The sequence below is a fragment of the Pigmentibacter ruber genome (assembly GCF_009792895.1).
Taxonomy (GTDB): Bacteria; Bdellovibrionota_B; Oligoflexia; order Silvanigrellales; family Silvanigrellaceae; genus Silvanigrella; species Silvanigrella rubra.
This window is the reverse complement of sequence record NZ_WSSC01000004.1, coordinates 173,015-230,685: the sequence shown is the minus strand read 5'-3', so window position 1 is coordinate 230,685 and position 57,671 is coordinate 173,015. Positions and strand designations below refer to the sequence as shown.

Sequence of the window (57,671 nt, the reverse complement as noted above, 5' to 3'; positions counted from 1 at the left end):
CGAAGGATTTATAAAAACTGATTTATCTTGCATTATTTTTTTCGCTTGGGCAAAAGGCATTCTCCCCGATAGTTCAAGAATAATATCAAACTTTTCATTGTTAGCAAGAAGATCTGTTTTTCGATAATCGATAACATTTGGACAACCAAATTCTTTTGCAACTAGAATACCTTCACCAGATGCTGTTCCTGTTACTTTCAGTTGCATATTTTTTGCTATCTGTAGGGCAAATAAACCTATGCCACCAGAGCAACCATTGATTAAAATGCTTTGCCCTGCCTTTGCTTGTGCCAATTCAGAAATTGCTTGATAGGCTGCGGTGCAGGCTATGACAATTCCCGCTGCTTCTTCAAAAGATCTAGAATTAGGTATTATAGCAATTGAAGATCTCGGTACACAAATAAATTCGCGCATTGTACCTTGTTTCATAGTATTAGGTATGAAACCAAAAACTCTTTTGCCTATTAAATTTTCATTAATATCAGTGCCTAATTTTTCAACTATTCCCGCAACCTCGCAACCTGAATATTTTGGGAACTTATTTCCAGTCATGATTTTTAAATCACCATTTCTTATTTTCCAATCTAAAGGATTAATTCCAGCAGCTTTTACTTTTACTAAAACTTCATTTTTTGCTGGAGAAGGGATGTTTTCTTCAACTATTTTTAAAACCGATGAAGTGCCATAACTTTCAAATAATAAGCTTTTCATAAAACTATATCCTTGAATTTTGGAGTTAACAAAAGTAACTACAGGAAAATAGTGGATTATTTTTAGTTATGCAAGAGCGTTTCGTATTAAAGAATATTTTGCGTAATGATATTATTTGATAAGCAAAATTCTTTATTTAAAGTAGTAATAAAAATATTTTTAATTGTTAATTAATAACTAGTAAATCCGTCAAAAGTATTTTATTTTCATGAGCAATTTTTTTTGATAAAATTTAAAAGGTGAATTTTAATTTTATTAAGGATAATAAAAAAATGAAGTTATTAAAAATTGCGATAAAGTATTATATTATATGTCTGAATTTTTTCGTAATAATTCGTGCAAATGCAGAAATGATTATTAAACATAATTTAACAGCCTCTGAAAATGAAACCTCATTGAGTTATGAATATGCTGTATTGAAATTAATATTAGAAAAGTCTAAAGACAAATATGGAGAATATAAGCTTATAAAATCTGTAAAAATGTCTCAATCAAGAGCATTTCATGAATTAAGTAAAGGAAGCCCAGAAGTTAATGTAATTGCTTCGATGACTTCAATTGAAAGAGAAAAACAATCAACTCCAATTAGAGTTTGTTTATTTAAAGGTTTATTGGGAGTGCGAATTCCTATTGTTCTTAAAACTGAAAAAGATCGAATTGAAAATATAAAAACTATTAAAGAATTTAAAAGACTTAGTGTTGGGCAAGTATTTGATTGGCCCGATACACATATTTTAGAAGCAAATAAAATGAATGTTATTAAAACATCAGTTTATACTGGGTTATTTCCAATGCTCGTTTTAAAGCGGTTTGATATTTTTCCATTGGGAGCCTTAGAAGTTTATCAAATTGAAAAAGAGCATGAGTCTAAATTTAAATTAAGTGTTATTGAAAAATGGGCAATAGCATATCCAACTGGCTACTATTTTTTTGTTCATAAAGAAAATAAATTACTAGAAGATAGATTAAATTATGGATTTATGACTTCTATTAAAGATGGATCATTTGATGAAATATTTAGCAAATATAATAATAATTTTTTGCAAATAGCTAATTTAGAAAATAGAAAAATATTTAAATTAAAAAATCCAATCCTACCAAGTAGCACTGTATTTAAGGATAAAAATTTGTGGCATCCTTTAGTAATGAAAGAGTTTTCTGAATTTTAATTAAAAATAAAATATTGAAATTTATTTTTTATACTTATTTAGATAGAATATTCAAATAAAAATCAATATTTTATATTTATTTATTAATTGACATGTTTTTACTAATGAGTCTAAAATCCTTTTTTCAAAAGGAGAAATATTATGAATTTAAAAAGTACAGTAATTGCTTTTTGTGCTTTGTCTGCATCCTATTTTGCATATTCATAAGAAATGAAGGTTCTTTGCGCAAATGATAATGGAAATTGGAAATGGTTGCATGAATACGGAAATATCTTTAAACATGTAAAAGTTGAAGGAAATATAGTTCAAAAAGAGCAAACTATATCTTTGTTAAACAGATATTTTACTTATTTCAAAGTAAAAGGAACAGAGTCTGACTTAGAAGCTTTAAAATAAAGATGTGTTTATACTCATGGGCTTGATTACAAATATGTGCAAGCTACTAAGGGATACTTTTCAGAATGGTTTTTAGTTGGCATAAATGATGGCTTTTTATTCCCAGGTTTTTTTAATGTTTATGATTATATAAAAGAATCAGCTGAAACTAAGAAAGTAGAAAAGTTTTTCACTCCGATTGCGATCAAATCTTCTGATGTATTTCAGATAGAGTAATACTAAATTTTTCATTGTTAGTAAGAAAATCAGTTTTTCAGTAACTATTTACATTTGGGCATCCAAATTCTTTAGCAAAAGCAATAATCTCTCCAGAAGCTGTACCTGTAGTTTTTAATTGTAAATTATTTGCAATTTGAGATGCAAATAAAGCTATTCGTCCTGGGTAAGAATTAATTAAAATATTTTGTCCTGCCTTATCCTGAACTAATTCTATGAAAGCTTATTTAATTAAAAAAATAAATGAATAAATAAATTAAAATTATTTTTAATATTTCTATTATAAATCTACTTTTTCATGGAAAAATTTAAAAATATCATCAGATATTACACTTGTATTAAAATTTGGAAAGTCCCGAACTGAAGCATGTATTTTAGGATCTCCTGTTACCATTCTAATCAATTGATTTGTATTTTTTGCGAAGTAATATGTTGAAAGTCCTTTTCCAGGTTTAATGAAAGACCAAACGTCTGCTTCTTTTCCTAATAAATGTACATTTCCTAAGAATTTAGATTGGTATTTAAATAAAATATCTTGTGTTAATATTAATTCATCACAATTTGATTCATCATCCTTAAGTACCACTGCTTCATATTCTGTTCCAGTTTGAGCTTGCTTGCGATAATAGGCGACTTTAGATTTTTTTGTTTTTTTATCTCTAGCCGTGATAATTTCTGACATCCATAAATGATGACCTGTTTTTGATTCAGACCAAGGATTAAATAAGCCATCAATACGACAACAATTTTTCTCATAATCAAACCAACAAATACCGGATGTAATTTGATCTTCCTGCTGCATTGGCTGCCAGTAAGATATATAGCTACTACTCCACTGATCAGGTAAAAGTGGAGGTTTTTTACAAGTAAATTCAACTGAAGTTGTTAAAATATCCATTAATTTACTCTCCCAAATTTATACCAAACATTTTGTTTTTTTTGAATGTTTCTAAGTTCACTATAAGGCATTGATGTAAAATATAACTTTTCAGCCATATCTGGAGGATAAAATGTAGGAAAATTTTTGGCCATGTATCGAATATATTTGGTTCTCAAAAAATAAATAGGATTTGAACGACTCAAAACTTCATAATTATTAATAGCCATATATTGCATAGCATCAGCTTCCAATTTTCTTAGCAAATTAAATTCAGGAAGAATTGTTTCAAATTTACAATTATATTTTTCAAATAATGAATCTAGAATATAAGCATCCTCTAAAGCCATATTCATTCCCTGCCCTAAAAAAGGAGCTGTAGCATGTGCAGAGTCACCAAGTATTAATGCATTTTTTTTATAATAAAAAACAGATGAATTAACATTTATTAAATCATTACTTGGTTTTTCAATGAACTGCAAAAGCATTTCTTTTCTGACTTCACTAGGAAGCATGCAATAATATTTATCAAAAAAACGATTCATAATAGCTTTATCTTTAGTTTGTAAACTTATCTCTCCCTGATAAGGAAGACATACAGCAAAACTAATGCTACCGTCTGGAATTGTAGCTGCTCTTCCTGCAAATAAACCTCCCGAACTCATTCCAAAAAAGTAAAGTAGATCTTTATTTAAATTTAGCTTACTCCCTTCAGAAATAACTAAAGTTTTATAGCCATGCTTGAAAAAAGATTGTTGATATTCAAATCGACGGCAGTTGTTTTGCATAGCTTGTCTTACACAAGAGCGTGCACCATCTGCTCCAATTATTAAATCTCCAGAATGTTCATTAATTTGTCCATTATTATCTTTTGTGGTAATCGTTTTTTCATCTAAGTCAACATCTAAACAACGATGGCCATAATGGAAGTAAACATTATGAATTGTAGCATATTTATTTAATAACTTTTGAAAGTCAGCCCTGCTTAGAGAAAGAGGTGAAAGATGATCTGGAGGCAGTAATTTTCTCGTTTTAAATGACCCAGCAATGTAAAAAGACATTCCAGTAATTGGAATTCCACATAAATCTAATTCTTCCTTTGGAATACCTGCATTTAAAACAGCTTTAATTCCTCGTATAGACATAGTTACACCAATAGCTCGTGAACTAACTTGATCTACATAATCTGAAAAATCTAAAAAGGGATTGCCACGTTTTTCAAAAACATGAACTTCTAGGCCTCGTTTTGCTAAGTATATTGCGGTTAAGCTTCCAGCTAATCCGCCTCCAACAATAATTATTTTTTTCATTTTTACCCCTCACGAGAAAGTTTTTTTGTTGAAAGATCAATCATTTGTTTTTCATAAAACTCAAGTAAGTTAATTATAACTATTGATGGTTGAATATATTTTATTCCTCTTGCATATTTTGCAAGTGCTTTGCACTGGTTTGAAAGTTCTATACAACCTTCTTCATAATTTTGAATACATTTAAATTGAATCTCCTGGGGTATCGGAGGTCCAGCATTTCGACCTGGAATACCTGAAGGTAAAGTAACTAATTGAGCAGATAACGGTCTTAATATTCCTGCCATAATATCTATTGCTGCATTCATTAATCTTGATCGGCGCAAGCTACCTAATGGTTTTTGCCCAAAATGTTGGATCATCATATGGAAAGTAAGTTCATGACAACCTTGATATAAAAGCATAAGTTCCCTAGCATGTGAATTTATTACTGTATTACAACCTGGCGTTGGATTTAAAACAGGGTTTTTTAAAACGGGAAAAGCAGGTTCAAATGGAATTTTGCTTAATATTAAATCTTTAGAGATTTTTCTTAATCGATTGAAGTGACTTTTAGAATAGTGAGGAGAATTTATAGCTCCTCCTTCACCTTGTTCGGTAATAAAATCAATTGCAAATAAAGCAGTTTCACGGTTATTTATTTCTAGCTGATATGATGGAAATTTTTTGTTTATTAATTCATTTAAAAATAAATGATGCTCTCCACCAGTTTTATTGAATTCATTTGAAAATAAATTTGGAATATTTTGGAAAGCTTTACGTATATTTATATAAAATTCAGCAATTGATTTACCTGTTGAAGAAAAATAGTGAGGCCATTCAAAACGAACAAACTTAGCAATTACATTTTCTGAAAATGGTTCAAAAGAAAATTCAGTATCTAGTCCAAAAGCTTCATAAGCCTTCAGGCCAAATAAGGGAATACCTGGATAAAAAGATTCTCCAATAGACATTAACAAGTTATTTACAACTAAATAATGTATCATTTCCTCATGCGCAATTTCAAGAATAGTTCCACGCCATCCTGAATTAAGCCTGCGATCTGCACCACCGCATACAAAATTTAATTGTTCAGAAGTCCATTTATTACTTTGTTGCAATTTTTCACCTACAGCAAATGTAGGTAAAGAATATGCAGCATATATATATTGAAGCATAATAGATAGTTCTAAATTTACAGCTTTCTTTAATTCTTGAATTAATTCTTCTTTAGTGCTAATTTCGTCAGTTTTAAAATTTGTATCCAAATAAATATTACTTTTATTGTTTAAGGCTGACTCTTCAACATTTTTTAAATATTTTAGAAAAAGCATTGATTTTGCATAAGACATTTCTCTTGTACTAGGCATGTAATAACTTTTATCACGATTTAAAGGATCACACATTTGCCACATTAAACGGGCATAGGTTTCGCATTTACATTGATCTGCCATACTAAATACTTTATCAGCCATGAAAGGATAAATTAATTCGTAGTAACTCATCACATGTTCATACAAAAATTCATAAGTAATCTGATGATCAGGAATATTTAGCAAATTCCAATCATCTGAAAGAACTCTAACTAAAATTTTACAACGATGATCATCAACATATATTTCACTTATCCCTGGTTTTTTACTTTTTATTGTTAAAAAAGCTAGACCTTTTTTTTCTTTTGAAAAAGTTAATTTGAAAATGCTAAGAATAGAGTTATTTTCAATAAAAATAACAATATCTCTTTTTTCTTCTGGTTTTCCACGAAAGTAACAAAATAATTTTATCTCCTTAGAAAAATATGTGAGATTTTTTTTATCTGGAGCTTCTATTGAAACGACATTTTCTTCTGCTTGAATTAACCAATCTGACTCCTCCCATTTATTCCCATTTCCAACTAATAGTATGTTATCGTCAGTGCATTTACTAATTAAAGGAACATCGAAAACGCTGGACGTTTCCAAATATTTTAGATACATATATTCTGGTAATTTAGCCAATAAAACACCTGATTTGTTTCTTAATTCTAAATCTCCTAATGAATATTTAGGACCAAGAGTATGTGTTAGTTGGTCTGCAATTTTTTCTTCTCTATGAATAAATGGAATACTACAAGGCATGTTTATACTTGCACAATTATCCTGAATTTGAATAACTATAGGCCCAAAACCTTGATTATTTTCGGGGTATAAAACTCTTCCATTGGGGAATGTCGACATATCATTTTCTAACCATAATCCAATTGTCCCAAATAAATCATAAAACACCGGAGTATCAGGTTGTAATGGAGTCGACATATTGAAAATACAGTATTGAATACATAAGCCTAAAACATTATCTTTTTGCAATTCCTGCAATAAATAGTTAATAAATTCCGACTTAATATTAAGATGATTTAAAATAAAATTTTCTGAATTTTTAGAAATTGAAAATTGAAAAACTCTAGTTTTAGAAAATTCCTGTTCTAGAAAATGAGACTGTTTTTTTTGGATATATTTTTCACCATACCAACGAACAGCATGAACGCAATTAATATCTGAAGAAAATATATATGGAGAGTTTGCAGTTGCTGTAGCTTCTTTTATACAAATCTGGCCAGCATAAATTTGTGACGTATCATCTCGACTAGGATCTATATCGACCCATCTTGCTCGATTAAATGTTGTACGTAAATATTCATTGTAATGCCCCCATAACTCAATTTTTGATCCTAATAACACATCATTTTTTAAAAAAATTCCTGGTCGAATATTTAATGAAGTAATGCTCGCATTTTCCCAAGAAAAATGATTGTTTCCAAGAAAATTATACCCAGCTGCGTAGTTAAATACACCATTATCATCAGGGGTTCCTTGCAAATTGAAGCGAGGGGGTATTTGTCTTAAATACTTATGAAATTCACTAGGGTGCTTTTTTATATCAAATGGCAGGCCATCTTGATAAACTGTATTAGTTGCAAAATTGATTGTGTTGCTAATGTTTCTATTTCCAGTTGGAACATTTAATCTTGCAACACCTTTAAAATGAATCCGTGGAAAATTTAATATGCTCATTTAATATAAATACCAATCTAAAGTTATAGTACAACATCTAAAAGAAAAATTATATTTATTAAACTATATTTCTCAGTTTGATTTCTCTAGCTGTTTCAAAATAAAATTAGCACCATTTCTACCGGCAATGATTGCTCCCTCCATCCACCCTGAATGAGAAGTATAGGCATCGGAAGTTGAAATTATTTTCCCATTATTTTTAGATAAAACTTTTGGGTGTTCTAAAGAGTTTTCTTTAGCAAATTCCACTCCATGTTTCCAAAACTTAAAAAAATGATTAATAGGTTTAGGTAATTCAATTATTGAGATATTTAACGCTTTACTCATTAAACTCATAACTGTGTTTAGAAATTCACTCTCCCCTTTTTGTGTTTTCTCATTCCAAAAGTTAGAATAAGTATTATCAGTATAAAAAAAGATATATTTATCACTTTTAAAATATATTTTTCTTAAGGGATTATCAACAATTGTAACTTTATTTTCAAAACCATAATCTTTCCACCATGGTGATTCGAAAAAAAGAAAACCCTTAAATAGAGATATGGAACCGTATGTAAAATCTGTCCATTCATTAGGAAAATTTATATTTAATAAAGACAAAGCTGTTGGAGGAAGTGTCAGTACTGTATACTCTGAATTTATCAAAATCTTAGATTGTTCCAAATTAGAAAAGCAAAGTTGAGTATTATTTAAGTTATTTTGGAAATGAACTAATTTATGGTTGAAATAAAATTTAACACCTAAATCTATCGACATCTCATACAAGCTATAAATTAATGAAGAGAAGCCTTCAACTAGATTAAACCAATCGAAACAATCATTATCTGAAAAACACTGAGTTTCAGGATGCATTTCTATAATATGATAAGCTATTTTTGGAGATATTTCTGGTAAAAATAAAGAATCATATCCAAGAGCATTAACAATATTTTGTGACTTTTCTATTCCAACATGACGAATTAAAAATTGATAAAAAGATTCATTACATGTACTTTTGATTTTTGGCTTTAATTCTGTAAGTATCTTTTTTAAATTATGGTGGTGAGGATGTGGGAGAACAATTTTTGTAAAAGGAAATATTTCAATTATCTTACCTAATTCATTAGTAAGTGCAGAAACATTAGGATGAAAAGTAGGCGAAAATCTTCCTGCACCTAAATCAATAATAGAATTATTAAATTTTATTGATAAAGCTCTGCCACCAGCTCTATCCTCATTTTCAAATATTTGGATTATATAACCTTTGCATAAAGATGATTTAGCTAGTATTAGCGCACAAATTAAACCCGATATTCCAGATCCTATAATAGAGATAAGTTTATTGTTTATCAAATTTGGTTCACTCCAAACGGAAATAATTTAGAAGAATATTTGCTATTTAATTTTAAGAATAAAACTATGATTATTTGATATGTAGCAAAGTAAATTTTAAATGTCAATATTTTCTATTTACTGGTATCTTGATTTAATTGGGCTACTTTAAAATAATATTTTGTAATGGAAGTGATTAACATTCCAATAAGAAATTCACTGAAAATATTTTCGCTACTCCGAGTTTAATAAATTTAGTATTTTTATCGTTTTATTCTTTTATTTTAAAGTTATTTTTAATTTTTTTTTAATTTTAATATAATATAGAAATTCGAGAGATTAAATACTAGTTGATATCAATTTTTTTATAATTAAATATAATCGGGAAATAAAGTAACTTGATTCATTTCATTTTTGCTTATTATATTAGACACAGAAACTCCAAGCAAACGGATGGGTAAAGTTGTTTTTTCCATTTCAAGAAATAATGAATTAGAAATTTTTTCCATTGAATAAAGATCACTAAAATATAATGGAAAGCTTTTTGCTTTAGTTTTTACTTGAAAATTATTATATTTAATCTTAATTGAAATTGTTTTAAAAGCAATATTTTTGCGTTCTAATATCAGGTATAAATTTTTTACAATCCGATTTAACTCAGCAATAATTTCAGAATTATTGGTTAAATCTTTTGGAAAAGTTTCTTCTTCTCCAAAAGATTTACGAATATGGGTTGTGCAAACATCACTCTCATCAATTCCTTGCGCTTTTTCCCAAACCCAAATTGCTGATTCTCCAAAATGTTCTAAAATATAATCTTTTCCTGCTTGAATAACATTTTTACACGTGAGCAATTGATGAGTAGCAAATTTTTGTGCTGTGACTGGTCCTATAAAGGGAATTTTCTTTAAAGGTAAATCTTGCATAAATATAAAACAGTCTTTTGGTTTAATTATAGTCAAACCATTAGGTTTATTTATATCGGAAGCAATTTTAGCTATCATTTTATTAGGAGCTATTCCGGCAGAGGCAGTTAATTGAGTATTTAAAAAAATTTCATTCCGGATGCTTTGTGCAATAGCTGTAGCAGAAGATTCTCTAGCTTCAATTGTTACATCAAGATAAGCTTCATCAAGAGACATAGGCTCTATTGTTGAACAATATTTTTGTAAAATTTGAAATACTATTTGTGAAGCTTTTTTATATTTTTCAAATTGTGGACGTATAAAAATGGCTTGTGGGCAAAGTTTTTTTGCCATAGCTGATGACATTGCTGAGCGTATACCAAATTTTCTGGCTTCATAAGAACATGTACAGACGACACTTCTTTCTTGCGGGAGTCCTCCAATAATCACAGGTTTTCCTTTTAATAAAGGATTGTCTCTAATTTCAACTGCAGCATAAAAAGCATCTAAATCAATATGAATAATTTTTCTTTTTAATAAAGAAGGATGTATTTTATTTTCAGAAAAATTATTAGACAAATTTGATTCCTTATTTACAAAAAAAGAACTGTTCCAATACTGGTTCTGGAATTTTTGAATAAATATTATTTTTTATTTTATCATCTAAAGATGTGTTTTTTGAAAATCTACCATGATCTTTTTCAAAATAATATATTTTTATAGTGGTTATATCTTCAGCACATTCTGATAACATATTTGAACACATAAGACAAGGTTTTAAAGTAATAAATAATTTACTATGCTTAGGTATTTTAGTTTTTTTATCTTTGTAATATCTATAAATTAAATCAATTTCCGCATGCCTAGCTTTATTTTTAGCATTAGAATTTAGACCATAAGCCAAAATATTAAAATTTTTATCTACTAAAAGTCCAGCAATTTTTCTATCAGAAAGAGCTAATGTGTTTTTTATAGTTACTTTTTCTTTCAAAGTATTAGCTAGTTGCATACAATCATTATCACTTGTGATATTAGTTTTAATTAAATATTGCTGAATATCTTCATTTAAATCACAATCAATTATATGTTTAATTTCTTCAAATTGATACGAAATAGGCAAAAGATTAACTTGTGAATTTGCTACATAAGAAAATCTTTTTGCGGCAACTTTGATCATACCAAGGCACATATTTGTAGGAATGTATGATGTATATATTTTTTTCCGTAAAATATAGTGCGCATTTTCTTTATATTGTTCAGATATTCCTTGAATAAGTTTAGTTACTGCAGTTAATGGTGAAAATATGTTTGAGTCTTGCTTAGCGTAATAGATGGTATTATGATAAACTAAAAAAGCATAATCAGATTGATTTAGCTTTTTTAAGTAATAAAGTATTTGCTCTGGTACGATGTTCTGCATAATTTATAAATAACGTTGCTTGCTTAATATTTGTAAACACCTTGCCCCGTTTTTTTCCCAAAATATCCAGCATCGACATATTTTTTTAATAAAGGACAGGGTCTGTATTTACTGTCACCTAGTCCATCATGTAATACTTTCATAATTGCATAACAAGTATCTAGGCCAATAAAATCAGCTAAAGTTAAAGGCCCCATGGGTTGATTTGTTCCTAATTTCATCCCTGCATCAATATCTTCAGCAGTAGCTATACCTTCCATAAGTGTATAAAATGCTTCGTTTATCATGGGCATCAAAATTCTGTTAATAATGAAACCAGGATAATCTTGTGAACAAACAGTTACTTTCTGCATTTTTTCGGCTAGTTGCTTAGTTATTAAATAGGTTTCCTCACTTGTTGCATGTCCTCGAATAATTTCTACTAAATTCATAATTGGAACGGGATTCATAAAGTGCATACCGATAAATTTGCTGTTTCTTTGGGTTGTGGCAGCAATTCTCGTTATAGGTAAACTGCTGGTATTAGTTGCAAAAATTGTATTTGCTGGAAGAATTTTATCTAGTTGAGAAAAAATTTCTTTTTTTAAATTTTCATTTTCATTTACAGCCTCAATAACAAAATCTGCATTTGTTATCTCATTTAGTTGCGAGGCTTTCTTAATTTTACTTAGAATTGCTGGAGGGTGTTCTTCTATTTTCCCTTTTTCAAATAATTTACTTAAGCTTTTTTCTATTCCTTGAATTGCTTTTGTCAATCCTTCTGTACGATTATCACATAATACCACTTGAAAACCGGCTTGTGCAGCAACTTGTGCAATTCCACTTCCCATTTGACCAGCACCAATCACAGCTATTGTTTTAATTTGCGAAAGCAGAGTCATTTTTTCCTCCAATTGAACATGAAACATAGCAATTTTACATTTGACCTCTCAAACTATATTGTTTTCTTCTTTCTGCGCAAACTTACGGACAAAAAAACATGCCTTGAGTTATTGCTTAAGTTGTGTTCAAGTCATAAAGATAAAAATGTATTTGATATAGGTTATTTTGTAAGGACTTTTTCATGGCTATTGCATATCAATCTCCTTTACCAGCTCCCTACCCCACACTTTCAGAATCACAAATGCGGGCAAGAATACAAGCAGTCAGAAATCACTTTGGCAATAAACTTGTTATTTTAGCGCATCATTATCAGCGTCCAGAAATTGTTGAATTAAGTGATATTCGTGGTGATTCTCTGCAGTTAGCTCAGTATGCTGCTAAGCAATCTGAAGCTGATTTTATTGTTTTTTGTGGCGTACACTTTATGGCTGAAGGGGCGGATATTTTAAAAACGGGAAATCAAATTGTGGTTTTGCCTGATTTAGGTGCTGGCTGTGACATGGCTGATATGGCTGATGCTGATGATGTGATAGAAGCTTGGGAGCAATTGGTAGAGATTTTGGAGCATGACAGTATCATGCCTGTCACTTACGTAAACTCAAGTGCTGCATTAAAAGCATTTGTTGCAAGTAAAGGTGGAGTGATCTGTACCAGTTCTAATGCAACAAAAATTGTTGATTGGGCTTTGCAAGAAAAAAAAGTTCTTTTTTTCTATCCAGATCAACATTTAGGTAGAAATACAGCTAAGAAATTAGGTATTCCTTTGGATGAAATGAACTTATGGAATCCTAAAAAAAATTATGGTGGACTCTCAAAAGATAAAATAAGATCAACAAAAGTTATGCTTTGGGAAGGTTGCTGTCCTGTTCATATGATGTTTTCTGCAAAACAAATAGATGCAATAAGAACAAAAGATCCTGAATTTAAAATTATTTCACATCCTGAATGTGCTATGGAAGTTGTGGATAAATCGGATTGTGCGGGGTCTACTGATTTTATTGTTAAAACAATTGCGGCAAGTCCAGCTGGGAGTAAATGGGCGGTAGGAACTGAGCTAAATTTGGTAAATAGAATTGCAAAAGAAAATCCTGATAAAACCATTGTCAGTATTAACCCTTTTATGTGTCTTTGTGGCACAATGAATAGGATAGATTTGCCGCATTTAACTTGGGCCTTAGAGCAAATACAGCAAGGAACTCCCCAAAATATTATTCAAGTGCATGAACCAAATCGTTCGCTTGCCAAATTGGCGTTAGAGCGCATGTTGGAAATGAGTAGAACTTCTTCAAAATAAAGGTAATCATTTGTCAGAAGATAAAGTAACTAAAAATTATTTTCCAAATCAGCCTGCAGCCCCAATAAAAGAATTAGGACTAGAGGAAATTATTCAGTTAGCTAATAAAATTGGTCTCGAATATGTTGAAAAAAGAAAAGAAGCAGAACGGTTAGAGTTATTGCGGACATCAGTACGTGCAAAAATTATGAATCGAATAGAGCTAACTGCAGATAAAATACCAGAAGCAAAATTAAAACGTCTCGCAGAAGCAGATTCTGAATACATCGAACTACTTGAAAAAATAGTTACTGTGCGAGCTGAAACTGAAAAGTTAAGAATTCGTTATGAAAGTTACAAAAGTTTATTCGATGCTAGAAGGACAATGATTAGTTATAAAAAAGTAGAATTAAAAACTCTATAAAAGGCTTATAAGAGTGGAAAAATATATTGAACAACATAAACGACGTCTAAACTATATGCCATGGCTTTATTACTCTTTAAAAGAGAAGCATTTATTATGGGCAAAACCATGGCAAGATGAAATTCAAAAAGAATTAATGGAATTTGAAACAGTAAAAATTGGAGAAAACTGCTTTATTTCATCATTAGCAAATATATTTGCAGAACCTGGTAGAGATATTGTCATTGGAAATAATGTAACAATAGGTGCTGAAGTTTTTTTACATGGTCCTATCACTATTGAAGATGGTGTGAGCATCAATCCTGGTGTTTTTATCGATGGTGGGGCAAAAGGAGTTGTCATCAAAAAAAATACTCGAATCGCTAATGGGACAAAAATTTATGCTTTTAACCATGGTCTTGCTCTTTCTAAGTCTATCAAAGAACAAACTGTTTCTTCCAAAGGTATTACAATAGGATCAGATGTCTGGGTTGGAGCTAACGTCTGTATAGTTGATGGTGTAATAGTTGAAAATCAAGCTGTTATTGGTATGGGCAGTGTAGTTACTAAAAATATTCCAAAAGGGGAAATTTTTGCAGGAAATCCAGCCAAAAAAATAGGTGAAAGAAAATAATTCTTTTACAATTATGAATGCCAAAATACCTTTAATCTTAACTTTTTAATAAAATTAGATTACTATATAAAAAAATTTGTGATCAAAGGAAAGATAATTTTGAAAATATTGTGCTGCATAATTTTTCTTGTATTTCCAATAGCATTTGCAGTTGAAACAGAAAAAACTGTTTCAATAGGTAGAATTATGTTTACAAAAAACCAAATTTTAGGTTCACATATTTTAACTGATATATACAAACAAGCAAAAATTAAAGTTGAATTTATTGATTTACCTGGCTACAGAGTTACAGAGGAATTAAAAAGTGGAAACATTTGTGCTGAAGTTTTTCGACCTTTTAGTTATGGCGAAGATCATCCTTATTTTATAAGAATTTCTCAGCCAATAAACTATATGCAACTAAAAGCCTATGCTTTAAAAAGAAAGAAAATTAAAATACAAAATTGGGAAAGTTTAAAAAGTCACTCTATAGGCATAATTAAAGGTTCTGTGCTTGTGGAAAAAAAGACTGCTGACATAAAAGATAAAATTCTTGTAAACACTATTGAACAGCTTTTAGAGATGTTAATAAAAAATAGGGTTGATTTATTTATAACGGATGAGTTTAATGCAAAAATATTTTTAAAGCAATCTGAGCATGCTAAATTAATTGAAGAGTTAAATCCTCCTCTAACAGAAAAAATACCTTTATATCATTATTTTAGTAATAATTGCAAAAATATTTCTGAAATTATAGAGAAAAAAGTTGTAGAACTTCAGGAGACAAAAAAATTAGAAAAGATTATAAATAAAAACAGAGAAAAAATGTTTCAGGACTAACTTTTTTTCTCTATTTTAATAAAATTAGAATTTGGATATAAATACAAAAATATATTTTTATATTTCTCTGCTGAATTATTATCGTTCATTTTTTCAGCATATTTTGCTAAAAATATGGAAGAAGGAAAATACCATAATGGTGGATTATTTTTTAAATATTTTTCTTCAATTTTTTTAATATTATTATCTGTAAAATACTTTTCAACTTCGAAAAATGATATATTATTTTGCGCCATTTTGCTTGCATTTAAATATAATGAAATAAGATTTTTAAAATCAATTTCAATTTTTTTTGTTACTTGTATTCCATTTATTTCATTAAAGTAAATTAAATACTCTTTTTCATTTTTTTGATTTATATGAGCAAGTGCTTGGCTATAATTGTAAATTAATTTGCCAAAATTACCAAGCCCATCAGGCTTTTTTAATTTTTTTAAATCATCCCATTTTTCAAATCTTGCAAGTATAGAATGCTCCAAAGTTAAATAAATATCCTTATAGTCAGGTATATCTTGCATTCTATTTACATCCATTTTTGCTTTAATTTCTTGAGCATTTTTTAATGCGAGATCAAAATTATTGGTTATGTATCCTAGAAAAGTTAAAAAATGTTGAGAATGTAGGTAGTGGTACTCATAATAATATGAGCTTAAACCAATACCATTTTTTTTGAAGTAATTTTCATCTAATTTAATGGCATTTATATTTGCTTGAATTGCTTCTTGATACATTCCTCTATGCCAGTAAACATGATTCGGCATATGCGCAAAGTGTGCTAAATAATTATTATGATAATTAGGTAGTAATTTTGCAGCCATTAAAACATGTGGATCGTGGATATCTGATTCTTGCATATGAATGTAAGTGTGCAAGATACCTGGATGCAATTTAAATCTTCTATTTAAGAAAGACTTTTTCATTAATTCAATAGCTTCCTTTTTTAAATTTTCATTATTTTGTTGACTACAATGAAAGTTATCGTTGTTTGAAATTGGAAAGTAATAAATTGCATCTACTAATAAAGCTAGTGACTCAGAATTCCATTCAGGATCATTTTGAAAATTTCCATATAAAACTTTTAAAGCATCAATATAATTTTTTTGGAGAGAATTTAAATCCTCTTTTTCATTAGAGCTGAAAGATTTTTCTAAAGCTATAGTAAAAGCATAGAAGAAACTTTGTTTGTTTTTTATTAAATTTTTAGCATGTATTATTTCTGTTAAACCTAGATTTGAGAAGGACTTTCCAAGCTCAATTGCCTGCTGTTTTTTTGCTATTGCTAGGCCTAAGTAACAAGCTCCACAGTTCGGGTCAAACTGGAGAGCCATACGAAAGTTTTGTTCTGCTTGTGAGTAGGAATATGCATAGTAAAGTAGCATTCCTTCGTCAAACAAAATTTTAGCATGGGTATTTTTACTGATGCTTTTATAAGTCAGTCCAAATACTTGGGCAGAAAAAAGACAAAAAAGAATGACTAATAATCTTTTTAACATAGAATTTCTTTCATTTCTAAAATGTTATTTAAACTGCAGAGAGTACGATGAACTAAGGCTAAAGCTAAGAAAATCAAAATAATAGAGTTATTTTTAATGAAAAGGAAAAAAATTGTCAAGTTTTTAATATAATTAAATCGTTGTAAATATTTTATTAAATTAATTTTAATTCAGAAGAATATATAATTTATTTTAAATTTGAAATTATAAATATTTTATAAAAAACTTATAAATAATTAAATTATTCATAAATTGTAAAATTTTTAAAAAAAACATAAAAAAATAAATACAATTGAATAATAAACTTTTTAATAGGAAGATTAACATGATTTATTCTTTATTTATAAAAGTTAGTATGCTTTTAATTATTTTTTATAATGGCTATATTTTTGCGCAAATTATAGATGAAAATTATGAGCATTCTGCTTACCCAAAATATTTTAAACCAATCTATCGTGGAATTAACGTAACTGTGATAGATTCGGAGGTTAAGGAAAATCCGTATATTAATATCATAAAAAATATATATCATATAAATACAAATATACATTTTAATCAAAATGATATGGTAGAATATGAAAGAAGTGTGAATGACTATAATAATTCAAGAAAAATAAGAATTCATGGAACTGCAATATCTTCAATAATTGGATCAACATTTATTGATCAACACAGCAAACATATATTAGGACTTTTTCCTGGAATTCCAATTATAAATAGAGTTTCAATTCCTAATATAAATGCAAGTCAACCTTTTTTAGAGGCATTAAAAGCAGCTGTATTTTCAGGAAATGAAAAAATTATTAATATTTCAGGTGGATATCAAGGAAGTGACTATCAAGTTTGGCATGATTATATATCAAGTTTATCTGATAGAAATGATTTTTTAATTATTGCTTCTGTAGGAAATGATAACTTTAATATGGAAATGTTATCTGCTGATAAACTCATTTGGCCATCAGCTTATAAACCAACTAAAGTAAAGGCAAAAAATTCTGATCCCGTAATTAGAGTAGGTGCAATAAAATATTTAGAGAATCACACAGTAGAACGCTACACAAATGCATTAGGTGGAGGATCGCGTTATAGCCCTAAACGTGTGGACATAGCAGCTTTAGGACACAATGTACCTTTTCTTGATGAAAATGGGGAAATTTCATTTGCCAATGGAACTTCAATGTCTGCTGCAATTGTAAGTGGAGTTACGGCTATCATATGGAATTGTCAGCCGCATGCCACAGCTCAAGAAATAAAGAAAATTATAATAGAAACGGCAGACACATATGATAATCTTAAAGACTTTGTAAAAGACGGTCGTGTTTTAAACTCTATAAAAGCAATTAATAAAGGATGTACTTTTGAAGAAAGTAATATGGAGAATAGTCAAACACATTATGAAGAAAATACAGAAGAAATAACCGAATTAAATAATATTCATAAAAATGATTTAAAGAATATTCCTGTAAAATGGAAAATTAATATTTCAAATAATGGCTATAAAAATTATACATTAGCAAGCCATGAATCATTGAAATCTTATACAGAAAAATTTAGTGTAGTAAATAATGATCATGATCTGCAATTTTTTTTAACAGAATCAGGCCAAATTGTTACAACAGACGGTGAAAAAGATTCTATTCCATTATGTTTAACAGTATCAGCGGTTGAATCATCAGAATGGCAAAAAATTGGTTTTCTACCTTGTAGAAAATCCCTTAAAATATATCAGGAATGGGATTTAAGTGGTATACCTGAGAATGTTTATTCATATGAAAAATATGTCTTTTCTTCTTTGAAACTAAAAAATGCTGATATTTGTTTACGTATGAAAAATAGGTTTATACATTGGGGAGATTTATTTGTTTCTCACTGCGCCGATTATAATGATTCTAGTTATTTGCTATCACTAGAGTTTTTACAAACTAATCATGGTTTTTCTAAAATTAATTCAATTGATTATGAATATAAAAAATTAAAAGTTGGTACAAAAGAAGTAGGAAATTCATATTATAATTATGCTTTACTAAGAAATGAATCGCAATATGTTTTTAGATTTGATATTAGTACTTTTAGAATGCTAGGATTTAAAGAAGGAAAAAATTATGACTATAAAATGTACTGTTTAGTTAAAAATGATGACTCGTATTTTAAAAAACCATTAATTGATATGGTAGGAAAAAATTATAGCTACTTAAAAATATCAGAATGTAACGAAAATGTATATCCTAAAGAACAATTTTATCCAGTTTCAAATAAAACTAAAAAAGATACTTTTTACTTGTTTAGTTTACTTGAAGAAGATATACCTTTTACTTTAAATGATTTTATTTCAAGTTTAACAGAAAAAGAAAGAACAGATTTCAATAAAAATTTATGTGTAGGAAGTCACAAAGGATACTTGTGGCTAGGAGAGTGTGCTAATTATGTTATTGGAAGTTGGCATGAGCAAACTAGTTTTTCTTTTGCAGACTAGTATTAAAAAATATTTTCAAAACCCACTATAAATGCGGCCCATACTCCAATTAAAATATGAGAGATACTAACACCTATAAGTGAATTTTGTTTGGCATATAGCCATCCCCAAAATATGCCAGGAACAAATACGGATAACGCAAAACCTGCACTTATATGTGAATGTCCACCTGCAAAAAGAATATTTGACAAAATAATTGCTGACCATTTTGTTTTAAATTTTGATCCTGTTAAAAATTTTTGCAAGGCAGATTGAATTCCGCTTCTAACAATTAATTCTTGAATAGGGACAAAAACAATGTATCCAGAAAGAGCTGCAAAGTATACTTTCATATTTATATCCGCAGCTGATTTAAAAATTGCTGTTGGATCAAATAAAGGTATATTATTTAATCTTGGTATGAATAATATTAAACAAAATTTAATAGCTAAAATAATTATAAGAAAAGGAATTGTGTAAATGATAGATTCAAAAACAGATTTTTTCCAATGTTCAGTTGTTATTCCGAATGCTTTTAAAGGATAGCCACTTTTTAACATCATTGAAATAATAAAATAACAAAACATCGATAAAACAATTATTGTTACTAGAGTCGAATTTGACATATAATTTTTTAATTTTTGTAACATTTGCAAAGAGATTGCATACAGAGTTGTGATAGCTATGATATTAACTGCAAAATTACCTATAGCTAACCTTTCTTTTAATACTTCCACTGTAACTTCATTTGTATAACGCAAACGCTTTGATATTTTATCACCAAAATAAGATGTAAATTTTGCATAAATATCTAAATAATTACTATCAGTTTTAATTTTTTCTAAATCAAAGCAAATTAATTTTGAGTCTTCAACTGATTTAACACTTGCTGAACGGGCTGAGTTTTCAAACAAAGCCATTTCGCCAACAATTTCTCCACTATTTAATTTTGCTAGAGGATAATATCTATCTCCATTTTTTTTAATTATTTCAACTTCACCTTCAATGATAATATAAAATTTTTGCTCAATTTTTCCTTCATGAATAAAAATTTCTCCAGATTTTAGTTTTATTTCAAATGAAATTTCTTGGAGTCTTTCAATTTGATTATCCGTTAAATCAGTAAATAATGAAAATTTTCGGAGCTCATTGAACATGTAAATCCACTTTAAAGAATGATTAATGCAATTATAACTGATTCAAACTAATGAAAAAACATAATTTTTATTGCATTTTTGCTTTCGGAAATTGGAAAACAAATATTAGTGATATCTTTTTTCCATTGTCAATGTTATCTGCTAGGGGAGAAAAAGCGTTTTCAGCGTTTTTTAATTTATGCTTAAATTTTTTATAAAAACCATTAATTACATTTACTTATAGTGAGGATAGAATGAGTATTCAAGTTGTGCAAGTAAAAGTTGAAGATCAAATAACTGTGCAAAGGATATTACTTTCATTAAGCGATAAAACGGGTCTTTCAGAAATATGTAAAGCGTTTTCGAAGTTTAATTGTCAGTTGTATGCAACTACGTCTACCTATCGAGCTATTAAAGAAATGGGTTTTTCATGTCAACAAATTGAAAATATTACTGAATTTCCAGAAATTATTGGTGGAAGAGTGAAAACTTTACATCCGAAAATTTTTGGTGGGATTCTTGGACGTCCTAATTTAGAAAGTGATTTTGCTGATATGCAAAAGCACGGAATTTTACCCTTTGACGTTGTCATTTGTAATTTATATCCTTTTCAATCAGCACTTGAGAAAAACTCTTCTGAAGCAGAACTTATTGAAAATATAGATATTGGTGGAGTGAGTTTATTACGTGCTGCTGCTAAAAATCATTCTTCAGTATCTATACTTTGTGATGTGAGAGACTATGCACTTTTTATTCAAGAATTAGAAGAAAATTCAGGAAAAATATCTTATAATACAAGAAAAAAACTTGCTTTAAAAGCATTTAAAGAAACAGCTGCATATGATCAAACTATTGCAAGCGCACTTGAAAAGAAATTTGAATTAATAAATAATTTTGAAAATAAAAATGGACCAATTCGCGAAGCAAATTATCTGAGTATCAATCAAATACCAGATTCAGTGACTTTGTCTTTGAAAAAAGAAAAAACTTTGCGCTATGGAGAAAATCCGCACCAAATGGCAGCTTTGTATAGTTTTATTGATCTAAATGAAAATAAATATTCCTGTTTAACAAATATGGAATGCTTTCATGGTAAAGAACTTAGCTACAATAATGTTTTAGATATTGAGCATGCAATTCGTTTGGCTTATGAATTTAAAATGAAAAAAGCTGCGGTTATTTTAAAACATAATACACCTTGTGGCGTTGGAGTATCACATTCATCAATTTTTCAAGCATACTTAGATGCTTTTAATTCTGATCCAATTAGCCCTTTTGGTGGTATTGTTTGCTTAACTGATATTGTTACAGAAGAATTAGCAAATAAAATGAGCGAAATATTTTTGGAAGTAATTATTGCTCCAAACTTTACTAGTGATGCTTTAAATATTTTGCAAAAAAAGAAAAATATCCGTTTAGTTAAATTTAATTTTGATTTACCACTTGCAAATAAAACTATATTTACCCACGTACAAGGTGGTTTTTTAGCTCAAAGCTCTAATGAAACAGTTTTAGACTTCAATAATTTAACTTATCCAACTATTTTAAAACCCAACAAAGAAATTCTGGATTCATTAATTATCGGTATGACTGTTGTAAAACATGTTCGTTCAAATGCAATAGTGCTTGCAAATTCAAAGCAAACAATTTCTATTGCAGGAGGTTTTACCAATAGAGTAGATGCAGTAGAGCACTGTCTTAAGAAAACAAGATTAAGTTTAGAGGATGCAGTTCTAGCTAGCGATGCTTTTTTCCCATTTCCCGATAGTATCGATCTTATACAGAAAGCGGGTATCAAATATATTATCCAACCTGGAGGTAGTATCCAAGATCAAGAAGTTATAAAGGCTTGTGACCATTATGGAATAGCAATGGTTTTCACAGGTATTAGACACTTTAAGCATTAAAATAAAGAATTTAAATTTTAGAATAATATAATTGTCAAAAAAATTCTTTTCATTGATCTCATTTAAAAAAATTCCATTATACTTAAATTAATAATATTTTGTAAATGGAATTTATATGAAAAAAATCTTACTTGTTTTAGTATTTTTAGTTTGTCATTCTGCTTTTGCTGAATATAATTCAGTTAGTATTGCTTGGGATTATAATTGCCCTTGGATGTGTAATACTCCTTCAAAACCAGGCTTTTTATTTGAACTAGTAACAGAAATTTATCGTTTGAGTAATATTAAAATTCAGTTTCAAAAAAATTCGTGGCCATTAGCAAAATTAGAAGTTCAAGAAGGGCGAGTATTAGGCTTATTAAGTCCTTCAAAAGAGGAAGCTGTAGGATTTTATTTTCCAAAAAAACATTTAGCAAAAAGACATATGTGTTTTTTTGCAAATAAAAATTTGAATTGGAGTTATACTGATGAAAGATCTTTAGCAAATATTAAATTAGGAGTTTCTTACAGAAATAGTCATAATGAGCTAAATAAATATATTGAAAATAGCAGAGAAAATATAAAAAAAGTAAAATTTTTGAATGTAGAAGATATTTATGAAACAGGATTTAGTAATTTAAAAAGCAATCAATTTGATGTTTTATTAGTAGATCATTCCGCAGGAGATTATTTTTTAAAAAAAACAAATCAAGAACATGAATTTAAAAAAGTTGGATGTCTTGAACTTGAAAAAATATATTTAGCATTTTCTCCAAAGTTTCAAAATAAAAGTATTTATTTAGCAGGTTTATTAGATAAAAATATTGAAATTTTGAAAAAAAATAAATTTTTTGAAATATTAAAGAAAAAATATAGTATAGATGAATTTAACTTTGAAGAGTAACACAATGGAGATTTTATGAAATATTTAAAGCTAACTACAATTCTATATTTTTTGTATATGGGAAATTTTGCTTATTCTGAATCAATAAATGTGGCTTTTAATATTTGGTGTCCTTGGATGTGTGACAATCTTGACAAACCTGGACTAGTTATTGAGCTTGTTGAAAATGCATTTAAAAATGACGGAATAAATGTTGAGTTTCAAAAGACTTCTTGGAGTATTGGGATTGATGAAGTACGTGAAGGTAGGATTAATGGTATTTTAGCACCAGCAAAAGTGGAAGCTCCTGATTTCATTTTTAGTCACGAACCTGTAGCATATCAACAAATGTGCTTTTATGTTAAGAAATCATCTAAATGGACTTATAAAAATACTGATTCTTTAAAAGATATTAGAATTGCAACTATTCAAGGGGCAAATTATCCTGGAATGTCTGATTATTTAAATAAAAGTCATTCAGATAAAAAAGTAAAAATTAATCAAATTAGTGCTGAGGACGTTTTTAATGCAGGTTTTAAATTGCTGGGTAGTAATGACGTAGATACTTTTGTTGTAGACTCTATTACAGCAGATTATTTTTTAAGAACAAATTTTTATATTGATCAATATAAAAAAGTTGGCTGTTTAAAGGCAGAAAATTTGTACTTTGCCCTTAGCCCAAAGAATAAAGAGAAAAGCATTCGACTTATGAAAATATTTGATAATAGCTTTGAGACAATTAAATTGTCTGATAATTTTCAAAAGCTCTATGATAAATACGGAATTCAAAAATGGGAAATAAAAAATTAAAAATTATATTTTTAATTTTTTAATATAAAGAAGATTTAATAATAAAATAAATGATAAAGTGAGAAATGTATATTGAAAGGCTTCAATGTTATGTGAATTTTCTATAGAATAATTATTGTTTATATTGAATATATGAATAAGAAATGCATTAATACAAATGCAAAGAGTTAATGAAAATTGTTGATTTGTACTTTGTAAACTAGTAGCAGCACTTTTATCTTTATTTTCAATATTCAAATATCCTATTACCGCAGAGCATGAAATTTGAATAGTATAAAAAATTCCATAATTAATTCCTAATAAAATTAAATATATATGGTTAATATTTGAAATTAAATAAAAGGCAAATAAACAACAAGAAAGTAATATAGTATTGAATGTAAGAAGTTTTTTATATCCTATATTTTTTACAAGAAATGGGATAAAAGGTCTTATCAAAATAGCGCCAACAGCAATAGGGGCTGTATATAAACCTGAATACAATGGATTTAATTTAAAATATGTTTGGAGCATTATTGGAAGAACAAATGAAAGACCTCCTGCAGCAATTATTGAAGTTAATAACTGAAGATTTCCGATTAGAAAAGAATTAATTTTAAACAAATTTAAATTTAAAATAGGATGTTTTGTTTTTTTTGAATATGCTACATATAAAAATATGAAAATTATCCCAATAATTAATAAAGTCCATATAATTGTTTTTGAAATTAATTTTTCACTTAAATTTTCAGCACTAAATGCAACAAATGTTAAACCAAGTGCAATTAAAATAAAACCTTTTAAATCTAGTTTTTTCAATTGATTTGCTTTTTCGTTAGTAATAAATTTATAAGCCAATAAAAATTCAAAAACTCCTAAAGGGATATTGATAAAAAATATCCAATGCCAAGAATAGTAAGTTGTAATATAACCACCTAGTAAAGGACCTAAAACAGGTCCAATCAGTGCAAGAATAGAGATGTAACTCATTATCTTTAATAAATCTTGATTTGAAAAAGCTTGTAAAACGATAAGTCTTCCTATAGGTATCATTAAAGCACCACCAATGCCTTGAATAAAACGGAATAGTGCTAATTGAAATATGGACTGAGAGATTCCACAAAACAAAGAACTTAAAGTAAACAGAACAATAGCGCTGAGAAATATATTTTTAGTTCCATATTTATCGGCGAGCCAACCACTGATTGGGATAAAAATTGCAAGTGCCATTAAGTAACTAGTAATTGCTATTTTAATTGTCAATGCTGGAGCATTAAAACTTTGTGCAATTTGTGGAATAGAAGTATTAATTATTGTTGTATCTAAAAGTTCAATAAAAAAAGCCATCGCAACAATTACTATGATGGCAAAATTTTTAGAAAAAAATTGCATAGAATCCTTTCAAGTAAGAGAGAGTATACTATTAAGAAAATTTAGAATTAATTACAATATGATTTTAGTATTATTTAAATTTTATAAAATATGATAATATTTCAGTTAAATACTATTTGAAATTTCAATGTTTTTTATATACTATGTATTAAAATAATATTCAATGGGTCATTTAATGCTTACTAAAAATAATTTATTTAAAAAAATTTTTTTCATGCGCTTTAGATTTAAGTTAGTTCTAATTTTATTTAGTATTGTATCAACTATTTTTTCTTTATTTGTGCCATTCTATCAAAAAGAATTAATTGATTACCTTAATTTTAGCAAAGATTTTTTAATTAATTATCGTTACTTTGAATTTATATTTTATATTTTCTTTTTTTCCTCTATTTCACAAATATTTATTTATTTCACTAAGTATCTGGCTTTAAAAGAAGGCAGTTTTTTGCAGAATTGGCTTTCAAATTTTACTTATTCGAAGACTTTAAGAGTAAAGAGTGATGCTGACAATAAAATATCTGTTGGAGAATCCTTGTCTATTTATGCAACTGATATTCAAACATCTGTAGCTTTTATTGATGATGTTTTTCCTAATTTTATTTCTTACTTTATCCCAATCATACTTGCTCCATTTGCAATATACTTCATAACAGGTTTAAATCCTTTCATTATAGCATCAATTTTTACAGGTGTACTTTTTATTAATATTATTTTAGGTTTAAAACAAGGAAAATTATTTTTTAGAAATAAATTATATTCGGCATTAAGAATTGGAATTGTTTCTGAATGGATTTTAAATATTAGAATTATAAGAATGCTTGGATGGACTGAAGGAATTGAAAAAAAAATAAGAGAAAGTAGGGAATTAGAAACATCCAATAGAATTACAATGGTTAAAAATGCTGCAGCTATTAATTCAATTGGATATTCATCTCCTTTTTTAATTAATATTTTCAGTATTTACTTATTGTATAGAGTAGATCCAAATGGATTTACTGCGGGAAAAATTTTTAGTTTATTTTGGTTATTTAGTGTCCTTTTAACCAGACCAATGCGAATGATTCCAATAATGTTTGTTTCTATAACAGATTGTTTAACTTCAATGCGAAGAATTCAAAATTTTTGGGAACAAGAATTAGAAGAGTATGAAAATAAGCTTCCAAATTACCAATATACTAGTTTTTTCATAAGAATTAAAGATCTAAATTACATTAAAAATGAAAAAGTATTACTTGAAAATATTTCATTGGAAATAAAGTCAAACGAATTTATTGCAATTATTGGTGAATATGGTTCTGGTAAAAGTTTAATCATTCAAGCGTTATTAAACTTAATAAAAACAAACTACAAAGAGTTTACAATAAATAATCAATCTATAAATGAAATACCACTATCAGAATTAAGATCTTTCTTTAGCTATGTTCCTCAGGACTTTTTCGTAATAAATTCTAACTTGAGAGATAACGTTGCTTTTGAATATAACTATACATCAGGAGATGATGAAAAAGTAAATAATTGCTTAGAATTATCTCAGTTTAGGCATGAAAACGAACAGTTTTTACAAGGTTTAGAATCGAATATTGGGGAGAGAGGAATTAATTTATCAGGAGGTCAAAAACAAAGAATTTCTCTAGCAAGAGCATGTTATTCCGATAGACCAATAATTTTATTAGATGATTGTTTAAGCGCATTAGATATTAAAACTCAGGAAAAGATTATTGCTGAATTACTTAATGGTTATTGGAAAAATAAGCTTAGAATTTTAGTTACACATAAATTATCTGTTTTAAATAGTTGTGACAGAGTCATTTTTATAAAAAATGGTAAAATAATAGAAAATGGAAGCTTTCCAGATCTAGTAAAAAATTCTGCTGAAGTAAGAAACTTTGTCTCTAATGTTGTTTTACAGGATTAAATTATGATTATTGATAATAATATTGATGAAATTTCAAGTTCTAGTAATTTTTCAAATTCAGTATATAAAACATTATATTATTCTCTGAGAGAAAATATCAGTAAATTTATTTTCCTAATTATATTAGGTTTTATAGGAAGGGCTTGTTTATTAATAAATGCTAATATAATTGGAGAATGGGTTAATAAATTATGCACAAATAATTCAATTTGTAATACAAAAATTGATATTTTTAAAAATTTTACATTTGATCAATTTTTTTATCTTCTATTATTTTTATCAGTTAACGGATTTTTACTTAGTTTGTTTTTTCGATATAATATTTCAAAATTAGGTACATTATCTACATCTAAAATTTATGATGAAACAACATTTAGGGTCTCTCGTTTTCCAATCCAATTTTTTGATAAAAATCATTTCGGGAAAATTATTACTAGGTTTAGTAGTGATTATGCTTCTATAACAAGAATGTCAGGTGGACCTTTAGCAGAAGTTTTATCACTTATTTTTGATTTAATTTTGTTTTGCTTACTAATTTTATTCGCAAGCCCTTATTTTTTTCCAGTATTAATTTTTCTAATTACTTTAAACTTTTTTTTATATAGAAGAAATAAATTTTCAATTCGCAAAGAAAGAAGAAAACTAAATATATCTAGAGCACCAACAATTACGCATTTTTCAGAAACAATTCAAGGTGTAAAAGTAATTAAGGTTTATGGTAAAGAAGTTGTTTTTACAAATAAATTTAATGAGAAATTGAAAGATTTTATTATACAGAGACTTAGAACTATGAATTTAGTAAATATTTTTTCATTGAAAATGAGTATTCTAAATGTCTCTTTGTTTTTTGTAACAGGAACATTAGGTGCTTTTCTAATGAAATTTAATTATATTTCTTTAGGTTCCCTGATTGTTGTTCTTACTTTTATACTGATGACATCTTCAACAGTACAAGTTTTTTTTGAATGGCTAGCAGCTATAGAAGAAGCATTAACTGGGATTGAAAGGTTAGATAATTACTTAAAAATTGGATTAGAACCTGGTAATTCATTACCAAAAGAAGCTCAGTTTAATAATTTAAATAAAAATTATTCCCAAAGTCAGTTGAAAATTATTGAGAATCCTTTAGATGGTTTGAAAAATGCAAAATTGTCAGTAAAAAATTTAAGTTTAAAATATTTTGAAAATTCTCCAATCATTTTAAAAGATCTTACATTTGATGTTGAAGCTGGTGAAAAAGTAGGAATTATAGGGAAAACAGGAAGTGGTAAGTCATCTCTGATCAATGCAATTTTTTATTTATATCCATTCCTCGAGGGAAAAATTACAATAAATAACTATGAACCTCTTCTTAATGAAACTAATAATATTATGGGAAATGTCATTAGTCTGAAAAACTATCGCTCTGCTTTATCAATTATTTCACAAGAGCCTATTTTATTTTCGGGGACTCTAAGAGATAATTTAATTCTAGATAAAAATATATCTGATGACGAAATTTTTGAAGTAACAAAAAAATTAGGATTGAGAAAGGTATTCAGTAGTGGTAAAAAAATATTAGATACTGAAGTGAAGGAAAATGGAGGAAATTTTTCTTTAGGCGAAAGGCAATTGCTCTGTATGACGAGATGCCTTCTACAAAATAGACCAATTGTGCTTATGGATGAAGCTACAAGTTCTATTGATCCTTATTCTGAGGAGTTGTTAGTGAATGCTACAAATCATTTTTTACATGGCAAAACTCAAGTTATTGTCGCACATCAATTATCTACAATTGAAAAATGTGATCGCATTCTTTGGTTGGACTCAGGTAAAATCATGCAGTTTACTTCGCCAGATATAGTACTTAATGCATTTAAAAACTTTGAAGATACAAAATTTAATTAAGGAGAAATAATGAGTACTGAAAAGTGGGTTATTGGTACAGGTTTTTCAAGAGGTATTGGTTTTGAATTAGCTAAAATAATTAAAGATAATAATTATAAAATTATTCATTTGGGTAGAGGTCAGTGTGGATTTGAAGATCATTTTATTTGGTGGGATTTATTAAATCCAATAACAGATAGTCCAATTTTAGAACTTTCTAAAAATTTATATGGTAAACAAATAGCTGGTTTTATTTATGCCGCGGGGGTAATGCCAATTTTAGCTGTAAGTGAATCAAACAGAACTGAGAAACACCTATTTTGGCAGTCGCAAGCAGAATCCTTAAGAATAAATTATTTGTCTTGCGCTGAAATAATAGAGGACATTCTTCCTTTTATTATGAGTAAAAATGATACAGATGCACAAATAACACCATTTGTAGCGCATTTATCATCACTTGCGGCGATTGATCCTTTTCCTGGACTAGAATTGTATGGCGGTTCCAAAGCAGCTTGTTTATTTTATTTTAAGTGGCTTTCAAAACGTTTTGCGATGGATGAGCTTACTTGCTTATCCGTGCATCCAGGGACAGTTAATACTGACATGGTGAATAATATATTGCTAAATTCGCCTAATGATCTAAGTATAGTGAAGTTATATCAAAAGATGAAACAAAATAACGAATTTATTGAACCAGCTAAAGCTGCTGAAAAAATTTATAAGTTTTTATTTAATGATTCAGAACTAAGAAATAATTCGCATGGAAAACTATTTTTAGCTGATAAAGGTACAATTTTCGAGCAGAAGTAATTTTTATATTAAACCTACCTCTTGATAATTTAAATAAACAAATTATAATTGAATAAATAATAATTTTAAGGTTATAAAATTTACAATGAAAAAATGTTTGTTTATTTTATTTATTTTTTTATTTTGTTCTTGTTCAAAATTTTCTATAAATGACGATAAAATTCAAACTACTTCTGATGGTTCATACGTAATTGAATCTGGATTAAACGACACTGAATTGTTAAGTTATGGTAAAGAAGTAGTTTATCGCTTTAAAACGGTACCTAATATGATAGCAGTAAAATCTATTGATTTGGGAAAAAGTGATCATAATTTTATCTATTCAAATAATATCTACAAAATTCCAGAGCAGAATGAGAAAAATAGAGAGATTTTTGATAATTCTAACTCAAGTCAAAATTTGAACACTAATTGTTTGAACGCTTACTGTGAAGCAAATTTTGATAAAGCTTTATCTGAAATACAAACAAAGAATATTAATCTTAATTCTATTAAAATTGCCATTATAGATTCTGGAGTAATTCCTTCAACATATTTAATTCAAAATAATTTAGTCGATACTCTTAATTTAACAAAAGATGAAAATAAAAGTAATTGGGCTTCACATGCTACATATATATCCTCAATTTTTGCAGGTACATTAGATCAATCTGTAGTGAAAAATATATATGCAAAAAATGCTAAAATTTCTTCAATTAAAATTACTTTTTCCGATGATCCTGATGCAAATGCAAATAAAAATTATGGTTCAATGCAACTTGCTGTTGCAATGGATTTGGCAGTTTATTTAGGTGCAAAATTAATAAATTTGAGTTTGTCTTATACGGAAAAACCAGATGAAAATGTTGAACTAGCAGAAAAAATAGTGATATCACAAGCAGCAAAAAAAAATATCTTATTCCTTGTTGCTGCTGGTAATGAGTCATCAGATCTACAAAAAATTCCTGTTTATCCAGCTTCATATAAGTTAAATAATATAATAACTGTTGGCTCTCACTCATCTTATTTAAGTTTAGCTTCAAGCTCAAATTATGGTGATGATGTCGATATATCTGCACAGGCAAGTTTAATTGAATTAAATAATAAGAATGGAGAAGTAGATCTGGTTTCTGGCACTAGTTTTGCTGCACCACTTGTTGGTGCAGCACTTTCATTATATTTTGGAATTTTCCCAAATGCGAATATAAGTAGGGTTTTAACTGATTTATTTTCGAGCGCAAATAGTTTTTATTCAAGTTACTATGGTGTTAATAAAAAAACTCTTTATGGCCGTTTGGATGTTAAATCGTTTATAGATAATGGATTTAAAAATAATTAATTATGAATAAATGATTATAATAGCTGTTCATTGCAAAAATTTCTTATCAAATCTTCATCAATTAAATTAGAATCTAAAGATAATTTATCAGGAATACTCGTTAAAAAGGAATTAGAATCATTAATATCTACATAGTGGATGCCATTTGGTAGAAAATCTTTTGAATAATTTTGATTAACAGGTAGATTATTAAAATTTAGGAAATTAAGAGCTATCTTTTCATTATTATTTATTAAGTTGTAATTGTTATCTAGATTTTGGATAAAACCAAACCATGATTTATTGATTAATATTTGCCAGCTACTAAAATTACTATAACTTTTGAAATTATTTATATAAATATTATTAAATCTTGAATAAAATTTCGACATCCCTTCTTGACTATAAATTGCATTAAAACTATTCTCTTTTTTTGTTGGAAAAGGAATTGAAATTATTTGATTTTTTAATGTACTATTTGCTGGTAAACTTGAATCAATAATATTAAATGATCGAGTAGTATTTTGGTAAATATTTGACGATGCAATAAAATTATTATTGGATTTTAAGAATACATTTTTATGTAGTGAATATTTATTTGTATTTTTAGTGTTGGGATTTAATTGTAAAATAATTACTCTAGGCCAAGTGGATATATTGTAAGATATATTATTTTGAATATCAGTGAAAATTCCTTTAGCGCATTGAATAAATAATTCCCAAGTATTTTTTTTATCACTATCTATTGGGTATGTAAGACTTTGATATAAATTTCTAGAATAATAGTTCTTAACAAATAACTGAGTAGTGTATCTTTCTTTTTCAATTGTATTTCCATTATCATCAAGAAAGTAAAGTTCATCAATGTTGTTTTTTGTATTTATCTCAGAATTAAATTTGTAAAATATTCCATATTTATCGGTTTGTATATTTTTGTTTAGTGTATTCATTGGAGATGCTGAAAAGATAAAATTAGTATTTTCAATTGAATTTATAGTTTTATTAATTGTATCTTGATTTAAATATGGTGAAATTTGATATATGGTAGAGATAATTGAATTTTCATCATAACTGTTTTGCAGAGATGAATTTAATTTAACATAAAGTTTAACATCCCTTGAAAGATTTATATTATAGTTGCTAAAAATACTCTCTACACTTGAGAGAGAATCACTACTTTGATCTAATGGATCTCTTATAAGTTCAGTAGGATTTTGTTTGGCAGAAAAATCAATTTTACGAAATCCTGTTGGAGTTGATTCGTTATTACTAAATAGTTTTGATGAACATGCGCATAATAATATAGAACAAGTCAGAATCAAAAGTTTACTTAGCATAAGATCCTTCTTTTTTAAATAAAATAGAATGGATCTTCATTATAATAAATTATTCAAGTTTAACAAGATGATAGTCTTTTTTACCTTTTCGAAGAATAATGGCATTTTGTTCTGTTGCAAAATCATTTTCTTGCAATTTATAATTATAGTCAGTCATTTTGTTTCCATTAAACGTTAGTCCGTTTCCTTGCACTAATTTTCTTGCTTCGCCTCGACTACTAGAAAATCCGCATTTTATCAAGACTGTTAAAATGTCTATTCCTGCATCTATATCTTGTTTTGAAATACTTAATGAAGGAGCATTGGAAAGATCTCCTACTTTGCCAGCAAATAAAACTTTTGAAGCCTCTACGGCTTTTAAAGCCTCTTCTTCTCCATGTACAATTTTGGTAATTTCAAATGCCATAACTTCTTTAACTTGATTTATATTTTCGTTCGTTAAAATTTCTTGAATTTCTTCGAGTGTTTTTAATGTAAATACTTTAAACATTTTATGAATATCAGCATCGTGAACGTTTCTAAAAAATTGATAGAATTCATAGGGGGAAAATAAATTGGGATCTAGCCACACAGCATTGCCTGCGGTTTTTCCAAATTTTTTTCCATCACTTGCTACTAGTAGTGGAGTAGTTACGGCAAATGCTTTTCCTGAAACAACTCTGCGAATGAGATCCGCACCACCTAAAATATTAGACCATTGATCATCACCACCAAACTGCATAATACAATTAAAGTTTTTATAAAGGTGGAGAAAATCAAAAGACTGAAGAATTTGATAACCTAATTCCATAAATGTCAAACCGCCATCTTCAAAGCGACTTCTATTTACTTCTGCTGATAAAAGTCTTGCAACAGTAAAATGGCGACCTATATCTCTTGAAAAATCAATCCAACTCATTTGACCAATCCAGTCAATGTTGTTTACAAAAATAGGTGGATTAGGAACATCAAAACGAAAGTATCTGTTTACTAATATTTTGAAATTTTCAATATATGTAGCAATTTGATCTTTAGTATTCATAGGACGCATTTCTGTTCTGCCAGTTGGATCTCCTATTAAACCAGTTGCTCCTCCAAAGAGAACAATAGGTTGTAAACCAGCATCTTGTGCACGTCTAAGCATCATAAGAGCAGCTAAATTTCCAACATGGAGACTTGCAGCTGTTGGATCAAACCCACAATAGACGGAATAACGAACACCTTTTTCGTTTTGATTCCCTTTTTCAAAAATTTGTTCTAGTTCTTCTTCATGACTTATTTGGGCGATAAGCCCCCGTTTACGGAGGTTGGTAATAAATGAATTTTTTGTGGTCATAAAAATAATCTGCCTTTCAAGTTGAAAGCATCCCATGGAGCTCAATTATGTCTTTTAAACTAAAGAAAATATTTTTTGTCCAGTTTTGTTTATCAATTCTAGGGATTTCTAATCAAGCATTACCTGCAGAAATAAGGCCATCTTCAGTGCTTACCTTGCCATCTTCTTATTTAGCAGCTGGCAGTGGAGCAGGTGCATCAGCTCCAGGAGATGCCTCTATGCTCGATGCAAATCCAGCTATTTTACCTGCTTTAAAGAAACAATATTCTGTGTTTGGAAGTGGATCTTGGCAAAATAAATTGGATTTAGTTGAAGCAGGAGTATTTGATTCTACTACTACCCCTATTGCTATGGCTATTCGCGCGCGAGAAACTATTCCCACTGATACTTTAACTCGTGATAGAAGCTTTACTGCTGCAGCAGGTTACCAACTTCCTTTTCTAACTAATTTAAGTTTGGGTTTATCTTTTGAATATCAGCAGTTAAGTTTAACAGATAGATGGGCATGGCAAAATGAAAACTATCGTCTTGGTGTAGGTGCTTTTTATCAAGTAAATACTCCTTGGAAAAATCCTATATTTTTAGGAGTCGGAACAAGAGGATTATTTGATAAATATAATTCAAATATAACTAATGTAGGAATATCAACATACGCTTTTGATAATTACTTTACCTTTAATGTAGATACTTTAATTGATTCAAAAAGTGGTTTTCAAAGTTTAATAACTGGAATAAACATATTAATTCAGACTTATTTTGAACTCAGAGGTAGTATTGGTTACAATCCTAAACAGGACAGAATATTTTGGGGCTCAGGAATTTTTTTCAAAGGACCAGTGCTTCACCTCTATTATACGCTTGTCAAGATAGATTCCGATGATACAACACTCAGGCAGACAGCGGGATTAGAACTCGCTTTTTCAATTTAATTTTTCAATAAATTCGTTCCATTTGGAGGAAAAATGGCAATTACTGATGGCCCTAATTCTCTTTTTATCTCTTCGCAGTCAAAATCTGCCTCACGGGTCGGACATGACATTTTAGCGTACTGTAATCGTTGCAAGATGAATTTAACTCATACTATTGTAACTATTGAAGCTAATAACAAACCTGGCAGAGTGCAATGCAATACTTGCAAGTCAGAAAAACAATATCGTCCACCAAAATCAGAAGCTGCTTTAGATAAAGGAGGTAAAAGAGAGATGGAACGAGATGAAGAACAAGATTTAGATCTAGATGCGGGGGCAAAACTCTTAGCTGGTGAAGATGCTTTAGGCAAAAAAAAGGCAAAATCAAAGGCGAAGTCTAGAAAAAAAGAGGATGGAGAAGGAAGGGTATCCAAAGGTACAAATCAATTACCATTAAGTATGCAGTCAGGAACTTCTGAAGACATAGCTAACTATGAAGCTCGTTTAAGCGCACAAAAAAATAATTTGAATCAAGCTAAAGAATATAAAGCTTCTGTACGATTCAAACCAGGTGAAATTTTAAATCACAAATCATTTGGAATAGGCTTTGTGGTTGCTGAAAGTGGATTAAATAAAATTGAAGTTTTATTTCCGCAAGGTAGAAAACTACTGGCTACTGGTCTAGGTTAATAGTTGTTTCTGTTTGATTAACATTTCCTATTGGCATCCTCATTTGTGATTTTGTATTGAAAGAAGAGGTGTTCAAGGTGGATCATTCTGATCTCTTTAAAAAGTTTGGATTAAATCCACCAGAGCCATTCAGTACAGAATTATCCATTCATGTTGGTGAATCACATAATGAAATCCGTCTGATAATTAAACATCATTTAAATAAATTAGGATTTAATAATGTAAGAGCTGATAGGGATGGTCATGCATCTTTAGCTGAACTTAAAGTTAAACCTGCCCATATTGCATTAGAAGGTGATGATTTAGATGTTGTCACAGGCTACGATATGTTAAAAGAATTGATGGAAGATCCTAATGTTTCACGTCCCCCTTTTATTTTAATGTCAAAACCTTTAAACAAGGCAGAACTTATGTTTGCCTTGGAAATGGGGATGGATGACATTTTAGTCCGCCCTATATCCCAAGGGGATTTGTTACCCAAAATAAGAAATGCTTATAATGTATTTAACAATCCTAAAAATCCAGAAAGAGTTTATGAACTCGCTAAAGCAAAATTAAGAGCTGAAGATTATCCTCAGGCATTTCAAATTTACTCGGAACTGACAAAAGTATCAGAAAAAGCGGCTAGACCTTATATTGGCATGGCAAGGGTGCAAATTAAGCAAAATAGTTTAGAAGAAGCGTTAGGTTATGTGAATAAAGGAATTGAAAAAAATGAAAACTATATTCACGCCTATGTTGTACGAGCTGATATTTATACAGCTATGAAACAAGACGAAAAAGCACTTGAAGATTTAAAAAAAGCTCTAGAACTAAGCCCAATGAACATTATTCGTTATGAAGGTTGTACTGAATCATTACTTAAGCAAAATAAAATTGATGAGTGTTTAAGTATACTAAATATTGGTGCAAGTGCAGGATTAAAACATCCTTATATTATTGAAAGATTGGGCTATTGTTACTTTTTGAAAAAAGATTATGTCAATGCTTTAAAGCTATTAAAAGAGGCCGTGCGGATAGATCCAGAAAATGTGAGTTACGCCAATTCTTTAGCTATTTGTTATCGAGATTCAAAAGATTTTGAAAAAGCAGTGTTAACTTATAATCAGATTTTAAAGAAACAACCCGATAATCATCTTGTCTTGTTTAACAAGGCTGTAACACTTATTTTTTGGGATAAAAAGGACGAAGCTATTAAAATACTGCGGCGTATTTTAAAGATAGATCCTAACTACAATAAAGCTAAAGAGAAACTAAGTGAGTTAGGTGCGTCGATAGAAGGTTAGAATATTGGAGAGAAGCTAATGGAAAAAGAATTATCATTTGCAAAAGCGCAGACTCCTGAACAAATGTTGATGCAGCTTCTTTTTCATTTCTCAATTTTGATGGAATATCAACTTATAGATTTACAATCAAATGTACGTTCTTTTGTCGAAGCAATGTCTGAAGCAATTCAAAAAATGGACAATTTAGTAGTCGAAGAAGGACAGCAAGCAAACGAAATTTATGAGAATTTATTTAGTAAAGCAGAATCTGAAGCTCAAGCTTTAAATCAAAGAGCTAATTTTAGAGCCGATGATATTTTTGCTGAGGCAAGTGGACAAGATAAAGCAGCTAATCAAGCACAAACACAAAGTACAAAAACTTCCACAACTGATTCTAATGCTTTTGATAAGATTTGGTCTGAAATTTCTAAACGAATAGAAAGTGTTTCTAGATTAGAAGAGCGCTTAAGACCTCAAGTCTATACCATGATTCAATCACTAAATTTTGAAGATATTCAAACTCAAAGAATAGAGCATGCTTTAAATGCACAAAAAAAGCTAAATGAAGGTATGATTAAGTTTTTGAAAAAAGGCATTCAGAATTGTGATTTAAAAGAAGTTTTAGATTTTGCAAATAATTTAGTTAAAGAAACGAAGGCTTCTTATACCATGGTAGATGAAAGAAAAGTATTTGAACAAGTATTTTATGAAGAAAAGAATAAATAAATTAAGGTGTATAAATTACTTTTTTATTTTCTTTTAGATAATTTACTTCGACACTTTCTTTCGGAATATTCTTATAATTAATTTTTGAAAAGTTTGCAGTAACTATTATTTCATTCCCATATTTAGCTTGCTGGACAAATTTATCATTAGTTAGAAATTCAAAATTTGTTAAAGGTAATTCAGCTATTTTATGATGGTAAATTTGAAAAAAATCAGAATATTTTTTTAAATCTATTTTATTTTCTTTAATTAGTTTTAAATCCAAAGACCACATAGAAGGTATTCCATACAGAATTTCAAATAATGTTCTTTTAGTTTTTAAATTGCTAAATTTAGTGATTGGAATTTCCCATCTATCAGTGCTAATAATGGCATCATGGTAGACATATTGAAAGAGTGGAATTCGATATAAAGGATTATATTTAGTATTTTCATAATCTTCTGGGGCTTTAATTGTTTTGAAAAAGAATTCTGGTCTTTCAGTTGGATACCAACGCCCATAAATTTTTTGTTGTCTGCTTAATTGCCAGTGTGGAGAATTAAATACAGAAAAATTTCCATGCGCAAAGGCTAGACTAGGTATTGCCCAATAAACAGCAGTTTCTGACCCAAGTACTAATTTTTCATTTTTAGAAATATAGTTTAAGCGTTTAATTCTATTTTCCATATCTTTTTTTGCGTTCATTGGATGGAGCGGTGAATAATCATCATGCAATAATCCTGTTGCATCTACATCTAAAAAGTAACTATTAATTCCTGTTTCTTTAAAATTTTTTAATCTTAAATACAAATCTCTATTTTCAGGTTTTTGCTTCGCAAAATATTCAGAACTTGCTTCGTATCCACGGTTTTGAAAACCAGGTTTGCGTTTGCCTCCCTCTTCAATAATAGCAGCAATTGGCCAGGCATTTGGAAAAATAGAAAGTTGTGTATCTGCAGTTTTAGGATTTTGAATATTTTCCCAAGTATCGTAAGGTCCAACTAAATATCCATAATTTTTTGCAGACTGAATAAATTTTTTAGTTACTTTATATTTCTCGTGATTATTTTGATCATAGCCGAGCCACAATGAATGAATACCTAAATCTTTTAATAATTTTAAGGATTCTTCAGTTCTGCCGGTTCCCCAAAGATAAGCATGAAAAGCTCCATATAGTTTGGTTATTTCTTTATTATGCGATGCTTTTTGTTTTAAAGTAATGAGTTCGTTTTTTTGTGACAATAAATTTCTAAAATGTTTTCCTGGAGCCAAAAAATCTTGTTTAGGATCTACTGTAATTTTAATAACATATGGTGATAAATTATCTTTTTGCCTAAATTGATGTTCCTGTTGAATATAAATACTATCTGAATTTTTATTAAATTTTAAAGTATTATTTAACGAACTATCAGATATATACGTTACGGTATTATAATCAGTTATATTAGCAAATAAGGGCAATGTAAGCTGTTCTTTCATTGAATATTCATAGGCATCATATTTGTCAATTTTGGCAATCCAAAATGGATCTTGAGTTGGGATAAGTAAACCTTCTCCATCTGGTATAACTAATTCTTCAGAATTATTTGTATCAGAAGTGGTTGAAGTTAAAGTACTTGGCCATTCAAAAATCTGTGGAATTTTAGAAGTAAATTTAAACACTAAAAAATTATTTTCTTTTTTTACTTCAACTGAAATATTTTTGTCAGGATACTCCCAGCTATAAATATTTGAACTTTTTTTTAAATTTTTAAAATCACTTAATAAGTGAGAAATTGGAGAAGCTATAGAAAGAGAATTTTGCTCAATTTTTCCCACTACTTCTAAACTTTTTAAATTAATTTCAGCACTCCAGTTGTCTAATTGGATTTCAACAACATTTGTATCAGCAAATGCATTTATATTATTAATATTTAGACAGATAAAAAAAAAGAGAGATTTTTTAGAAAAAAACTTCATATTAACCCTAGAATATTGATGATTTATAACTTCCCATGCAGGACTCCTACTGTTTGAAAACCCCCTCCAGCAGCAATCCAAATGTCTAGGTACTTTATTCTTGCACTATCTTTATTGCAAGTTTCTGTTTCTTTTTTTGTTAAATTTACTAAATCTAAATACTCTTCTTCACTTATTTGTTCTAACCATGAGTTACTTAAAGAAGAAGAGCCTGAATCAAAAATTTCGATTAATTCATTTGCATAAATAGTTTGAAATATTATTCCATTTTCTTTTATTTTATAGGAAAAAATGTTTGATTTTTGACATATTTTACTAAAATAATTAACTAATTCTTTTTTACAAATATAATTTTTTTCATAAGATAAAATATTTTTTAAAAACAACACACGGCATCGTAGGATAGGTAAGGAAGCGCAAACTGTATTACCAATATCAGCCATAAGAATAGTTATTTTGTCTGATAATTGGGGATTAATTTTTTGCTTAACGTCTTTCAAAATATTTTTATTAGCTTGGTGAATGAAAATAGTACAAGGAACTGTCTCATCATATTTATTATTCATTTCTAACAACATTTTTGTTCTTTGTTCCCAACAGCTTTCAATTGCTTTTATTAATGATTTCACAATAATTGAAAATGTTTCTTTGGGTTGATTTAAAAAAAGCTTATTATTGTTTATGTTTTCAAGAGTAGTTGGTTGGCGAGATCCTCCAACCGGAATTGTTATATTGTTGATAATTTTTGAATTTGATTCTTGATAAGCGAAACAAAAAAAATCTTTATTTTTCTTAGGCAAATTTTGCCTTAAAACAATTCCTGCGGCTCCATCTCCAAATAAAGAACGTGTTCTAAGATCATTTTGGAGAAGACCCTTATTTTTTACTTCGCTTGCTGCAAGTAAAACAGCTTGAGAAGTCGTCTGAGTAATACCAAGTGAACTTCTAAGGGCTGAAAGATAGCTACTACATGAGCTAGCAACATCAAAACAATGGACGTAGGGATGTAAATTTAAACCCGAATGAATAAAATGTGCTGTTGCAGGTGAGGGGCAATCACCCGAGGTGGTTGCGACAACTATAGAGGCAAGATTATTTAAGTCAATACTTGAATGTAAAACAGCTTGGATGACAAGATCACTGCAAGCTTGTTCGGGTAAAGCATATCTTCTTTGGATAATTCCGGTATGTTTTTGGATAGAAGATGCGACATCGGAAACTGTTTTACCAGTGGTTTGAAAATCTTTCGCAATATTTGCATTTGATTGCAATACGGCAGGCAAATGACAAAAGCTACTCACAATATCTGTATAAATAGTAAAATTTTCTTTTGAAACAGTCATTGCTTCCCTTTAATAAATACCGTGAACTCAGTTTTTATTCATTTAAATAAAAAATATCTTAGGAAAAAAGATTTCCTAATCTGTATGCACTTTACATAAATTATCAATAATTGTAAGACTTATTGGTTCTTTTATAAGTGATAAATTTGAGGAGAAGTGAATGCAACAGATATCAGAATCTTTTGAAAACCAACCCCTATCTACAGCTTGTCATACTGAAAATATCGATTGTGGGATTTCAGAAGATTACGATGAAGAAATTTATCAGAAAGCTATGAATTATTACCACTTGCCCTTTTTGCAGCTGATTCAAGAAGCAGCAGGTGTGCACAAAGAAAACTGGCCTGAGGCGGATATTCAAAGAAGCGCTCTTCTATCTATAAAAACCGGTTCATGCCCTGAAGACTGTTCCTACTGTCCACAAAGTGCACGTTATGAAACTGATATAAAAAAACATCCTTTGATGGAAGTTGAAGATATTGTAGAAAAAGCCAAAGCTGCAAAAGAAAATGGGGCTCAACGATTTTGTATGGGTGCGGCATGGCGTAAACCACCACGTGGCGAACAATTTGATCGTGTATTAGAGGCCATACGACAAGTAAAAGCTCTTGGTATGGAGTCTTGTGTTACCCTTGGACTTTTAGACGAAGAGCAGGCAAGTAAATTAAAGCAAGCGGGCTTAGATTATTACAATCATAATGTTGATACATCTAAGGATTATTATTCAAAAGTCATTACAACTAGAAAGTTTAAAGATAGAGTAAAAACTCTAAGAAATGTTAGAAATCAGAATATCAATATTTGTTGTGGTGGTATTTTAGGGATGGGAGAATCAGCTTCAGATAGAATGAAGTTAATAGCTTTTTTAGCTACAATGTCTCCTCAGCCTGAGAGTGTGCCAATAAACTTTTTAGTTAAATTTGATGGAACTCCGCTAGAAAAAATGGAAGACATAGATATTTTACATTTTGTTAGAACAATTGCAGTTGCCCGTCTATTGCTACCTAAATCGCGAATTCGCTTGTCAGCTGGTAGAATGGATATGAGCAGAGAAGCTCAAATTTTATGTTTAACCGCTGGAGCTAATTCTATTTTTTCTGGAGAAGTGCTATTAACGTCACCATTACCAGGCTACACATTTGATAATCAATTAATTGATGATATGACTAAACCACTAACAGTTTGTAATAAAGAAATGGTTCATGTCCTTTAATTATCTCAATGAATTATGGGAAAAATCACAAAAGAAAATAAAACTGGAAGGAAATTATCGTGAAATAAATTCCTTCCAGGAATTAGTAAAAAATAAAAAAAACTTTATAGATTTTTCCTCAAATGATTATTTAAATCTTCGAAGCAACAAAAATATTATTGAAGCTGGGTATATAAATGCTTTAACAAATGGTGCTGGTTCTGGTAGTTCAAGATTAGTTTTGGAACTTGATAAAAATATTTCAAAGTTAGAAAATTATTTTTCAGAAAAAACCGACTTTCGTTATTCAATTTTTTTTCCTAGTGGCTTTATAGCTAATGCTGCATTATTTGATGCTCTATCCTTGTTTCAATGGGAAGAACAAGAAAAACCAAACATCCATTATTATATAGATCATCGTTGTCATTCAAGTTTATTTTATGGATTAAAAAATGCAAATGTTTACTTTGATTTTTTCCGTCATAATGACTATTTGCATTTAGAAAATAAACTGTCTCATTCCAAAGCGACTGTTAAAATAATTGTTGTAGAGTCGTTATATTCTGTGGATGGAGATTTTTCCGATCCTGTTGCATTGTTTGAATTGTGTAAGAAACACAATTTATTAATTATCATTGATGAAACTCATACCATTGGTATTTACGGAAAGAGTAGAACTTGGCTACAAGCATATCCATATTTAAAACCTTATATACTTGCTTCTATGTCTGGCTGTGGAAAAGCAGTTGGTGTTGCTGGTGGTTTTCTAGCTACAGATCATCAGCAATTAAAAGAACGTATGATTCAAAAATCTAGACATTTAATCTACTCTACTGCTGTCTCTCCTTTTGTTACAGGAGCGGTTTTGCAATCTTTAGAAATTATTTTTTCTTCTGAGGGAGAAAAATTAATAACTAAATTACAAGAAAATATTTCCTATTTAAGAGATAAAATTATAGAATTTTCTGATACTGAGACTGAATTCAACTTTAGCTTGTTTGATTTCAATAAACAAAAATCAAATATATTTCCTCTTGTTTATAAAAATCATTTACAAATTAAACAAAAAGAAAAGTTTTTTATTGAAAATGGATTGATTTTAAAAGCTTTACGTCCTCCAACAGTTCCTAAAGGCACGTCTCGTTTTCGAATTATTTTAAAAGCTAGTCATTCAAAAGAAGATTTAGATACTTTGATCGATTATTTGAAAAAATAAATTTAAGAATATAGGAATAAAAATATGTTAACAAAATTTCCAGCTTATTATGTCATGGCAGCAAATACTGATGTTGGTAAAACTATTTTTTCCTGTGGTATTACCATGACAGCGGTGAAGAATGCACTTCGGTTACTGTATATTAAACCAATTCAAACAGGTTTTCCGCTAGATTCCGATTCTTCTTTTATCAAAATATATAATCCATCTGATTTAGTTTCAACAAAAACTATTTTCTCGCTTTCAAATCCCGTATCCCCACATCGAGCAATATTTGAAAATAGTAATGATAATCCTGATCAATGTATTTTAGATGAAAAAATGTTGAGCATACTAGAAGAAGAATTAAAAAATAATGATTCTCAATTTATTTTGATCGAAGGTGCAGGTGGAGTCGCTTCACCAACGATACAAGGGCAATTACAATGTGATGTATATAGGAGTTTAAGACTTCCCATTATCTTTGTAGCAGATAGTAAACTTGGAGGAATATCCTGTACAATTAGTTCAATTGCTTTGTTAGAAACAAAAGGATATGAAATTGCATGTGTATTATTATTTGATGGTAAAGACGAAAATGCTGTGTTTTTAAAAAAACATTACAAAAATAAATTTCCTGTTTTTTCATTTAAAAATCTTACTGAAAATAAAGAAAATAAGACAGAAAAAATTGGAAAAAAAGAACTTGAAAATTGGTTTAAAACGAATGATGAAATTTTTTCAAATGTATTTCAGCATTTAACGAGTTATCATTTAACTAAAATAGAAGTTATTGAAGATTATATTGAAACAGCGAAAGAGCATATTTGGTGGCCTTTTACTCAACATGGATTTAATATTGAACCTAAGGTTATAGATAGTGCTTATAAGGACAATATTACTTACGTTAATTTAAATAAATTGCGCGATCAAAATATACTTACGCATTGTAATTATGATGCAAATGCAAGTTGGTGGACACAAGGAATTGGTCATGCTTCTTTTCGCTTAGCGCATGCAGCTGCTATGGCTGCTGCAAGATACGGACATGTTATGTTTCCTGGCAATATTCATGAACCAGCAGTTAAATTGACACAGAAATTAATTAATACTGTGGGAAAAGGTTGGGCAAAGCGAGTTTTCTTTTCTGATAACGGTTCAACAGCTGTAGAAGTTGCTATAAAAATTGCTTTCAGAAAGAAATTTGGTGTTCCAAATCAAAATGAAAAAATAAAAAATATTTTAGTTTTAGGATTAAAAGATACTTATCATGGTGATACACATGCAACAATGAATGCAACTAATCCAAACTCTTTTAAATTTAATGACTATTGGTATGAGCCAAAGGGGTACTGGCTATCATATCCATCAGTATTTATGAAAAATAAAAAGTATTTTGTTTCTTTACCTGATGAATTTAATTCTGATAAGCTGTTTGAATTAAACATAAGTAATTTAAATGAAATTTTTGATAAAAATAGAGATAATGTCATTCTAAATGAAATTTATCAGAACTATATAGACAGACAAATGTATGTATTAGAAGATTCATCATTCACAGTAGGTGCTTTATTATTAGAACCTATTTTGCAAGGTGCTGGGGGTATGAAATTAATAGATCCTTTATTTCAAAGGTTATTAATTCAGGAATGTAAGAAAAGAAAAATTCCGGTTATATTTGATGAAGTTTTTACTGGCTTTTGGCGATTAGGAAAAATATCAGCTGCACATTTGATGGATGAAAAACCAGATATTGCATGTTATGCAAAACTTTTAACAGGTGGGTTGCTACCTTTATCTGTAACGCTAACAACTGAAGAATGTTTTGAGAGTTTTTTGGGAGATAGTTTATCAACCGCGTTATTACATGGGCATTCGTATACTGCTCATCCTATAGGTTGTTTTGTTGCCGCTGAAGCAATAGAAGAAATGTTTAACTCTTCGCATTTTTGTAGTGATAATAATTGTTTGGAAATACCTTGGGATTTTGAATTAATCGAAAAATTTTCTGAATTACAAAATATTAGCAAAGTATTTGCTCTAGGAAGCGTTTTTGTGTTTGAATTGCAAGATGAGCATTCAGACTACACATCAACACGTTCAAAAGTTTTAGTAGATAAACTAAAAGAAGAAAATATTGATGTAAGATGTTTAGGAAATATTGTGTATTTATTTGCTGGATTTAATACTAAAAAAGAATATTTGAAAGTAGTATTATCTAAAATATACGATAATTTAAAACTAGAATGTCATTTATAAAATATTAGTTAAATCTTTTACAAACTATTTTTTTATAATGTGCTTTTCAAGAAGACCAGGGATAAAATAATAGCACGGTATAAAAGCAAAAATAATAAAAGATATAATTGGATAGAAGTATCCAATTATGATTGAAGAAAAATATAGTAATGGACTAATAAATCCTTTTTTAAAGCTTTTTAAAAGAATCTCTTCAGGAATTGTTTGATAAACTAATTTTGATTTAAATAAACAATACCATTTCATAATAGTAAAACTAATACTAGTAAAGACTCCGGTTGCAGCATAGATTAATATAGAAGAGAACTCTTGGGGATATTCGCCAATTAAAGATGTTGGAAAAGGAATAAATGAAAGAAATAGTAAAAATAAAGAGTTTAGCCAAAGCAAACCTCGATCTGTTTTTTCTATAATGTGTAAAAGTTGATGATGTGATACCCACCAGACAGTTATAGTAATAAAACTAATTAAGTAGCTTATCCCTTTGGGTATTAATGATAACAGAACTGGAGTCAAATCATTAGGGTTAACATGATTATTAGGTAAATGAATTTCTAAAACTAATACAGTGATTATTACCGCTATAACACCATCGCTAAAAGCTTCTAAACGAGCTTTCGACATGTTACCCACTTGAATTGCATTTTTAAGTAAGTTCATTTTTATAAATCCTATAAATTATTTCTATAGTAATATATTTTTGATGAACTCAAAAGAGGAAGTAATTAAATTATGACTTATTTACTAAATATAGGATATAGTTAAAGTAATAAAAAGATATATTTAAAAACTTATTGATTTTTTTTGATTACTGATAATATGACTCCAAAATGCAATCCCATTTTTTGAAGCAAATTTTGATCCCTGATTTGTTAAAATAATAATTCCAACCTCTTTAGATGGTATAAATCCTATAAAAGAAGTAATTCCATTTATAAAACCTGGATGATAAACTAGTGTGTTATCTGGATTGGTTTTAATATTTAATATTCTCCATCCTAATGCATATGATGATTCAATATTTTCTTTTTTTGCGGGCCATTGTACATTCCATTTTTTTGCATCATTATTTGCAATAACAGGAGTAAACATACTTTTTGCAATTCTTGGTGATAGAATGTTAGGTTTGTAGCCAAAAGCTAATTTATAAAATTCTATCATCCCATTTAATGAAGCAAATACTCCTGCAGATGCAGGTACCGTTTTAGGATAATAGGGTGGATAAGGTAGCTGCTTAAATAAGATTTTTCCTTTTACATTTTGTTTTAAGTGAGGATAAGCAAGATCTTCATTAGTTTTATTTACTTGTAGTCTAATTTCCTTCGTCTGTAAGGACTTATTTAAGTTTTTCATGACTTCATTATAGTTTAAATCATACAAGTTAAGCGCTTCTTCAACTAAACTAAAAGTAGCATTACTGTAACGATAGCAATTAAAAGGCTCGCAATCTACAGGATGATTTTTTAAAGTATTTAATAATTTATCACGACTAAATCCGCGTTCAATTTCTCTATCACCTGAGAATTGATAGCCAGTAGTATGGCTCAATATATTAGAAAATTGGATAGGATTTTTTATATAAGGTAACTCAAAAGGTTCATTTAAATTTATTTTTCCTTTTTGAGCCATTAACGCTAATGCTGTAGCAGTTATTGGTTTTGATACAGATGCAAGCGGGAATAATGTTTTTGAAGTAATTGGGTATTTTTTGCCCTTTTTATAACCATGTATAGACTTATATATAACTTGATCTTTATATAAAATTGCAAGGACAAAGCCTTGTTGATCTTTTTTTTCTTTTTCAATAATTTGTGTAAAATTTTTAACTTTACTTATTATTTCTTTCTTATTTTCAATATTTGAGTATGCCTTGTTATTAAGACTTAAAGAAAAAAGAAGAGAATAAAAACCTAAAACAATTCTTCCCATAACTCACCAAAATTGTTACATTAAATTTTAAAGAAGTGTATTTCTCAGAATAAAAATCTAAGAGGATACATATTTGTATTTATATAAGTTATGAGTCAAGTTGTCTTTTATAACTATATGATATTAAAGATATTAATTTTTATTACCCAATAGAGTCGTGAACACTAGTCAAAGTAACAGTGAGTATATTTCGAACGAATTACAGACTCTACAATGTAACAGAAATCATAATTCACTACTCATACCAAGCGACAGTATTAGTGTAGACCAATCAACCTTTGGATAATTAGATTTTGAGATAGAAGTATCTGGTACATACAACGCTTTAAAAGTCTGTTGATAAACTACAGTTAGACCATAAGAGGTTTTTTGATTTTTGGAATATGCTAAACCAGTTGAAAAACCAAGAAAATCTGAATTGATAACATGTTCAGATTCTGTTGCATTACCTGCCCAATTATTGGTAAATATTCCTAATCTTAATTTCAATTGCTCAAAAAAAATTGTTTCTGACCCGAAAGAAAAATTAAAAATTGGTTTTAAGTTGTAACTTGGGACACTTGTTTGAATGCCTGTATAGTAAACAATATCACTTGATAGAGTTTGGTATGCTTTAGGACTCCAGGCTACGCCGAATCGAAATTGTGTAGGTAATTTATTAAAAATAGATGAACTGCGATATGAAGAATAGGTGTTAACATGTTGAGTAAAAATAGTTCCATCATCTAATGTAACGATTCCTTCAACAGGTATAAAGTTAGAATCAACAACTATTGCTGAATCTAGAGAGCTAGAAGAAAAATATTGATATATTGGAATTTTATAAATTAAAGTGAATCCAATAGATAGTTCTGGAAGAATTTTATATAAGGTACCTAGGGAAACATCAATTTCTTTTAAATTTAAAGTTTTATCACTGGTATTAGTATTTACTGCATAGACGTAATTTTGTAGTGAGTTTAGAAAAGGGCCATAGGTTATGTTTTTTGTAAGTAACTCTGAATGATCAATATTTAAAAACCCTACTGTAAAACCTAATCCTAAGTCATCAAATAATTTTGTAGAAATTCCTAAAGAATAATTAGATTGACTGTCTGTAATTCTTTGATCTCCAGCATATATTACTCCATTATTTGAACTTGAAAGTCTTATTTTTGAATTAATATTAGAGTTGTCAGGAACAAAAATTCCAAAAGATAGATAAAAATCTTTTGAAAATAGCTGTAATTTAGTCACCCCACCAAAAAAACCGTTTATCATATCAGCGTCATTTTGTTTTAATTGAAAATCACTAACACCAAGCAAAGAATTTACTTTTAGAGTATTGGTATAGTAACCAATGGTTGAAAGGCTTATTTCAGAATCACCGCAGAATGCTAATCCTCCTGGGTTGTAAAAAATTCCTGAAGGGTCATCAGATAAAGCTGTATAAGCCCCGCCCATTCCACTTGCGCGGTCACCAATTAGAAAATTATTATAATGCTGCCAATCAGAATTTGCATTTAATTGGATCATTAAAAATATAACAATGACTATTTTGTTCTTTAAATATTTCGCATTTTTCAAATAAATATTCCATTTTTTAAGTTACTTTTTTCGTACGAAATATAATATTTTTGTGTCAATATAATGTCAAGAAATTTAAAAATTTAATTTTATTTTTAATACTCTAAATATGAGGTAATAAAAAATGAAAAAGGTTAAAACTAATTCTTGTTATATTTTTGTATTAATTTTATTAGTATCTTGTACAAATGAAGAAAATATTGATTTTCAAAATAGTAATAATACAAATCCTAATGAAATTTCAACTTCAGAAGCAGCTGTATCAGCGCTATCTGGAATAGTTGGAAGTTTATCAAGTGATATACAAAATGTTAAAAATTTAGATAAAAGAAATAATTATAAAAATATTTTTGACTATATTTTATTTAGCCAATCTGCTTTTGCTCAAAATAATTTATGCCAAAGTTTCTATGTAGATCAAAATAATTTAGGCTCAAATCCTTTAGCTTGCGATATAACAAATACCACTATAGATTTTAATTATGAAAACTGTGTATCTGGAACAATAGGAAATGCTTATTTAACTGGAAAAGTATCATTTGAATTTAATAATAATTCATGCATAATTAATCCTCTTCAAGTGGGAAATATTTCCTTTACAAGAACTCATCAATCAGGGATCTATAGATTGTCAGGAACTGGGGTTAAAATATATTTAGACTCAACAATTTATTCTGGTTATAATAGCTCTGTAACAGGCGGCACAGCCATTAATGTCGGTTCGTCTAATGGCGATCCAACAAATTTGATTGTAAATACTACTTTAACCATACTTGGATTAAATATTAAGGCGATAACCTCAAAAAGTAAACCTATTTGGGAGCATACTATTTCATCAAATGCATTGACTCTAGCAATTAATGCTGCAACAAAAACAATAAGTAGTGGTACTATTACTGTTCAACAAAATTTAGCAAAATTTACAGGAACCGCTGTGATAAGTTCAGCATTGATTTGGACAGCTCCATGTAACTTTCCAACTCAAGGAACTATTACAACTACCTTGTCGGGATCTAAAACAGGTACTGAAAGTTTAGTTTTTCAACCGAATTGTAGTATAGCAAAACTAACTAGGAATGGTTCAACTAAGTTAATTCAGTTAAATGATGTTTATTAAATAAATTGGTAATATTATAGTGTATAATAAATATTTTGAGATTAATATAATATTTGAAGTTTAAATTTATTATATTATATTTATTTTAGCAATATCTATAAAAAGCTTTAAATATAATTTTTCTTTAAAATTGAAAATAATTTGAATTAAAATTTTTAAACTAATTTAGCAATTATAATTTTTTTATAGTATCTAATATCAAAGAGCATTTTGGAAATTTCAGAATGTATTAAAGCTGTTTAAAAAGTTAAAATTATTATTACTTTTGTTTATAGAATAAATTTTAGGAGGAAAAATGTATAAAAATATTATGGCAATTTTAGCAATAATTTGTTTTCTAGAATCATCAAATTCTTATGCAGAAAACTTTAAGAATTCAAGCTATGAAATTTGTTTTACACCAGGAGAAAATTGTACTGAATTAATTACAAAAAATATTGCAAAAGCAAAAAAATCTTTACTTATTCAAGCCTATTCTTTTACAAGTGCGCCAATAGCTAAATCAATTTTAGATGCTAAAAAAAGAGGGGTAGAAGTAATGATCATTCTTGATAAGTCTCAATTTTCTCAAAAGTATTCATCTGCAAAGTTTTTAGTAAATCAGGAAATACAAACTTGGAAAGATGATAAAGTAGCTATTGCACATAATAAAGTAATGATAATTGATAACCTTACAGTTATTACTGGAAGTTTTAATTTTACAAAAGCAGCACAACAAAAAAATGCTGAAAATGTAATAATTATTGATGATGCTAATTTAGCAAAAAAATATACTGAAAATTGGTTTAATAGGCAAAAAGTTTCTACTAAGATGAATTGATAAAGTAAAAGTAATTTGATTAAGATTATTCCTAAAAAAAATTTTAATAGAAATAATCTTAGAATAATTTTTTACAAAAGTGATTAATTTATTCTTGAACCTGAAATAAGGGGGTAAATGCCTATGATAGGAAGGGGATGAATAAGTGTTTTAACGCGTTCTAGTAAGCTATGTTGATCCGTATTTTTATGATCAAACATAACTCCTAAAACAGTTCCAGTATGCGCACAATTAACTCCTAGCCCGCCATACTCTTTTGTTCCGTTGACTAGTGTTTCAAATGGATCTTTATATAAAACGTTTTGGTTTATTCTTGCACTTATAGTAGCTGCTTGAGCAATTAATTTAGAATTTTTTGTTAAAAATCCTTCTTTTATTATTTTCAAAGCAGCTCTTAAAGAATTTTCATGTTTAAGAGACACATTCCTTGCAAGTATTCTATCAAATTTTTGGGTGGAAATTTCGCCACCTGAATCTACAATAATAAATGATAAAGATGGTATGTGTTGAAACTTTTTGTAAACATGGCCTTTAAGATGATTTATGTATGATATTCCTGGTAAAAAAACGCCATCTGAAGATTTATCAACTGAAATAAGCAAATTATTAATTTCATTATCAGAAAGATTTTTATTAAAAGCTTTGCTAATTGCAAGGATCACAGCAGTTAACTCAGCTGTGCTGGATGCTAGACCTTTTCCTCTTGGAATTTTAGAATCTATTTCAAAATTTAAAGCAATATTTTCTTTAATTTTAAAGTGGGAAAGTATTTTATCAATTATCCTATTAATTTTTGAATATTTTTCCTCTTCTAAAAATTCTATTTTACTTTCTTTATTATTTATTGTAACACTCGCCTTAGCAAAAAAAGGAATAGGACTATTAATTAAAAAATCTTTATCATCAATAAACCCTTGAAGAAGCTCACCACAGGTACCTGGAGCTATAGCTGTAAATTTCATATTTTCACCTTTTAAATTAAATTTTGTTTTGAATATTTAGTTACATAATGGTTCCATGGTACTTTGGCAATTAAAATTAATATTTCTACAATAAACGAAATTATCATTGCAATTGCGGCAACTATTGCGCCTGAGTAATTTAAATAAATCCCAATAAATGAGCAGAAAAGTAGAATAGCTGTAGCAGATAAAGTTGCAAAATTAATTTCTTTTGTTTTTCCGACCCCAATTAATAGTCCTTGCATGACATTTTGAATTGCAATAAATAAAGGAACAGAAAAACAAATGAGTAATATTTTTTGAACTCCAATTAATATCATTTCATTATTGCCAATAAATAATATAAGAATACTTTTACCTATGGGGCTAAGTGTTAAAAATAATATAAGAATTGATAAAATTGAACCAACACTAAAAGCAAAAATGATAAAATCAATAGGATGATATTTTTCTTTATTTCGGATAATAACTTGTTGAACCATTCTAGTTGTATTTCCAAATACAAGAATTAAAGCCCAAGTCACAGGCCAAATAGCAAGAGCAATTGAACTATCTATAGCACGCGCCAAAAATAAAATTAAAAGAGCTCTTCCTCCCCAAACAAGAACCATTGAATGAGCTAAAGGCCAGTAAAATAACCATATTTCTTTTATATTTTTAGGAGTTGAGAGATGTGTTTCCTTTTTTGAAATGAATTCTGAAGAAGAATTTTTATATTTTTTAGCTGCAAAAATAACATAAATAGTTTCTGATAAAACACCAATCATCATAGATCCGCCAGCTAAAAATCCACTACTTATATTTAATAAAAATCCAGTAATAAGGCATATAAATAAAATAAAAAATCTGAGAAAGCCAGCATTTGCTAATGTTTTTTGCTTGCCATTTATAATTAGAATTCCTTGAAAATACCTTCTAATTGCAATCGAAGCAGGCCAAAGTAATAAACACATCAACATTTTATGTGCAAGAGAAGAAATTTCATTAGAAATTCCAAATAAATTTTCTGTTATCCAATAAAAAATGGGAGGGATTACTAAAATAAGTAAGCAAATTGTTAATACAGCACAAGATATTAAAACAAATCTCCATAATGCTTCACGAGATTCTTTTTTATCAGATAATGCATTAGAGGCATGCAGCATAGATATGATAGGGCTTTCAAACAATACAACTAATGATTTTATGAAACCTAATGCAGCAAAATTCTGCTGTGGACGAGGCAAGTGTGCTAATGCTGAATTTACCATAGGGTCACCCATCGCCATTGTGACATCGCTAATAGAAAGAGGTAAAAATTCTTTCCAAAGAGTTAACATTTTTTTTATTAAATTATTTTTCATGATATTTTACTTTGCTTTTTATAGTAAAAATTTTCAATAGGTTTTAAATTCATAAATTCATTTTGAAGAGAATCTAAAGAATTTATATTGATATTTTGTTTTTCTATCCATTGTTTATTATAAATTGTATCCAAATACCTATCACCTCTATCTGGATTGATCATTAAAATAGATTGCTCTTTTTGTAATGTAAGTGCATAGGAAACTCCTGCAGCAACAATAGCCCCTGTAGAACCTCCAAGCAGTAAACCTTCTTTTTTTGCTAGTGCATGACAAACGGAAAAAGCTAAATTGTCTTTAACGCTATAAGCAATATCTATTAAATTTTCATTAAATTGTGGGGGGGTAAATGAAAGTCCTAAGCCAGTCATTTTATAGGGATGCGGTGGCGTGCCAAGAATACTTGACCCAGCGACATCAACGGCAATAATCTTAGTATTAGGATAAAACTTTTTAAAATAAGATCCAATTCCTGTTAATTGTCCTGAAGTGCTTAAACCAATTACAATAGCGTCCGGTGCTCCGGCAAAATTATCAACTATTTCTTGTGCGGTAAAAATACTATGTGCCGTTGGATTTTCTGAATTTTTATGTTGACAAGGATACCAAGCTCCAACAGTTGATTTTGCAATTTCTTCTGCTTTTTTCATTCTTGCAACTTGCATAGAGCCATTTGCGTCTGCTTCTGATAAAGGAACATCAATTAAAGTCGCTCCATATGCTTCAAGCATTTTTCTGGTTGCTGAAGGAGTTTTTGCATCAACTACAATAAATACTTTATAGTTTTTTGCTGCTCCGACTATAGCAAGCCCAATTCCAAAATTGCCGGAGCTTGATTCCACAATAATTCCACCTTTTGAAAGTAACCCCTTTTTTTCTGCTTGTTCTATTAAATAAACGGCATTTTTTTCTTTTATGCTTCCACCTGGATTGCAAGACTCAAGTTTAAGATACAATTTATGAATTTTGCAAATTTCACTTATATTATTTAAACGGACAGTGGGTACATTTCCAACGGATTCCATTACATTTTGGTAAAGATTTTTCATGTCTTAATCCTTTTAAAGATGAATATAAATATTTAAAATGTAGTTAATTTCAAAAAAATTAGATTAAGAAATGGGTGGTCGAAATATATCATTAAGAGATGTTATGAATTTAATTTTTCTATCAAAATAAGAACTTATTGGGAAAAGATTCAAATTAAAGAAAGTATGTTGAACACTTTTAGTCATAAAACTTTTACAGCACTGATCGCTGTCAAAGCAAGTTAAGCAATTAGGATTATAATTAGAATTTTCATTATAAATGATTTTTTTATTTGAACTGATGTTTTTAGATAAATTGGATTCAAGTAAAATTGTTTGTTGATTAAGTTTGTAACATGGATGATTTGTATTTAAAAATATGTAAACAAAAGTAAATAAAAATATTTTAAATATTTTTATTTTGTGAGCTGAGAAGAGTTTGTTGCTTATAGCGATAAATCGCGCTGATTTCATGAAAAATTAAATCTTTCCAAGTTTAACAAAAGCTAAACTTAAATGTGAGTAGTTGTGTTGTATAGCCCTCTTCAGTGGCTCTCAAGGAAGACTACATAAAAAAAATTGATAGTACAATATCGATATAAGATTTATTTATGACTTAATTTATAGCAAATTTTTTCAGCGCTAATTTTTGGAAAAATATTATTTCTTTAAAAATATAGAATTATAGAAAAATACAAACTAATTTTTTAGAATTTTGGAGAGTCAATAGGATTTCAAATTGGAAACTATTTATAAATATTTTTTATATCTTAGCGAAGAATTAAAGCAAATTTTTTGCAATAATATATTTTTTGTTAATTATAGCATGAGGAGGAAATGTAAAAACCTTTTTCACTTAAGTGCAAATTTTTTGAGTTAGGGAAAGATAGATATCAATTCTAAAAAAATAGTTTAAAAATTATTTAAACTATCGCCTTCAAGAACCATACCTGGAATAGATTTATCAAAATTTAATGCATGATGAACCATAGCTTTTGCTACTTTAGAAGCTTCAATGGGAGCAAATTTGCTAAATGATAATGCGTCATCAATATTAAATTTTTTAGTTAGTTTTTCTATTTTTGAAAGAAAAAAACCACCAACTGTTTCAGCTAATCTAAATTCACTTCTTTTACCAAGTAAAACGCTTGGTCTAACAATGATATAATGTAACAAACTTTTTGTAATGGCTTTTTCTACTTCACATTTTGCGGATAAATAATAGCCGCGAGGGTTTGATACGCCAATACTAGAAATAAACACAAATAATGAATTTGGTGTGTTTTTCTTTATATATTCAATAAATTTTATAGGATAATCTCTATCAACCCGATGAAAACTTTCTAAGGATTTTGCTTTTCTTAATGTTGTACCAATGCAGCAAAAAAAGATTTGACAAGGAATATCATTGCCAATTTTCTTATATTCTTCTTCGTTTTCAAAATTAAAAACTATTTCTTTTATATTTGCTGTAGTTTCAATTTTATTTGGATGTCTAACTAAACATATGACAGATATGTCTGGAGTATTTTTAAGTAGTGTGAGGACATTACTACCAACAAGGCCAGAAGCTCCTACAATAACAATATTTTTCATTAGAAACTCCGAATTTAATAATTTCAGTCTTCATATGAAATAGTATTCTTTAACTTTACAGTGTCTTGAATGGTTGTGCCAAGCTTTTCATCTAAAAAATTGTTAAAAGGTAACACTTTGAGAGGAAGACAGTTTTTTTCAGCAAGCCTAACACATCTTGCATGCAAAACTTGTGCTCCTTGTTCCATGATAGCATAAGCTTCTTTATAGCTTAATTGATTAAGTAATTTTGCTCCAGAATATTTTTTGGGATCTTTATCATATATTCCATTAACATCTTTATAAAATTCAACCTTTTCTGCTTGTAATGCAATGGCTAATGCAACTGCAGTAGTATCAGAGCCTCCTCGCCCTAAAGTGGTAATATCACCACCTTGACTCATCCCTTGGAACCCAGCAACAATAACAATTTTTCCATTTTCTAACTGTGGTAATAACCTTTGGGGTTTTACTGATATAATTTTTGCATTGGCATGATCATTCGTAGTTAAAATTCCCGATTGGCTTCCTGTGAAACTTATGGCTTCTGTGTTTTTAGCGGCTAGAGCCATCGCAAGTAATGCAATACTTATTCTTTCTCCTACAGAAACAAGCATGTCTAGCTCTCTTCTTGGAGGATTAGGATTTACTTTGTGTGCTAATGCAATGAGTTCATCAGTAGTGTCGCCCATAGCACTGACAACTACGACAACTTGTTTAAAAACTGATCTACGATGCAAAATAATATCTGCAATAGAAGCAAATGCTTCGGGGGAACTTACAGAAGCCCCCCCAAATTTTAATACAATACATTTTTTTTGTTCCATGTTTCTTTAACTCGACTTCAGTAGTAATTGACTCACCATTTTTTGTATTGCTTCAACTTCAAAAGGTTTTGTAATATATTCATCACAACCTGCATCAAAACCTTTGCGAATATCCTCTTCTGTTTTATTGCCCGAAACAAATGCGACTGGCAAATTTTTTAGAAGGGGATGTGATTTTAGTAAAGCACAAAGTTCATATCCGTCAACCCAGGGAAGTTGAATATCCAAAAGAATGAGATCAAGCTTGGTATCTTCAATTATTTTTGAGAGTTCCATTGCATCTTTTGCAAGCAGAACTCGATAATTATCTTTTTCAAAAATTCTTTTGATAGCGTTGCGCATCACAGGTTCATCATCCACAACCAGTATCGTTTTTGCTTCTGGTTTTCTTGAAGCAGCTCGGTATGCCTCTAAATTAACAATATGTTCTTGCGCCATTGCTTTTCTATTGAGTTCAGCAACCTTTTTTGCAAAGGTTTGATCTCCAAATTTCCTTTTCCGCATGGCATAAGACCTTTCTTGCATTTCTATCCATTTTGCATTTTTTAATCGGAGGAGGTGTTGCTTCTCTTGAATTTGCTTATATTCTGCTTAGACATTAATATATTGGCAATTTGACGGTACGTTTTTGCCGTATATAAATAATATTTTGGATCGAAAATTAGGGCTTTTTTGAGGAGGTCAAAATGATCGAAGTGAACAGCTTGGTAAAGCTTTTTGGTGAACGAAAAGTTTTACATAATTTAAATTTTTCAGTTGGAACTGGAAGAGTCTGCGGGTTTTTAGGACCAAATGGATCAGGTAAATCAACAACAATGGACATTTTAGCCGGATTATTAGGGCCTAGTTCAGGTGAAGTAAAAATTTGCGGTTATAATGTAGTTACCCAATCTAAAGATGTAAAGGAACAAGTTGGTTATTTGCCTGATAATCCACCTTTATATAAAGATATGAAGGTGAAAGATTTTGTCACCTATGTTGCTAAAATCAGAGGTATAAGCCCTAAAATAAGAAAAAGTGAAGTAGATAGAGTGATTGAAGAGTGCGATGTTAGTGACGTTGCA

Annotated in this window: 49 protein-coding genes (2 of these 49 running past the window's edge); 25 read left to right on the top strand and 24 right to left on the bottom strand. The window is 29.0% G+C overall.

The window, feature by feature from the left end; genetic code table 11:
• On the bottom strand, nucleotides 1-711 hold the 5' portion of the coding sequence (locus GOY08_RS12570) for an NAD(P)-dependent alcohol dehydrogenase (protein ID WP_158999269.1). Its footprint begins 234 nt before the window's first position; only the first 711 of its 945 coding nucleotides appear in the window; it begins with the start codon at nucleotides 709-711; its stop codon lies beyond the left edge, outside the window.
• A 272-nt stretch (nucleotides 712-983) separates the two neighbouring features.
• On the opposite strand from GOY08_RS12570, the gene GOY08_RS12565 reads away from it, so the two are divergent.
• From GOY08_RS12565 to GOY08_RS12555, 3 genes are all read left to right on the top strand, one after another.
• A complete protein-coding gene (locus GOY08_RS12565; RefSeq protein ID WP_158999268.1) occupies nucleotides 984-1,880 on the top strand; it encodes a substrate-binding periplasmic protein in 897 nt (298 codons plus the stop codon).
• A gap of 210 nt (nucleotides 1,881-2,090) precedes the next feature.
• Complete coding sequence (locus GOY08_RS12560) at nucleotides 2,091-2,276, top strand: hypothetical protein (protein WP_158999267.1); 186 nt, start codon at nucleotides 2,091-2,093, stop codon at nucleotides 2,274-2,276.
• Between the two features lie 36 nt (nucleotides 2,277-2,312).
• Nucleotides 2,313-2,492: a hypothetical protein gene (locus tag GOY08_RS12555; protein ID WP_158999266.1), complete on the top strand. Its 180-nt coding sequence runs from the start codon at nucleotides 2,313-2,315 to the stop codon at nucleotides 2,490-2,492.
• Between the two features lie 280 nt (nucleotides 2,493-2,772).
• Here GOY08_RS12555 and vioE read toward each other — a convergent pair whose 3' ends face one another.
• The 7 genes from vioE to GOY08_RS12520 form a co-directional block, all read right to left on the bottom strand.
• Nucleotides 2,773-3,390 carry a violacein biosynthesis enzyme VioE gene (vioE, locus tag GOY08_RS12550; RefSeq protein WP_158999265.1) on the bottom strand — a complete coding sequence of 206 codons (618 nt, stop codon included), beginning with the start codon at nucleotides 3,388-3,390 and terminating at the stop codon, nucleotides 2,773-2,775.
• Nucleotides 3,390-4,679, bottom strand: a complete 1,290-nt coding sequence (locus tag GOY08_RS12545) for an FAD-dependent oxidoreductase (RefSeq protein ID WP_158999264.1) — start codon at nucleotides 4,677-4,679, stop codon at nucleotides 3,390-3,392. Before GOY08_RS12545 ends, vioE begins: the two co-directional genes overlap by 1 nt.
• Nucleotides 4,680-4,681: 2 nt before the next feature.
• The gene (gene vioB, locus GOY08_RS12540; protein ID WP_158999263.1) at nucleotides 4,682-7,705 is read right to left on the bottom strand and encodes an iminophenyl-pyruvate dimer synthase VioB; all 3,024 of its coding nucleotides are present in this window, start codon (nucleotides 7,703-7,705) and stop codon (nucleotides 4,682-4,684) included.
• 72 nt (nucleotides 7,706-7,777) lie between these two features.
• A complete protein-coding gene (locus GOY08_RS12535) occupies nucleotides 7,778-9,037 on the bottom strand; it encodes an FAD-dependent oxidoreductase (RefSeq protein ID WP_158999262.1) in 1,260 nt (419 codons plus the stop codon).
• A gap of 350 nt (nucleotides 9,038-9,387) precedes the next feature.
• On the bottom strand, nucleotides 9,388-10,500 hold the full coding sequence (dinB, locus tag GOY08_RS12530; RefSeq protein ID WP_158999261.1) for a DNA polymerase IV: 1,113 nt from the start codon (nucleotides 10,498-10,500) through the stop codon (nucleotides 9,388-9,390).
• 10 nt (nucleotides 10,501-10,510) lie between these two features.
• A complete protein-coding gene (locus GOY08_RS12525; RefSeq protein WP_158999260.1) occupies nucleotides 10,511-11,341 on the bottom strand; it encodes a Bd3614 family nucleic acid deaminase in 831 nt (276 codons plus the stop codon).
• A gap of 23 nt (nucleotides 11,342-11,364) precedes the next feature.
• Complete coding sequence (locus GOY08_RS12520) at nucleotides 11,365-12,222, bottom strand: 3-hydroxybutyryl-CoA dehydrogenase (RefSeq protein ID WP_158999259.1); 858 nt, start codon at nucleotides 12,220-12,222, stop codon at nucleotides 11,365-11,367.
• A gap of 182 nt (nucleotides 12,223-12,404) precedes the next feature.
• Here GOY08_RS12520 and nadA point away from each other — a divergent pair, with 182 nt between their 5' ends.
• The 4 genes from nadA (at nucleotide 12,405) to GOY08_RS12500 (ending at nucleotide 15,352) form a co-directional block, all read left to right on the top strand.
• Nucleotides 12,405-13,517 (top strand): quinolinate synthase NadA, encoded by a 1,113-nt coding sequence (gene nadA / locus GOY08_RS12515; protein ID WP_158999258.1) that lies wholly within the window; start codon nucleotides 12,405-12,407, stop codon nucleotides 13,515-13,517.
• Between the two features lie 10 nt (nucleotides 13,518-13,527).
• Nucleotides 13,528-13,920 carry a hypothetical protein gene (locus tag GOY08_RS12510; protein ID WP_158999257.1) on the top strand — a complete coding sequence of 131 codons (393 nt, stop codon included), beginning with the start codon at nucleotides 13,528-13,530 and terminating at the stop codon, nucleotides 13,918-13,920.
• A 55-nt stretch (nucleotides 13,921-13,975) separates the two neighbouring features.
• Nucleotides 13,976-14,533 (top strand): acyltransferase, encoded by a 558-nt coding sequence (locus GOY08_RS12505; protein ID WP_158999488.1) that lies wholly within the window; start codon nucleotides 13,976-13,978, stop codon nucleotides 14,531-14,533.
• A 99-nt stretch (nucleotides 14,534-14,632) separates the two neighbouring features.
• Nucleotides 14,633-15,352 carry a substrate-binding periplasmic protein gene (locus GOY08_RS12500; protein ID WP_158999256.1) on the top strand — a complete coding sequence of 240 codons (720 nt, stop codon included), beginning with the start codon at nucleotides 14,633-14,635 and terminating at the stop codon, nucleotides 15,350-15,352.
• Here the strand turns inward: GOY08_RS12500 and GOY08_RS12495 are convergent.
• Nucleotides 15,349-16,845: a hypothetical protein gene (locus tag GOY08_RS12495; protein WP_158999255.1), complete on the bottom strand. Its 1,497-nt coding sequence runs from the start codon at nucleotides 16,843-16,845 to the stop codon at nucleotides 15,349-15,351. The genes GOY08_RS12500 and GOY08_RS12495 overlap by 4 nt on opposite strands.
• Before the next feature lie 325 nt (nucleotides 16,846-17,170).
• On the opposite strand from GOY08_RS12495, the gene GOY08_RS12490 reads away from it, so the two are divergent.
• On the top strand, nucleotides 17,171-19,318 hold the full coding sequence (locus tag GOY08_RS12490) for a S8/S53 family peptidase (RefSeq protein ID WP_158999254.1): 2,148 nt from the start codon (nucleotides 17,171-17,173) through the stop codon (nucleotides 19,316-19,318).
• A 2-nt stretch (nucleotides 19,319-19,320) separates the two neighbouring features.
• On the opposite strand, the gene GOY08_RS12485 is transcribed toward GOY08_RS12490, so the two are convergent.
• On the bottom strand, nucleotides 19,321-20,454 hold the full coding sequence (locus GOY08_RS12485; RefSeq protein ID WP_158999253.1) for a cyclic nucleotide-binding domain-containing protein: 1,134 nt from the start codon (nucleotides 20,452-20,454) through the stop codon (nucleotides 19,321-19,323).
• Between the two features lie 233 nt (nucleotides 20,455-20,687).
• On the opposite strand from GOY08_RS12485, the gene purH reads away from it, so the two are divergent.
• From purH to GOY08_RS12470, 3 genes are all read left to right on the top strand, one after another.
• Nucleotides 20,688-22,340: a bifunctional phosphoribosylaminoimidazolecarboxamide formyltransferase/IMP cyclohydrolase gene (gene purH, locus GOY08_RS12480; protein ID WP_158999252.1), complete on the top strand. Its 1,653-nt coding sequence runs from the start codon at nucleotides 20,688-20,690 to the stop codon at nucleotides 22,338-22,340.
• A 115-nt stretch (nucleotides 22,341-22,455) separates the two neighbouring features.
• On the top strand, nucleotides 22,456-23,223 hold the full coding sequence (locus GOY08_RS12475; protein WP_158999251.1) for a substrate-binding periplasmic protein: 768 nt from the start codon (nucleotides 22,456-22,458) through the stop codon (nucleotides 23,221-23,223).
• A 15-nt stretch (nucleotides 23,224-23,238) separates the two neighbouring features.
• The gene (locus GOY08_RS12470) at nucleotides 23,239-24,012 is read left to right on the top strand and encodes a substrate-binding periplasmic protein (RefSeq protein WP_158999250.1); all 774 of its coding nucleotides are present in this window, start codon (nucleotides 23,239-23,241) and stop codon (nucleotides 24,010-24,012) included.
• A 3-nt stretch (nucleotides 24,013-24,015) separates the two neighbouring features.
• Here GOY08_RS12470 and GOY08_RS12465 read toward each other — a convergent pair whose 3' ends face one another.
• Nucleotides 24,016-25,383 carry a DHA2 family efflux MFS transporter permease subunit gene (locus GOY08_RS12465; protein ID WP_158999249.1) on the bottom strand — a complete coding sequence of 456 codons (1,368 nt, stop codon included), beginning with the start codon at nucleotides 25,381-25,383 and terminating at the stop codon, nucleotides 24,016-24,018.
• A 175-nt stretch (nucleotides 25,384-25,558) separates the two neighbouring features.
• Between GOY08_RS12465 and GOY08_RS12460 the strand changes: the two genes are divergently transcribed.
• From GOY08_RS12460 to GOY08_RS12445, 4 genes are all read left to right on the top strand, one after another.
• Nucleotides 25,559-27,298 (top strand): ATP-binding cassette domain-containing protein, encoded by a 1,740-nt coding sequence (locus GOY08_RS12460; protein ID WP_158999248.1) that lies wholly within the window; start codon nucleotides 25,559-25,561, stop codon nucleotides 27,296-27,298.
• 3 nt (nucleotides 27,299-27,301) lie between these two features.
• Nucleotides 27,302-29,185, top strand: coding sequence for an ABC transporter ATP-binding protein (locus GOY08_RS12455; protein ID WP_158999247.1), 1,884 nt, complete (start codon nucleotides 27,302-27,304; stop codon nucleotides 29,183-29,185).
• A 9-nt stretch (nucleotides 29,186-29,194) separates the two neighbouring features.
• The gene (locus tag GOY08_RS12450; RefSeq protein WP_158999246.1) at nucleotides 29,195-29,974 is read left to right on the top strand and encodes an SDR family NAD(P)-dependent oxidoreductase; all 780 of its coding nucleotides are present in this window, start codon (nucleotides 29,195-29,197) and stop codon (nucleotides 29,972-29,974) included.
• An 85-nt stretch (nucleotides 29,975-30,059) separates the two neighbouring features.
• Nucleotides 30,060-31,292: a S8 family peptidase gene (locus tag GOY08_RS12445; RefSeq protein ID WP_158999245.1), complete on the top strand. Its 1,233-nt coding sequence runs from the start codon at nucleotides 30,060-30,062 to the stop codon at nucleotides 31,290-31,292.
• A gap of 14 nt (nucleotides 31,293-31,306) precedes the next feature.
• Here the strand turns inward: GOY08_RS12445 and GOY08_RS12440 are convergent, their stop codons facing one another.
• Nucleotides 31,307-32,608 carry a hypothetical protein gene (locus GOY08_RS12440; protein ID WP_158999244.1) on the bottom strand — a complete coding sequence of 434 codons (1,302 nt, stop codon included), beginning with the start codon at nucleotides 32,606-32,608 and terminating at the stop codon, nucleotides 31,307-31,309.
• Nucleotides 32,609-32,657: 49 nt separating this feature from the next.
• A complete protein-coding gene (gene tyrS, locus GOY08_RS12435; protein WP_158999243.1) occupies nucleotides 32,658-33,923 on the bottom strand; it encodes a tyrosine--tRNA ligase in 1,266 nt (421 codons plus the stop codon).
• A 47-nt stretch (nucleotides 33,924-33,970) separates the two neighbouring features.
• Here tyrS and GOY08_RS12430 point away from each other — a divergent pair, with 47 nt between their 5' ends.
• The 4 genes from GOY08_RS12430 to GOY08_RS12415 all read left to right on the top strand — a co-directional run bounded on the left by GOY08_RS12430 (nucleotide 33,971) and on the right by GOY08_RS12415 (nucleotide 37,512).
• Nucleotides 33,971-34,852, top strand: coding sequence for a hypothetical protein (locus GOY08_RS12430; protein ID WP_158999242.1), 882 nt, complete (start codon nucleotides 33,971-33,973; stop codon nucleotides 34,850-34,852).
• Nucleotides 34,853-34,885: 33 nt separating this feature from the next.
• A complete protein-coding gene (locus tag GOY08_RS12425; RefSeq protein WP_158999241.1) occupies nucleotides 34,886-35,521 on the top strand; it encodes a hypothetical protein in 636 nt (211 codons plus the stop codon).
• 77 nt (nucleotides 35,522-35,598) lie between these two features.
• On the top strand, nucleotides 35,599-36,807 hold the full coding sequence (locus GOY08_RS12420) for a tetratricopeptide repeat protein (protein WP_158999240.1): 1,209 nt from the start codon (nucleotides 35,599-35,601) through the stop codon (nucleotides 36,805-36,807).
• 18 nt (nucleotides 36,808-36,825) lie between these two features.
• Nucleotides 36,826-37,512 carry a hypothetical protein gene (locus GOY08_RS12415; RefSeq protein ID WP_158999239.1) on the top strand — a complete coding sequence of 229 codons (687 nt, stop codon included), beginning with the start codon at nucleotides 36,826-36,828 and terminating at the stop codon, nucleotides 37,510-37,512.
• Nucleotide 37,513: 1 nt separating this feature from the next.
• Here the strand turns inward: GOY08_RS12415 and GOY08_RS12410 are convergent, their stop codons facing one another.
• Together GOY08_RS12410 and GOY08_RS12405 are read right to left on the bottom strand one after the other, a co-directional pair.
• Complete coding sequence (locus GOY08_RS12410) at nucleotides 37,514-39,451, bottom strand: glycoside hydrolase (protein WP_158999238.1); 1,938 nt, start codon at nucleotides 39,449-39,451, stop codon at nucleotides 37,514-37,516.
• 23 nt (nucleotides 39,452-39,474) lie between these two features.
• On the bottom strand, nucleotides 39,475-40,794 hold the full coding sequence (locus GOY08_RS12405; RefSeq protein WP_158999237.1) for a beta-ketoacyl-[acyl-carrier-protein] synthase family protein: 1,320 nt from the start codon (nucleotides 40,792-40,794) through the stop codon (nucleotides 39,475-39,477).
• Nucleotides 40,795-40,954: 160 nt separating this feature from the next.
• Between GOY08_RS12405 and bioB the strand changes: the two genes are divergently transcribed.
• The 3 genes from bioB to GOY08_RS12390 are packed head-to-tail and all read left to right on the top strand — an operon-like array spanning nucleotide 40,955 to nucleotide 45,440.
• Nucleotides 40,955-42,007, top strand: a complete 1,053-nt coding sequence (gene bioB / locus GOY08_RS12400; protein WP_158999236.1) for a biotin synthase BioB — start codon at nucleotides 40,955-40,957, stop codon at nucleotides 42,005-42,007.
• A complete protein-coding gene (locus GOY08_RS12395; RefSeq protein WP_158999235.1) occupies nucleotides 41,997-43,202 on the top strand; it encodes an aminotransferase class I/II-fold pyridoxal phosphate-dependent enzyme in 1,206 nt (401 codons plus the stop codon). Before bioB ends, GOY08_RS12395 begins: the two co-directional genes overlap by 11 nt.
• 24 nt (nucleotides 43,203-43,226) lie before the next feature.
• The gene (locus GOY08_RS12390) at nucleotides 43,227-45,440 is read left to right on the top strand and encodes an aminotransferase class III-fold pyridoxal phosphate-dependent enzyme (protein WP_158999234.1); all 2,214 of its coding nucleotides are present in this window, start codon (nucleotides 43,227-43,229) and stop codon (nucleotides 45,438-45,440) included.
• 24 nt (nucleotides 45,441-45,464) lie between these two features.
• On the opposite strand, the gene GOY08_RS12385 is transcribed toward GOY08_RS12390, so the two are convergent.
• The 3 genes from GOY08_RS12385 to GOY08_RS12375 form a co-directional block, all read right to left on the bottom strand.
• Complete coding sequence (locus GOY08_RS12385) at nucleotides 45,465-46,100, bottom strand: TMEM175 family protein (protein ID WP_158999233.1); 636 nt, start codon at nucleotides 46,098-46,100, stop codon at nucleotides 45,465-45,467.
• Between the two features lie 123 nt (nucleotides 46,101-46,223).
• Entirely contained in the window at nucleotides 46,224-47,369 is a 1,146-nt protein-coding gene (locus tag GOY08_RS12380) for a serine hydrolase domain-containing protein (protein WP_158999232.1), read from the bottom strand.
• A gap of 225 nt (nucleotides 47,370-47,594) precedes the next feature.
• Nucleotides 47,595-48,935: an OmpP1/FadL family transporter gene (locus GOY08_RS12375; RefSeq protein WP_158999231.1), complete on the bottom strand. Its 1,341-nt coding sequence runs from the start codon at nucleotides 48,933-48,935 to the stop codon at nucleotides 47,595-47,597.
• A gap of 124 nt (nucleotides 48,936-49,059) precedes the next feature.
• Between GOY08_RS12375 and GOY08_RS12370 the strand changes: the two genes are divergently transcribed.
• Together GOY08_RS12370 and GOY08_RS12365 are read left to right on the top strand one after the other, a co-directional pair.
• A complete protein-coding gene (locus tag GOY08_RS12370) occupies nucleotides 49,060-50,052 on the top strand; it encodes a hypothetical protein (RefSeq protein WP_158999230.1) in 993 nt (330 codons plus the stop codon).
• Nucleotides 50,053-50,347: 295 nt separating this feature from the next.
• A complete protein-coding gene (locus GOY08_RS12365) occupies nucleotides 50,348-50,872 on the top strand; it encodes a phospholipase D family nuclease (RefSeq protein ID WP_158999229.1) in 525 nt (174 codons plus the stop codon).
• An 83-nt stretch (nucleotides 50,873-50,955) separates the two neighbouring features.
• Here the strand turns inward: GOY08_RS12365 and GOY08_RS12360 are convergent, their stop codons facing one another.
• The 6 genes from GOY08_RS12360 to GOY08_RS12335 all read right to left on the bottom strand — a co-directional run bounded on the left by GOY08_RS12360 (nucleotide 50,956) and on the right by GOY08_RS12335 (nucleotide 57,132).
• Complete coding sequence (locus tag GOY08_RS12360; protein WP_158999228.1) at nucleotides 50,956-51,834, bottom strand: GHMP family kinase ATP-binding protein; 879 nt, start codon at nucleotides 51,832-51,834, stop codon at nucleotides 50,956-50,958.
• Nucleotides 51,835-51,845: 11 nt separating this feature from the next.
• Nucleotides 51,846-53,177: a hypothetical protein gene (locus tag GOY08_RS12355; RefSeq protein WP_158999227.1), complete on the bottom strand. Its 1,332-nt coding sequence runs from the start codon at nucleotides 53,175-53,177 to the stop codon at nucleotides 51,846-51,848.
• The gene (locus tag GOY08_RS12350; protein WP_158999226.1) at nucleotides 53,174-54,226 is read right to left on the bottom strand and encodes a cysteine synthase family protein; all 1,053 of its coding nucleotides are present in this window, start codon (nucleotides 54,224-54,226) and stop codon (nucleotides 53,174-53,176) included. The genes GOY08_RS12355 and GOY08_RS12350 overlap by 4 nt, the downstream gene beginning before the upstream one ends.
• 891 nt (nucleotides 54,227-55,117) lie before the next feature.
• A complete protein-coding gene (locus tag GOY08_RS12345) occupies nucleotides 55,118-55,801 on the bottom strand; it encodes an NAD(P)H-binding protein (RefSeq protein ID WP_158999225.1) in 684 nt (227 codons plus the stop codon).
• Between the two features lie 23 nt (nucleotides 55,802-55,824).
• Nucleotides 55,825-56,607 carry an amino acid kinase family protein gene (locus GOY08_RS12340; RefSeq protein WP_158999224.1) on the bottom strand — a complete coding sequence of 261 codons (783 nt, stop codon included), beginning with the start codon at nucleotides 56,605-56,607 and terminating at the stop codon, nucleotides 55,825-55,827.
• 6 nt (nucleotides 56,608-56,613) lie between these two features.
• Nucleotides 56,614-57,132 (bottom strand): response regulator, encoded by a 519-nt coding sequence (locus GOY08_RS12335; RefSeq protein ID WP_158999223.1) that lies wholly within the window; start codon nucleotides 57,130-57,132, stop codon nucleotides 56,614-56,616.
• Between the two features lie 161 nt (nucleotides 57,133-57,293).
• On the opposite strand from GOY08_RS12335, the gene GOY08_RS12330 reads away from it, so the two are divergent.
• Nucleotides 57,294-57,671, top strand: partial view of an ABC transporter ATP-binding protein gene (locus tag GOY08_RS12330; protein ID WP_158999222.1) — the start only. It continues 603 nt past the right edge of the window; only the first 378 of its 981 coding nucleotides appear in the window; its start codon is at nucleotides 57,294-57,296; its stop codon lies beyond the right edge, outside the window.

Excerpts from the sequence above, each read along its gene's own strand:
- GOY08_RS12450 (WP_158999246.1), top strand. The coding sequence starts at position 29,195 with ATGAGTACTGAAAAGTGGGTTATTGGTACAGGTTTTTCAAGAGGTATT.
- GOY08_RS12545 (WP_158999264.1), bottom strand. The coding sequence starts at position 4,679 with ATGAAAAAAATAATTATTGTTGGAGGCGGATTAGCTGGAAGCTTAACC.
- GOY08_RS12470 (WP_158999250.1), top strand. The coding sequence starts at position 23,239 with ATGAAATATTTAAAGCTAACTACAATTCTATATTTTTTGTATATGGGA.
- GOY08_RS12485 (WP_158999253.1), bottom strand. The coding sequence starts at position 20,454 with ATGTTCAATGAGCTCCGAAAATTTTCATTATTTACTGATTTAACGGAT.
- GOY08_RS12360 (WP_158999228.1), bottom strand. The coding sequence starts at position 51,834 with ATGAAATTTACAGCTATAGCTCCAGGTACCTGTGGTGAGCTTCTTCAA.
- GOY08_RS12455 (WP_158999247.1), top strand. The coding sequence starts at position 27,302 with ATGATTATTGATAATAATATTGATGAAATTTCAAGTTCTAGTAATTTT.
- GOY08_RS12390 (WP_158999234.1), top strand. The coding sequence starts at position 43,227 with ATGTTAACAAAATTTCCAGCTTATTATGTCATGGCAGCAAATACTGAT.
- GOY08_RS12355 (WP_158999227.1), bottom strand. The coding sequence starts at position 53,177 with ATGAAAAATAATTTAATAAAAAAAATGTTAACTCTTTGGAAAGAATTT.
- GOY08_RS12520 (WP_158999259.1), bottom strand. The coding sequence starts at position 12,222 with ATGACTCTGCTTTCGCAAATTAAAACAATAGCTGTGATTGGTGCTGGT.
- vioB (WP_158999263.1), bottom strand. The coding sequence starts at position 7,705 with ATGAGCATATTAAATTTTCCACGGATTCATTTTAAAGGTGTTGCAAGA.
- GOY08_RS12370 (WP_158999230.1), top strand. The coding sequence starts at position 49,060 with ATGAAAAAGGTTAAAACTAATTCTTGTTATATTTTTGTATTAATTTTA.
- GOY08_RS12445 (WP_158999245.1), top strand. The coding sequence starts at position 30,060 with ATGAAAAAATGTTTGTTTATTTTATTTATTTTTTTATTTTGTTCTTGT.
- GOY08_RS12415 (WP_158999239.1), top strand. The coding sequence starts at position 36,826 with ATGGAAAAAGAATTATCATTTGCAAAAGCGCAGACTCCTGAACAAATG.
- GOY08_RS12380 (WP_158999232.1), bottom strand. The coding sequence starts at position 47,369 with ATGGGAAGAATTGTTTTAGGTTTTTATTCTCTTCTTTTTTCTTTAAGT.
- GOY08_RS12465 (WP_158999249.1), bottom strand. The coding sequence starts at position 25,383 with ATGCAATTTTTTTCTAAAAATTTTGCCATCATAGTAATTGTTGCGATG.
- bioB (WP_158999236.1), top strand. The coding sequence starts at position 40,955 with ATGCAACAGATATCAGAATCTTTTGAAAACCAACCCCTATCTACAGCT.
- purH (WP_158999252.1), top strand. The coding sequence starts at position 20,688 with ATGAGTATTCAAGTTGTGCAAGTAAAAGTTGAAGATCAAATAACTGTG.
- GOY08_RS12440 (WP_158999244.1), bottom strand. The coding sequence starts at position 32,608 with ATGCTAAGTAAACTTTTGATTCTGACTTGTTCTATATTATTATGCGCA.
- GOY08_RS12385 (WP_158999233.1), bottom strand. The coding sequence starts at position 46,100 with ATGAACTTACTTAAAAATGCAATTCAAGTGGGTAACATGTCGAAAGCT.
- GOY08_RS12490 (WP_158999254.1), top strand. The coding sequence starts at position 17,171 with ATGATTTATTCTTTATTTATAAAAGTTAGTATGCTTTTAATTATTTTT.
- GOY08_RS12395 (WP_158999235.1), top strand. The coding sequence starts at position 41,997 with ATGTCCTTTAATTATCTCAATGAATTATGGGAAAAATCACAAAAGAAA.
- GOY08_RS12350 (WP_158999226.1), bottom strand. The coding sequence starts at position 54,226 with ATGAAAAATCTTTACCAAAATGTAATGGAATCCGTTGGAAATGTACCC.
- GOY08_RS12365 (WP_158999229.1), top strand. The coding sequence starts at position 50,348 with ATGTATAAAAATATTATGGCAATTTTAGCAATAATTTGTTTTCTAGAA.
- GOY08_RS12460 (WP_158999248.1), top strand. The coding sequence starts at position 25,559 with ATGCTTACTAAAAATAATTTATTTAAAAAAATTTTTTTCATGCGCTTT.
- GOY08_RS12340 (WP_158999224.1), bottom strand. The coding sequence starts at position 56,607 with ATGGAACAAAAAAAATGTATTGTATTAAAATTTGGGGGGGCTTCTGTA.
- GOY08_RS12405 (WP_158999237.1), bottom strand. The coding sequence starts at position 40,794 with ATGACTGTTTCAAAAGAAAATTTTACTATTTATACAGATATTGTGAGT.
- GOY08_RS12525 (WP_158999260.1), bottom strand. The coding sequence starts at position 11,341 with ATGCAGAACATCGTACCAGAGCAAATACTTTATTACTTAAAAAAGCTA.
- GOY08_RS12345 (WP_158999225.1), bottom strand. The coding sequence starts at position 55,801 with ATGAAAAATATTGTTATTGTAGGAGCTTCTGGCCTTGTTGGTAGTAAT.
- GOY08_RS12410 (WP_158999238.1), bottom strand. The coding sequence starts at position 39,451 with ATGAAGTTTTTTTCTAAAAAATCTCTCTTTTTTTTTATCTGTCTAAAT.
- GOY08_RS12560 (WP_158999267.1), top strand. The coding sequence starts at position 2,091 with ATGAAGGTTCTTTGCGCAAATGATAATGGAAATTGGAAATGGTTGCAT.
- vioE (WP_158999265.1), bottom strand. The coding sequence starts at position 3,390 with ATGGATATTTTAACAACTTCAGTTGAATTTACTTGTAAAAAACCTCCA.
- tyrS (WP_158999243.1), bottom strand. The coding sequence starts at position 33,923 with ATGACCACAAAAAATTCATTTATTACCAACCTCCGTAAACGGGGGCTT.
- GOY08_RS12505 (WP_158999488.1), top strand. The coding sequence starts at position 13,976 with ATGCCATGGCTTTATTACTCTTTAAAAGAGAAGCATTTATTATGGGCA.
- GOY08_RS12565 (WP_158999268.1), top strand. The coding sequence starts at position 984 with ATGAAGTTATTAAAAATTGCGATAAAGTATTATATTATATGTCTGAAT.
- GOY08_RS12335 (WP_158999223.1), bottom strand. The coding sequence starts at position 57,132 with ATGCAAGAAAGGTCTTATGCCATGCGGAAAAGGAAATTTGGAGATCAA.
- GOY08_RS12430 (WP_158999242.1), top strand. The coding sequence starts at position 33,971 with ATGTCTTTTAAACTAAAGAAAATATTTTTTGTCCAGTTTTGTTTATCA.
- GOY08_RS12495 (WP_158999255.1), bottom strand. The coding sequence starts at position 16,845 with ATGTTAAAAAGATTATTAGTCATTCTTTTTTGTCTTTTTTCTGCCCAA.
- GOY08_RS12475 (WP_158999251.1), top strand. The coding sequence starts at position 22,456 with ATGAAAAAAATCTTACTTGTTTTAGTATTTTTAGTTTGTCATTCTGCT.
- nadA (WP_158999258.1), top strand. The coding sequence starts at position 12,405 with ATGGCTATTGCATATCAATCTCCTTTACCAGCTCCCTACCCCACACTT.
- GOY08_RS12425 (WP_158999241.1), top strand. The coding sequence starts at position 34,886 with ATGGCAATTACTGATGGCCCTAATTCTCTTTTTATCTCTTCGCAGTCA.